This window comes from Bifidobacterium amazonense (assembly GCF_018555435.2).
In the GTDB taxonomy this organism is placed as follows: domain Bacteria; phylum Actinomycetota; class Actinomycetes; order Actinomycetales; family Bifidobacteriaceae; genus Bifidobacterium; species Bifidobacterium amazonense.
On the sequence record NZ_JAFEJT020000003.1, the window covers coordinates 57,672 to 98,272 of the forward strand.

31 protein-coding genes and 1 pseudogene (1 of these 32 only partly in view) are annotated in these 40,601 nt (G+C 61.8%); 25 read left to right on the forward strand and 7 right to left on the reverse strand.

Annotated features, from left to right (window positions below):
* The 14 genes from JS533_RS01360 to JS533_RS01425 all read left to right on the forward strand — a co-directional run.
* On the forward strand, positions 1 to 873 hold the 3' portion of the coding sequence (locus JS533_RS01360) for a sugar transferase (RefSeq protein WP_241512775.1). Its footprint begins 681 nt before the window's first position; only the last 873 of its 1,554 coding nucleotides appear in the window; its start codon lies off the left edge, out of view; the stop codon is at positions 871 to 873.
* Positions 874 to 981: 108 nt separating this feature from the next.
* Positions 982 to 2,427 (forward strand): tyrosine-protein kinase domain-containing protein, encoded by a 1,446-nt coding sequence (locus tag JS533_RS13760; RefSeq protein WP_241512776.1) that lies wholly within the window; start codon positions 982 to 984, stop codon positions 2,425 to 2,427.
* Positions 2,424 to 3,737: a glycosyltransferase gene (locus JS533_RS01370; protein WP_081891999.1), complete on the forward strand. Its 1,314-nt coding sequence runs from the start codon at positions 2,424 to 2,426 to the stop codon at positions 3,735 to 3,737. Before JS533_RS13760 ends, JS533_RS01370 begins: the two co-directional genes overlap by 4 nt.
* Complete coding sequence (locus JS533_RS01375) at positions 3,734 to 5,608, forward strand: glycosyltransferase (protein ID WP_238548437.1); 1,875 nt, start codon at positions 3,734 to 3,736, stop codon at positions 5,606 to 5,608. The genes JS533_RS01370 and JS533_RS01375 overlap by 4 nt, the downstream gene beginning before the upstream one ends.
* A 29-nt stretch (positions 5,609 to 5,637) precedes the next feature.
* Positions 5,638 to 6,789 carry a hypothetical protein gene (locus JS533_RS01380; RefSeq protein ID WP_051923782.1) on the forward strand — a complete coding sequence of 384 codons (1,152 nt, stop codon included), beginning with the start codon at positions 5,638 to 5,640 and terminating at the stop codon, positions 6,787 to 6,789.
* Positions 6,786 to 7,388: a serine acetyltransferase gene (locus tag JS533_RS01385; RefSeq protein WP_051923776.1), complete on the forward strand. Its 603-nt coding sequence runs from the start codon at positions 6,786 to 6,788 to the stop codon at positions 7,386 to 7,388. The genes JS533_RS01380 and JS533_RS01385 overlap by 4 nt, the downstream gene beginning before the upstream one ends.
* Before the next feature lie 17 nt (positions 7,389 to 7,405).
* On the forward strand, positions 7,406 to 8,698 hold the full coding sequence (locus JS533_RS01390; protein WP_241512777.1) for a glycosyltransferase family 4 protein: 1,293 nt from the start codon (positions 7,406 to 7,408) through the stop codon (positions 8,696 to 8,698).
* Between the two features lie 10 nt (positions 8,699 to 8,708).
* The gene (locus tag JS533_RS01395; RefSeq protein ID WP_033493133.1) at positions 8,709 to 9,842 is read left to right on the forward strand and encodes a polysaccharide pyruvyl transferase family protein; all 1,134 of its coding nucleotides are present in this window, start codon (positions 8,709 to 8,711) and stop codon (positions 9,840 to 9,842) included.
* A 48-nt stretch (positions 9,843 to 9,890) separates the two neighbouring features.
* Complete coding sequence (locus tag JS533_RS01400; protein ID WP_033493135.1) at positions 9,891 to 10,904, forward strand: nitroreductase family protein; 1,014 nt, start codon at positions 9,891 to 9,893, stop codon at positions 10,902 to 10,904.
* A complete protein-coding gene (locus JS533_RS01405; protein ID WP_241512778.1) occupies positions 10,901 to 11,902 on the forward strand; it encodes a glycosyltransferase family 2 protein in 1,002 nt (333 codons plus the stop codon). The genes JS533_RS01400 and JS533_RS01405 overlap by 4 nt, the downstream gene beginning before the upstream one ends.
* 34 nt (positions 11,903 to 11,936) lie before the next feature.
* A complete protein-coding gene (locus JS533_RS01410) occupies positions 11,937 to 12,929 on the forward strand; it encodes a DUF6625 family protein (protein ID WP_241512779.1) in 993 nt (330 codons plus the stop codon).
* 4 nt (positions 12,930 to 12,933) lie between these two features.
* A complete protein-coding gene (locus JS533_RS01415) occupies positions 12,934 to 14,454 on the forward strand; it encodes an oligosaccharide flippase family protein (RefSeq protein ID WP_241512780.1) in 1,521 nt (506 codons plus the stop codon).
* Between the two features lie 46 nt (positions 14,455 to 14,500).
* A complete protein-coding gene (locus JS533_RS01420; protein WP_241512781.1) occupies positions 14,501 to 15,385 on the forward strand; it encodes a beta-1,6-N-acetylglucosaminyltransferase in 885 nt (294 codons plus the stop codon).
* Positions 15,372 to 16,538 (forward strand): acyltransferase family protein, encoded by a 1,167-nt coding sequence (locus JS533_RS01425; RefSeq protein WP_033493142.1) that lies wholly within the window; start codon positions 15,372 to 15,374, stop codon positions 16,536 to 16,538. Before JS533_RS01420 ends, JS533_RS01425 begins: the two co-directional genes overlap by 14 nt.
* A 33-nt stretch (positions 16,539 to 16,571) precedes the next feature.
* On the opposite strand, the gene JS533_RS01430 is transcribed toward JS533_RS01425, so the two are convergent.
* The gene (locus JS533_RS01430) at positions 16,572 to 16,754 is read right to left on the reverse strand and encodes a hypothetical protein (RefSeq protein ID WP_033493144.1); all 183 of its coding nucleotides are present in this window, start codon (positions 16,752 to 16,754) and stop codon (positions 16,572 to 16,574) included.
* Between the two features lie 313 nt (positions 16,755 to 17,067).
* On the opposite strand from JS533_RS01430, the gene JS533_RS01435 reads away from it, so the two are divergent.
* The 4 genes and pseudogenes from JS533_RS01435 (at position 17,068) to JS533_RS01445 (ending at position 21,029) form a co-directional block, all read left to right on the forward strand.
* Positions 17,068 to 18,567, forward strand: coding sequence for an ATP-binding protein (locus JS533_RS01435; protein ID WP_051923778.1), 1,500 nt, complete (start codon positions 17,068 to 17,070; stop codon positions 18,565 to 18,567).
* A 300-nt stretch (positions 18,568 to 18,867) separates the two neighbouring features.
* The gene (gene ppgK / locus JS533_RS01440; protein WP_219057881.1) at positions 18,868 to 19,632 is read left to right on the forward strand and encodes a polyphosphate--glucose phosphotransferase; all 765 of its coding nucleotides are present in this window, start codon (positions 18,868 to 18,870) and stop codon (positions 19,630 to 19,632) included.
* Between the two features lie 173 nt (positions 19,633 to 19,805).
* Positions 19,806 to 20,012 (forward strand): annotated as a pseudogene (locus JS533_RS13835) (pyridoxal phosphate-dependent aminotransferase); the annotation flags it as partial.
* Complete coding sequence (locus JS533_RS01445; RefSeq protein ID WP_420838606.1) at positions 20,010 to 21,029, forward strand: pyridoxal phosphate-dependent aminotransferase; 1,020 nt, start codon at positions 20,010 to 20,012, stop codon at positions 21,027 to 21,029. The pseudogene JS533_RS13835 and the gene JS533_RS01445, both read left to right, overlap by 3 nt.
* A gap of 132 nt (positions 21,030 to 21,161) precedes the next feature.
* Here JS533_RS01445 and JS533_RS01450 read toward each other — a convergent pair whose 3' ends face one another.
* The 3 genes from JS533_RS01450 to JS533_RS01460 all read right to left on the reverse strand — a co-directional run bounded on the left by JS533_RS01450 (position 21,162) and on the right by JS533_RS01460 (position 26,207).
* Positions 21,162 to 21,968, reverse strand: a complete 807-nt coding sequence (locus JS533_RS01450; RefSeq protein WP_241512783.1) for an ATP-binding cassette domain-containing protein — start codon at positions 21,966 to 21,968, stop codon at positions 21,162 to 21,164.
* 76 nt (positions 21,969 to 22,044) lie between these two features.
* A complete protein-coding gene (locus JS533_RS01455) occupies positions 22,045 to 23,721 on the reverse strand; it encodes an aryl-sulfate sulfotransferase (protein WP_241512784.1) in 1,677 nt (558 codons plus the stop codon).
* 173 nt (positions 23,722 to 23,894) lie between these two features.
* Complete coding sequence (locus tag JS533_RS01460; RefSeq protein ID WP_241512785.1) at positions 23,895 to 26,207, reverse strand: hypothetical protein; 2,313 nt, start codon at positions 26,205 to 26,207, stop codon at positions 23,895 to 23,897.
* 50 nt (positions 26,208 to 26,257) lie between these two features.
* Between JS533_RS01460 and JS533_RS01465 the strand changes: the two genes are divergently transcribed.
* The 3 genes from JS533_RS01465 (at position 26,258) to JS533_RS01475 (ending at position 34,008) form a co-directional block, all read left to right on the forward strand.
* The gene (locus tag JS533_RS01465) at positions 26,258 to 29,920 is read left to right on the forward strand and encodes a tetratricopeptide repeat protein (protein ID WP_241512786.1); all 3,663 of its coding nucleotides are present in this window, start codon (positions 26,258 to 26,260) and stop codon (positions 29,918 to 29,920) included.
* 97 nt (positions 29,921 to 30,017) lie between these two features.
* The gene (gene ligA / locus JS533_RS01470) at positions 30,018 to 32,759 is read left to right on the forward strand and encodes an NAD-dependent DNA ligase LigA (RefSeq protein ID WP_241512787.1); all 2,742 of its coding nucleotides are present in this window, start codon (positions 30,018 to 30,020) and stop codon (positions 32,757 to 32,759) included.
* A 133-nt stretch (positions 32,760 to 32,892) separates the two neighbouring features.
* Positions 32,893 to 34,008: an Mrp/NBP35 family ATP-binding protein gene (locus tag JS533_RS01475; protein ID WP_241512788.1), complete on the forward strand. Its 1,116-nt coding sequence runs from the start codon at positions 32,893 to 32,895 to the stop codon at positions 34,006 to 34,008.
* A 504-nt stretch (positions 34,009 to 34,512) separates the two neighbouring features.
* On the opposite strand, the gene JS533_RS01480 is transcribed toward JS533_RS01475, so the two are convergent.
* Positions 34,513 to 34,803, reverse strand: a complete 291-nt coding sequence (locus JS533_RS01480) for a DUF6199 family natural product biosynthesis protein (protein WP_241512789.1) — start codon at positions 34,801 to 34,803, stop codon at positions 34,513 to 34,515.
* Positions 34,804 to 35,169: 366 nt separating this feature from the next.
* Between JS533_RS01480 and JS533_RS01485 the strand changes: the two genes are divergently transcribed.
* The gene (locus JS533_RS01485; protein ID WP_241512790.1) at positions 35,170 to 36,357 is read left to right on the forward strand and encodes a site-specific integrase; all 1,188 of its coding nucleotides are present in this window, start codon (positions 35,170 to 35,172) and stop codon (positions 36,355 to 36,357) included.
* 82 nt (positions 36,358 to 36,439) lie between these two features.
* On the opposite strand, the gene JS533_RS01490 is transcribed toward JS533_RS01485, so the two are convergent.
* Entirely contained in the window at positions 36,440 to 36,604 is a 165-nt protein-coding gene (locus tag JS533_RS01490; protein ID WP_241512791.1) for a hypothetical protein, read from the reverse strand.
* A gap of 393 nt (positions 36,605 to 36,997) precedes the next feature.
* Here JS533_RS01490 and JS533_RS01495 point away from each other — a divergent pair, with 393 nt between their 5' ends.
* From JS533_RS01495 to JS533_RS01505, 3 genes are all read left to right on the forward strand, one after another.
* A complete protein-coding gene (locus JS533_RS01495; protein ID WP_241512792.1) occupies positions 36,998 to 37,321 on the forward strand; it encodes a hypothetical protein in 324 nt (107 codons plus the stop codon).
* A 1-nt stretch (position 37,322) separates the two neighbouring features.
* Positions 37,323 to 37,520 carry a hypothetical protein gene (locus JS533_RS01500; protein ID WP_241512793.1) on the forward strand — a complete coding sequence of 66 codons (198 nt, stop codon included), beginning with the start codon at positions 37,323 to 37,325 and terminating at the stop codon, positions 37,518 to 37,520.
* Positions 37,521 to 37,595: 75 nt separating this feature from the next.
* Positions 37,596 to 38,993 carry a hypothetical protein gene (locus tag JS533_RS01505; RefSeq protein ID WP_241512794.1) on the forward strand — a complete coding sequence of 466 codons (1,398 nt, stop codon included), beginning with the start codon at positions 37,596 to 37,598 and terminating at the stop codon, positions 38,991 to 38,993.
* A 65-nt stretch (positions 38,994 to 39,058) separates the two neighbouring features.
* Here the strand turns inward: JS533_RS01505 and JS533_RS01510 are convergent, their stop codons facing one another.
* On the reverse strand, positions 39,059 to 40,171 hold the full coding sequence (locus JS533_RS01510) for a hypothetical protein (protein ID WP_241512795.1): 1,113 nt from the start codon (positions 40,169 to 40,171) through the stop codon (positions 39,059 to 39,061).
* Positions 40,172 to 40,601 lie beyond the last annotated feature (430 nt).

Sequence of the window (40,601 nt, forward strand, 5' to 3'; positions counted from 1 at the left end):
GCGGCCGCAGGACGGCCCGTCGAGGTGGTCGCCTATGCGCCTTCGCATTTCACCGGCCGTCTGGCCGACGCCGGCGTGCAGACCGTGATGGTCTGCGACGTGCTGCGCCGCTTCTCCGACGCGTTCAACACGTTCTCCGTGCGCATGGAATCGATGGGCATGGAAGTGGCCCTCATCACCTCCGCCGCCGACGCGGCCGGCCATGAGACGCAGATCCGCTCCATCCAGGACACCACCATCCTCACGCTGAGGCTTCCGCAGTACTCCGCGCACACCCGCATCGTCAAGCGCCTCTTCGACATCGTGCTCTCCGTGCTGGCGCTCGCCGTCTCGGCCATCGTCACCATCCCGGTGGCCATCGCCATCAAGCTCACGGACGGCGGCCCCGTGTTCTACACGCAGCGGCGCATCGGCCTGCGGGGCGAGCCGTTCAACATGATCAAGTTCCGCTCCATGGTCGTCAACGCCGACGCGCTCAAGGCCCAGCTCGCCAAGGAGAACGGCCAGGAGGGCCGCTTCATCTTCAAGATGAAGAACGACCCGCGCATCACGCCCGTCGGCAGGTTCATCCGCCGCTTCTCCATCGACGAGCTGCCGCAGTTCATCAACGTGCTCAGAGGCGACATGTCCATCGTCGGCCCGAGGCCGCCGCTGCCCGAGGAACACGCGCGCTACAACCAGATCTACGCGACGCGCATGCTCGTCAAGCCCGGCATCACCGGTCCGTGGCAGGTTTCCGGACGTTCCGACCTGTCCGCCGAGGAAAGCGAGCGGCTGGACGTCTCCTACGTGCAGAACTGGTCGATCGCCGGCGATCTGGTGCTCATGCTGCGCACCGTATCGGCCGTCGTCATGCAGCGGGGCGCATACTGAGGACCGCTGCATCGTACGGTCTCCTCCGCGCCCCGAAGGGACCGTGGCGGGCCAACCGACTTTCACGAACGCATGCAACACGCATCACGCAACAGTAAGGAATAGCAAGTGACCATCGCAGACATCCTTCAAACGTTGAAGAAGCATCTCGTCGCGGAACTCGCGGTGCTGCTCGTGGTATTGGCAGGCGGCTTCGTCTACGTCAGCCAGCAGACGCCCCAGTACACGGCCATGACCCAGATGTTCGCCAGCTTCAATCACAACGTGAGCAGCAACTCCGAGGATCAATCCGCACCCGGCTTCACGCAGATCCAGTCCGAAACCGACTACGTGACCTCCATGCTCGGCACGCTGCCCACGCTGGTCACCACTCCGGCCGTGCTCGATCCGGTCATCAGCCAGCTGGGACTCGACACGACCGTGACCGACCTCTCCTCCCGCATCGCCATCAGCACGACGTCCTCGTACTTCGTGAACATCGCGGTAAGGGACACCAATGCGAACCGTGCCGCCGACATCGCCAACGCGGTCGGCGAAAGCCTCAAGACGCAGCTGTCGGACGATTCGTACAGTTCCGAAAAAACGTACGTGCTCAGCTACCTCAACCTGTCCGTCGTCAAGGAGGCCGTTGCGCCCGGCGCGCCCAGCTCGCCCAACGTCAAGTCGTTCATGTTCAAAATGGCGCTCATCGCGCTGGTCGCCGCGGCCTGCGTCGGCATGGCCATCGACGTGCTCGACAACCGCCTGCGCCAAATGGCCGACCTGCAGCGCATCGCCGACGCGCCCGTGCTCGGCACCGTCATGAAGGACCCCGAATTCCGCGCCGACAAGCCCGTCGTGGTCGCCAACCCCTCCGGCAGTGCCTCCGAAAGCATTCGCCGTCTCGCGCTCAACCTCGCATTCATCTCGCCCGACCGCACCAACCGGTCCAACGTGATCGTCATCACCTCCAGCGGCGCCAACGAAGGCAAAACCACCATCGCCGTCAACCTCGCGGCCGCGCTCGCCGAAAACGGCGCCAAAGTGCTGCTCATCGACACCGACCTGCGCAAGCCGTCCGTCGCCAAGCATCTCGGCCTCGACGGCACGGTCGGCCTCAGCCACCTGCTCACCGGACAGGTCTCTTCGTCCGAAGCCATCCAGCAGTACTGGAAGCCGAACCTGCACATCCTGCCCGCCGGCGAACAGACCACCAATCCGAGCATCCTCATCAACTCGAACGCCATGAAGACGCTGCTCGACAAGGTCTCCGGACTGTACGACCACATCATCGTCGACACCACGCCGCTACGAGTCGCCAACGACGCCGCCGTCTTCGCCAAGGACGGCGCGCGCATGCTGCTCGTCGCCAGCCAGGGCGTCACCATCAAGCGCCAGCTCAGGGACGCCGTGCAGGAACTCGCCATGATCGACGTGACCGTGGTCGGCTCGGTGTTCAACCAGATGCAGGCGCGCAAGGGCGGCGACGATTACTACTACTATTACAGCTACTCCGGCAAGGGGAAGGGCCATAAGGGCCTCGAACTGCCGTCGTTCGGCAAGGACAAGTCATGAGCCGGGGCAAGGGCCAAAACACTGGTCGTGCGGGCCGGGACGCCAGCCGGGACACGGGCCGCACGCGCGTGCTGCTCATCCAGGAGGCCATGGGCGGCTGCGGACGGCACGTGGTCGATCTGGTCAACGGACTCGACCCGGAACGCTTCGACGTGACCGTGATCTACGGCACGTCGCGCATCGACGACTACTACCGCGCCGCACTGCCCGGCATGTCGAAGCACGCGCGCATGATCCCGTGCTCCGATCTCGTGCGCGACATCAGCCCGAAGCACGAGATGCGGGCGGTGCTGACCGTGGCGCGCGTCATGCGCGAATTCCGCCCCGACGTGGTCCACTGCCACAGCTCCAAGGCCGGCGTGATCGGACGCGCCGCCGTGGCCATGTGCGGCCGGTTCTACGGCGTCAAACGCGTGTTCTACACGCCGCACGCCTACTCGTTCCAGGCGCCCGAATTCAGCGGATCCAAGCATTTGGTGTTCGTGGCGCTGGAACGCTGGATGAGCCGGCGCATCACCGACACGACGTTCAACGTGTCGTCGGGGGAGCGGGACGCCGCGCTCGCCAAGCACGTCGACCGCCCGGACAAGTTCGAGGTCGTGTACAACGGCATCGCCGACGAGCCGGTGCCGTCACGCGCCGAAGCGCTTGCGGCGCTGGGCCTGGCCGACGTGATTCCGGACGGCGCGCCCGTGGTGGGCGTGACCGCGCGACTGGTCGAGCAGAAGGATCCGATGACGTCGCTCGGCGTGGTGCGCCGGGTGATCGCGCTGCGCCCGGACACACACGTCGTGTACGTGGGCGACGGCCCGTTCGAGGACGAGATGAAACGCTACTGCGCGGCGCACGGCATCAGCGACCGCGTGCATTTCGCCGGATACCGCACCGACGCCGAGCACATCGTCGCCGCGTTCGACGTGTACCTGCTCACGTCGCTGTACGAGGGCATGCCGTATTCGCTGGTCGAGGCGCTGCGCGCCGGCGTGCAGATAGCCGCGACCGACACGGCCGGCAACGACGAGATCGTGCAGCCGATGGTCAACGGCATGCTGTTCCCGGTCGGCAACCCCGACATCGGCGCGGGCGTGGTGGTCGACCTGATCGACCATCCGCTGCCGAAGCAGCAGGTGCGGCAGACGTATCTCGACCGATTCACCGTGGACCGGATGCTGGACACGATCAGCGCGCATTATCTGGGGGAGACCACGGCCGACGGCGGCGACGCTGCGAACGACGGCGCCGGCGTTGCCGTTGACGGCGACGCTGTGGATGAGGCTGATGCTGCGAACGACGGAAAGGACCCGCGATGATCCTGTTCAAGCTCTGGTACCACTTCACCGGCCTGCTGCTCAAGGCGCTGTACAAGCTCGTGTACGGCCGGCACATGCGCTGGGGGCGCAACTTCCACATGCGCAAGGGCTTCCAGGCCACGTGCGACCGCGCGGACGGTGGACGCACCGGCGACATCGTGATCGGCGACAATGTGTTCTTCAACAACGGCTGCGCCGTGCACGCGATGGAGTCCATCACCATCGGCAGCGAGACGATCTTCGGTGAAAACGTGCGCATCTACGATCACAACCACCGTTTCGCCGACCCGACGCTCGCCATCAAGGAACAGGGGTATTCGACCGCTCCGGTGCATATCGGCTCGCACTGCTGGATCGGCTCCAACGTGACCATCCTCAAGGGCGCGCGCATCGGCGACAACTGCGTGATCGGCGCCGGATGCGTGATCAGCGGCGACATTCCGGCCGGATCCGTGGTGCGCGCGGAAACCACGCTGCACATCGACCCGGTGCGTGCTGCCCAGCCGGCCGAGGGGACGCCCGGTGCTGTCGATCCCGCCGTCTCAGCCGTCGCCGAGGCTTCTTCCGAGGCTTCCTCCGCGACGCCGACTCCCGTGTCTTCCTTGCCTTCCGCGGCCCAGAGCCCCACCCGAGTGCTCGTGCTCGACACCGTCATGGACCGCGGCGGCGCCGAAACCATGATGATGAACTACCTGCGCCACATGGATCGCAGCAAGGTCACCTACGACTTCCTCGTCAACCGCGACTACCGGGCCGCCTACGAGGACGAGATCGAGGCGCTCGGCGGGCGCGTGTACCGCATGTGCCCGATGTACCCGCAGTACTTCGGCCGATACAAGAAGGAGATCCGAGCGTTCCTCAAAGCGCATCCCGAGTATCGCATCGTTCACTCCAATCTCGAGGAGCGCAGCTACTTCGGTCTGCGCGAGGCGGCCAAGCTCGGCGTGCCCGTGCGCATCGCCCACGCACACAACCGTCCCGTCGGCTTCGACGTGAAGTCCGTGTTCCGCGAATACTTCCGCCTGCGCCTGCCGCGCTACGTGACGCACATGTTCGCATGCGGCGAGGAGGCGGGCGACTGGCTGTTCGGCGCGAAGAACCGCGGTCGCGTCATCCAGCAGCGCAACGCCATCGACACGTCGCTCTACCGGTACGATCCGGCGGTCGCCGCTAAAGTGCGCGCCGAATTCGGAGCGGCCTCCGATACGTTTGTGCTCGGCCATGTCGGCAGGTTCTTCCCTCAGAAGAACCACGAGTTCCTCATCGACATCTTCGCCGCGCTGCACAGGATCCGCCCGAACAGCGAACTGTGGCTGGTCGGCGGCGGCGAACTGAACGACGAACTGAAGAACCGCATGCGCGAGAAGGTCTCCTCGCTTGGTCTCGACGACGCGGTCCGGTTCCTCGGCGTGCGCTCGGACGTGAACCGCATCATGCAGGGCATGGACGCGTTCGTGCTGCCCAGCCTGTTCGAGGGACTGCCCGTCACCATGATCGAAGCGCAGGCCGCCGGTCTACCGTGCACGATCTCCGACCGCGTGCCGGTCCAGTGCGACGTCACCGGCAACGTGCAGGTCGTGGCGCTGGATGCTGCCCCCGAAGAGTGGGCGAAGCGCATCCTCGCGCAGGCGGAATCGTATTACGGGGGCGATGCGACCGCTACCGGTGATGGTGCTGCGTACGCGGCCAAGCGCGGGCGCGGTCCGGAACTGGTCACCAAGACCGGTTTCGACATCACGGCCAATGCCGAGTGGCTGCAGCGGTTCTATCTGGACGAACTGGCCAAGGCGGAGCGTGGTTCCGCGGCGGAACGCGGTTCGGGACGGGGAAGCGTCCATTCGACCGCCCATACGGGAACGAGCCGCCGATGAGCTTCGTTACCCCAGCCGCCATTCGCGGCATGACTCGCACGGAGCGTCGCCGGCGCAAACTCGCCCTCGAGACGCGCAACAAGAATACGCTGCTCGCGCTCGTCGTGCCGGTGATGATCGCCGCCAAGATCATGGTGGCGTACGTGCTGCCGCCAAAGTACTTCTACGACAACAACCGTATGCTCATGATGATGCTCGGCACCGCAGGCGATCGTGCATGGGGCGGCAATTACGAGATCGCCGCGAACCTGTTTCGCAGCATCAATTTCGCCGATCTGCGAACCATGGTCGATTGGTCGATCTGTTTGGGCATCGTGTTCACCGCATTGGTGGTGCTGATGATCCTGCGAGCCGACGCGCCTGACTTTCTGCAGTCGCTGTTCATCCTCGCGACCGTCGGCCTGCTCAACATCTACATTTTTACGATCGGCAAGGATATCATCCAGTTTTCGTTCTTCCTCGCCGTGTACGCGGTGCTGTTGCTGCCGATCAATAATTCGCTGGTCAAAATGCTGCTCAGCTGCGGCGTGCTGTATTACGAGAGCACGTTTTTCCGCGCGTACTACATACTCATCGCCGCGCTGATCTTCGCCGTATACGTGATTCTCATGTTCTTCCGCAGTCGCAGCCAGCTGGGATTCGTCTCGCTGCTGGTGATCGTCGCGCTGCTGTTCGCGGTGATCTACGCGATGATGGTGGCCTCGCAGAGCATGATGCCGGACGAATACCAGCAGATCATGAATCTGCGCGCCGGGTACGACATCGCGTTCGGCGACAGCGCCGATTCGGCGACGCTGATTCTGAACCTCATTCCCGGCGACGGTCTGCCGCTGTTCATGGTCAATTACGTCATCAACGCGTTCCGCATGATGATTCCGATCGAACTGGCCATGCGCGGCGCCTACTATCTGCCGTTCTTCGCGTTCCAGTGCATGGTGACCGCATACATGGTGAACCTGCTGCGCCAGATCAACAGGATCAACGATCCCACGCTGTTCCTCGCATTGTGCGTGTTTCTCGGCTATGCGCTCGGCTCGTTCATCTTCGAACCGGATTTCGGTTCGTGGACCCGGCATGAGGCCGCCACGTTCCCCGTGCTGCACCTGCTGGTGCTCAACCGGTACCAGAAAGTGCCGCTCACCCAAGAGGAGCGTCTGCTCGTGAAAGGACTCGACTCATGAACGTCATCGAACTGATTCGTTCCGACTGCTTCCGTTATGCCGCCGCATCCTCGCGCAAGGACATGCTGAAAACGCGCATGATCCAGGAAGGTTTCCGGTACACGACAATGCTGCGCAAGGCCTTGGCTCATCGCACTGGCCCGCTGCACGTGTGGTATCGATTCCGGTTACTGAGACTGTCCAAAAAGACCGGTTTCCAGATCGGATACGGCGCTCATGTCGATGCCGGACTGTTCATCGGCCATCGCGGTACGGTAATCGTGAACGGCGAGGCCCGGCTCGGCAGCAACGTGAACCTGAGTCCCGGCGTGGTGATCGGACAGGAGAACCGCGGCCGTCGCGCCGGCGTGCCGCAGATCGGCAATCGCGTGTGGTTCGGTTCCAATGCGGTCGTGGTCGGCGGCATCCATATCGGCAACGATGTGCTCATCGCGCCGAACGCGTACGTGAATTTTGACGTGCCCGACCACAGCATCGTCGTCGGCAATCCGGCCCGCATCATCCATCGCGAGAACGCGACGCAGGGCTATTGCCACAATCTCGTCCCCGAACTGGTTCCCGATGAAGAGTATTCCGTAACGGAAGGAGGCGCCCGATGACCAGTCCTCGGCAGTCTGTGCACGTCGCCTTCTTCTCCGGCGACATCACCCGCTCCGGCGGCACCGAAAACGTTTCGATCATGCTCGCCAACGCCCTAGTGTCTGAAGCCTTGCTGCCTGAGACAAGCAGTCAGGAAGCTGGCGGAGCCTCGGCCCCCTCGGCTGGGCCGAGCCGTAAAGAAAACGCCGGAGGTGTTTTTAGGCGAGGAACGAGCGACAGCGAGTCAGACAATGCCGCGCGTAGCGCGTCCGGAATTGCAGAACGGGCTGTCAGCCATAGTCTGACTGGGGGAGCGTACACTCAGCCACCTTTGAAGCTCAGCTTCATCAGCCTGTTTGAAGAGAACCCGAAGCCGTTCTTCCCAATCGACTCGCGCGTTACCCGCCACACGGTCTACCCGACCGTAACCCACGGCATCCAGCACTATTTCGATACCGTCAGGCGCTTGAAAACCATCGTCAAGGAACAGCGCGTCGATATCCTCGTCGACATCGACGGCATTCTCGACATGTATTCGCTGCCGCTCAAGCGTTCCACCGGCGTCAAGGTCATCTCCTGGGAGCATTTCAACTATCACCAGAATCCCGGTGTGCCCTACCGCAAGCTCACCCGTCGTTGGGCCGCCCGCAAGGCCGACGCCATCGTCACGCTCACCGAAGCGGACAGGAAGCTGTACGAGTGCAACACGCATCCCAAGTGCCCGGTCATCGCCATCCCCAATCCGATGCAGCGGATCACGCCCGAACCGGTGTACGACGTGGACTCCCGCACCATCATCAGCTCCGGCCGTCTGACCTACCAGAAGGGCTTCGACATGCTGGTGGACGTCGCCGCGCGCGTCCTGCCGCAGCATCCCGACTGGCGGTGGCTGATCCTCGGCGAAGGCGAAGACCGGCCGATGCTCGAGCAGAAGATCACTCAGGCGAATCTCGGCAAGCAGCTTATCCTCACCGGCCGCGTCGACAATATGGCCGACTACTACCGCAAGGCCGCCATGTTCGTCATGACCTCCCGTTTCGAGGGGCTGCCGATGGTCCTGCTTGAGGCCAAGGCCCACAAGCTGCCCATCGTCAGCTTCGACTGCGAAACCGGCCCCGCCGAGATCGTGACCGACGGTGTGAACGGTGAACTGGTTGCCCCCGGCGATATCGCCGACATGGCCGGCCGCATCGACCTGCTGATTGACGATGAGGAACGCCGTGTGCGCTATGCGATACATGCGTGGGATGATGCGGATCGATTCAGCAAAGCTTTGATCGTTCGCCAATGGTCGGCATTACTGAACAGTCATGCCATATGTGAGAAGTAAGGATAAGAACATGACAAAAAACGTAGCGTTGATCACTTACCATGCAGCACACAACAACGGCTCGTTCCTGCAGGCATTCGCCACGCAGCGCAAAATCCAGCAGCTTGGCCATAAGTGCGATATCATCGACTTCTCCACGCCCAGGCAGCAGTACCTGTACGACGTATACAAGAAAGTGTCGGGACCTAAGGACGTGCTGAAGAACGCCTACGCGCTGTTCCATCACAAACTGATCCAGCGTCGCCACGACGACTTTGACCGGCTTATCCATTCGGCGTTGTCCCTGACCCCGAAATTCTACGAGGACCTTTCGCAGATGGGCGATCTGGAAAACCAATATGACGTGTTCGTCTCCGGCAGCGACCAGATCTGGAACATGGACGCATGGGACTACAGCGACGCCTACTTCCTGTCGTTCGTATACGACAAGCCCAAGATCTCCTATGCGTCCAGCATGGGCGGGCATATCCTCGACAAGCGCGGCGACAAGGAACTCGCAGACCGATACAGCAAGTTGTTGGCCGATTATTCCGCGATTTCCGTTCGCGAAAGAACTGCGCAGGAATATCTCATGCCGATCATCGACAAGCCGGTCACGCAGGTCATCGACCCGACGTTGCTGCTGAAGCAGGACGACTACACGGACATCACCGCGCCGCGACTGGTCGACGAGCCGTACATCTTCTACTATGCGATCGACTCGATCGAACTGAACGACAGCGCGGCAAAGGCTGTGCAGCGGTATGCGCAGTCCAAGGGGCTGCCCGTCTACGTGATGTTCACCGGCAACAAGTCGTACGGGCTGAAGAAGTACGGATTCCACCTGCTGGAGGTTGCCGCGCCGAACCACTATCTGAGCCTCATCAAAAACGCTGAGCATGTGCTCACCGCGTCCTTCCACGGCACTGCGTTCTCGATCCTGTTCGAAAAGCAGTTCCATGTGGTGCGTGGCAAGCGCAACGGCAAGGTCAACATGGACGACCGCATGAGCTCGCTGCTGTCGACCTGCGGACTGGACGACCGCAACCTCATCGAAGGCGAAGCGTGGAGCGATGCCATTGTCGACTACGGCATGGTGCGGCCGCGACTGGACGTCGAACGCCGACGCTGCTCCGATTTCCTCGAAATGGCATTGAACAGCTGAACTGCCGAACCGCCGAACAGGCGAACGGCAAGACGCAAGGAGACGACGATGAAGAACACGTTGAAGAAACTGACCCCGGAGCCGGTCATCGCATGGCTGCGCGGAGCCGAATCCGACCTGAAACTCTACCATGAGACAATGCGGCAGATGCGCCGCTTCCGCCGCAACTACGCACGTCGCGGCACGAACGGCAAGACGCAGGTGGAAAGCCGGCTTATCTTCTTCACCCATCAGATCGAAAAGGGCCTGAGCCACGAGCACTTCCGCTACGGGTTCGGACGGACGGTGCTGGAACAGTTCGCCCCGCTGCTCAAGCAGCTCAAAAGCATGGATCCCAACGTGCAGGCCAATCCTGTGTGGGCGTCCGCGATCGACGCTCTGCACGAATACCGGGTCAAGCATGAGCGGGCCGGCAAGGACCTGTCTGCCGTGCGCGCGCTGTTCGACCCCGACATCTGGAACATGATCGGCGAGGCCGATGGCAAGCGCGGAGGCATACTGGTCATCAAGTCCGCCGACAAGGCCGACAATGCGTCCAAGACGTTCCGCGAACTGTCTGAAAGCCGTCATTCGCTGCGCGAATTCGCCGATGAACGTGTGTCGGCGGAAGAGATCATGCGATGCATCGACGTCGCCATGCGTACGCCGTCCGTGTGCAACCGTCAGCCGACCCGCGTGCACGTCATCACCAATCCCGATGTGATCGCCAAGGCCATGCCATTGCAGGGAGGCTACCGCGGTTACGCCATGCCGCCGGCACTCGTGCTCATCACCGCCGACAACCGTGCCTTCATGAGCCAGGACGAGCGCAACGAAGGATTTGTCGACGGCGGACTGTTTGGCATGTCGCTGCTACTCGCGCTGGAGGAGGCGGGACTGGCCGCGTGCCCTCTCAACACCATGCTCCCGGCCAAGCGCGACGATGCCACGCGCAGGCTGCTGCACCTTCTCGACAGCGAATTCCTCGTCATGTACATCGCAGTCGGACATTTCCTGCCGGAATCGAAAACCTGTCATTCGCAGCGATTTACCGCATCCGACATCGCCACGGTGATCGCATGAGCGGGGGAGCGACGGCGAACGCCGATCGGACGCAACCGCTGATCAGTGTGATCGTGCCGGTGTATAAGGTCGAGCAATATCTTGATGAATGCGTGTCCAGCATCGTCGCACAAACCTACCGAGAGCTGGAGGTCATCCTTGTCGACGACGGTTCCCCGGATGATTGTCCGCGCCGATGCGACGAATGGGCAGCACGGGACGGGCGCATCCGCGTCGTGCACAAGGCGAACGGTGGACTATCGTCCGCACGCAACGCCGGTCTCGATGTCATGCGTGGTGAACTCGTCGCCTTCGTGGACAGCGATGACTGGATCGAATCGGACATGATCGAACGACTGTGGCGGTCGCTGACGGACCATCATGTCGACGTGGCGATGTGCGGTACCGTGAAAATGTTCGATGATGGGAGCCAGAACCACATCGATGCCACGTTGCCGGCCAAAACGTTCAGCCGAGACAACGCGCTGCGCTCGTTCCTCTACCATTATGAACGCATGGCCAGCGCAGTATGGAACAAGCTTTTCGCTGCGAGTTTTTTCCGCGGGCCGGATGCCGTGCGTTTCCCCGAAGGACTCAACAGCGAAGACTATTTTGTGCTCAGCCGGGTGTACGACCGCATGAATGGATTGCGTTTTGACCCAATGCCGCTGTACCGGTACCGGATCCGCCGCAATTCGATCACCACGGCGGCGGTGAACGAGCACAGCTTCGACAAGGCCCGAATTGCCGAACTGTGCTGCGAGTACTTGGAAACACGCGGTTATGCCGATACTGCGGCGCTCGCATACTGCCGTATGCAGGGCTGGTACGACGTGCTGTATGATCTGCTCGGCAAACAGGCCGATCGAACAGTGATTGAACGGTGCCGCAGGCAATTGGCTGCGACTGCTCGGCCTGTATATGCCGACCGGTCGCTGTCCCTTGGACGGAAAACGAGAATTTTCTTCTTATCTCACTGCCCAAAGCTGTACGTCGCCATGCAATCGAAAGCCAAGTAATTCTCTATATCTTCATAAGCAAGGAACTATTGACATGAATCGCTGCGCCATTATTTTGCCGTACTACGGCAAGTTTCCCAACTATTTCCAGCTGTTTTTGAACTCATGTGCTGTCAACAGTGATTTTGACTGGCTAATTTTCACCGATGACAGGACGGAGTATGACTATCCGGTCAATGTGCATGTGCAGTATGAGACGTTTGCTGACATGCAGGCTCGCGTGCGGGACGCCTTCGACTTCCGCCCGGTGATCGAACAACCGTACAAACTATGCGACTTACGTCCCATGTACGGGTATGTTTTTAAGGATTATCTGGCAGATTACGAATTTTGGGGACACTGTGACTGCGACCTCGTATTCGGCGACCTCAGCCGGTTTATCACCGATGACCTGCTGAACGCGTACGACAAGATCTTCCCGGTCGGCCACCTGGCCCTGTATCGCAATACCGAGGAGAACAACCGTCGGTTCATGCTGGATCTGGACGGTCGGCCGATCTATCGCGAGGTGCTTGAATCGTCGCGTGGCTACACCTTCGACGAAAGCTATCTGTCGACCAACATCAACCGTATCTATCAGACGTACGGATTCCCGATTTACATGCGTGACCATTCGGGGAACACCGTGGCAAAAAGCGAGACGTTCCGCATTACGCGCTATGACGCAGAGCTCGGCACATTCCTTTCAGAGCCTGCCATGCGCGCTGTGTACGTCTGGGAACACGGTCACATCACACGTAGTTTCATGAGACTCGGTACCTTTATGCAACAGGAGCTCATGTACATGCACTTCCAACGACGAGACATGCGTGTTGCATGTCCCATGCAATCGGACAGGTATCAGATCTTACCTGGTTCGTTTGAGCCATTGCAGGTGGAGCATGTGACCAAAGAAAACTTCCGGTCTATCCCGTGGAAAAACACGGCCGATATGTGGCGACATCGCGTGAACATCGGCCGCGGCGAATACAAGTTTTGGAAGAGTCGCATCGCCGGCGTGATCAATGCTCGTATGAATAAGGGGTAGCCGCATGGGCGAGAAGAAGCGTTTGCTAATCAACATGACGGCCACCGCAGTGTCCGTCATGGTACAGCTCGGCGTCAATTTCCTGCTGACGCCGTACATCGTGCGCACGCTCGGTGCGACGGCGTACGGTTTCATTCCTCTGATCAACACTATCATCGGATATACAGGCATTCTGACGGCGGCCTTGAACTCCATGTCCAGCCGATACATCGCATTGGAATACAATCGCGGCAACTACGAGAAAGCCAACACGTATTTCCGATCAGTTCTTGTTGCCAATCTCATCATCGCATGCGCGCTGGCTGTTCCGGGATTTCTGTTCTCTGCGTTTCCGCAATGGATCATGCGTATCCCCGCTGAATTGGTGCAGGACGTGCGTATGGCATTCCTGTTTGCGGTGCTGAGTTCGGAACTGTCATTGATGCTGTCGGTATACGGTTGCGTGTATTACGTGAAAAACCGGTTGGAGAAAAGTTCAGTACGAAACATCGAAAGCAATCTGCTTCGTGCGGGAGTACTCATACTGCTGTTCATGATGCTGCCTGCGAAGATTTACTATCTGACCGCAACCATGCTGATCGTGGCGATCTACACCAATGCCGCGAACGTGTATTACACCAAAAAACTGACTCCGGAACTCAACGTTCGTGCCGGACGGTTCAGCATGACATCGGTCAAGGAACTGCTTTCGTCTGGTTTTTGGAACTCGGTTGATTCATTAAGCTACACTCTGCTGGTCGCTCTTGGATTATATTTGGCGAATGTGTTCTTGGGGCCGGCGATAGGTGGAGATTTTTCCCTCGCGAAGACGGTTCCTGCGGTGTTGCTGTCTTTGGCCGGAACAATGGTGTCGGTTTTTGCTCCGCAGCTGATGCAATACTATGCGCGGAATCGACGTTCGGAATTCCAAAGGTTCTTGCTGTTTTCTTTGAAAATGTCGGCCACGGCCTATGCCCTACCGGTCGGCTTATTTGTAGTGTTTGGTCGTCATTTTTTCGAATTGTGGGTTCCCACGCAGGATGCCGCACATTTGCAGGCCATGTCTGTACTGATCCTCATTCCCACGTTGTTCTCGTGCGGCAGCATGGTGTTGAACAACGCGTTCATTATCACCGATAAACTGAAAGTACCCGCCATAGCTTTTCTGGTGTGCGGAATCCTGAACATTGTGCTGGTGATACCGCTGTTGCTATGGACATCCGCCGGTATTTGGTCCATCATCTTGGTGCAGGGCATTCTTGATTCGCTGAAGAATTTCCTGTTTGTGCCGTGGTACGCATCGCGGTGCCTAGGATATTCTTTCCGCACGATCTTTCTGCCGGTGCTGAGAGGCGTCTGCTGTTTGATGCCAGTCATTGCCGTATGCCTCGTCTACGACCGGTTGGTGGCTATCGACAGCTGGCTGGATTTTTTTGCGGGGGGAGCCGTATGCGCCATCCTGTCCGGAGTGATCTGCATGTTCGTTGCTCTGAATTCAGCCGAACGGATACGAGTAGTGGGAATGATTCGCCGTGGCGGGCGATGACCTCTTTCATAACCTATAGGGAATGTACGAAAACAAGGATGCATATATGATCAACGACAATACTGGGCAATCATTAGTGATTAGCGCATACAAGGACAAGAAGAATTTGGACCGTCTTGTCGACCGTCTGGGCGAACGATACAACATGTTCATTCATGTCGACAGCTCCTCCTCAGTGCTGTCGGATGACGATGTCGCGAAATGGAACGGCATGCCAAACGTGTATGCGGAAAGGCGCTATGCGATTTCTTGGGGCAGTTACAAACACCTGCTGGCGTTACTGGGCTTGCTACGTCGTGCGGTCGCGTCCACGGTGGACGGAGGATATATCCACCTGATTTCCGGACAGGACATTCCGGTTCGGTCCAATGATGAATTCGATGCATTCTTCGCTGGTGACACGCATGTATACATGGACTGTCGAACCATCGATCAGATGGAGCCGCACCAGAAACGCATGTACCAGCTGAAGAACAGGCTCTGGCGCTTCAATTATTGGAACAAGATCGTCCATGCACTGCGCAACGTGGATCTTACGCTGCAGAAGAGCCTGCATATCGTCAACGATCGTTTCGGTGACGAAAGTAATTTAGCGCAGGGATTGGTGTGGCTGTCTTTGCCGAAGGAGGCTGCCCGGTACGTCCTTGATTACGTGGACGCGCATCCGAAATTCATGAAGGATCTCTATCAGGCGCAGATTCCCGAGGAATTCCTCTTCCAGACGATACTCGTCAATTCGCCGTTCTCGGATCGTATTGTGCCGAATCACCTGCGATATATGGACTGGAATCGGCGCAATGGCAGTTTGCCGGCGTATTTGGATGAATCGGATTATGACAAGATCACGTCGTCGGATTGCTTCTTTGCTCGAAAGATCGACTCAACAATTGCGGAAGGCTTGCTGAAAAGGTTGGGATATGACCCGAGTTGATGATGCTTCGCACAGTTTCGTTAGCTGCGAAAAGATTGCAGTGAATGGTGGACAATTCACGCGTGACCCCAGGTTTGAGGTAATGCGCATCGTCGCGATGCTGCTTATCGTCAGCTGCCATGTAGTCGCTAATATACCGTGGAATCTGGAAGACGACGGCGACACGGTGTCTCGCGCGTTCGCTATTGCTTGGGACCAATACGCCGGACAAATCGGCGTGTGCATATTCTTCTTGCTGTCCGGATATTTTCTGGTCAATAAAACATTCCGTGCCTCCAGAATCTTGTCAGTCGTCGTGCAGACGTTTTTGTATTCGGCTCCGGTCATCGCGCTGCAGGCTGTGCTGTTGGCCATTCACCCGAGCGATGGTATTTCCGCCATGTTTTCCAAGGGCCAGCTGTTTCATACGCTGTATTCATCGTTGCTGCCAGTCTTCAACGGCACATACTGGTTCATCACTGCATATGTCCTGATGATGCTGGCCTCGCCGTATCTCAACCGGATTCTCCACGACTCGGAACGGTCATCACGGAATTGTATCGTCCTCTTATTGGCTGTCAGCATGATGCCGGTGCTATCACTGTCTCCATCGGTATGGACCACGTGGACTTACGCGATCACCGTGTATCTGATAGGCGGATGGATGCGCTTGTACGGTGTCGATCTTCGTGTGCGTTTCAACTGCCGTTGGCAGATGAGTGTCATATACGTTGTAGCGGCTTACGCCATGTTGTCTGCATTTGTGTATGCTTCGCTGCGATTTGGGTTTTGGGATTGGTTGCGTTCGGATGAACGTCGTACGTTCGGAGTGATTCCTCTGCTGGAGCTAGCTATTGCCGCGATGTTGTTGATGATGACTGCGAGTCTTCGACAGTCTGTTCGCAACGTGAAAAGTGAAAAACGTGGCCACGTCATTATGACAATAAGCTCAAGTGTGTTCGGCGTATATCTGATTCACGAGAATCCATACGTCCGTGCAAACCTGTGGCGTGCCCTCGGCGCATTGATCCCCGCTCCGGGGAACACGGCGGGCGTAATCGTCGAGACCGTCGCAATTACGGCGGGACTGTTCGTCATGTTATCCGCTGCGGCATTCATGTATGACGCAATCGTCGTGCATCCGATTCAGCGCCTGCTCAAACTTCGATCATGATGTATCTGCGATACGCGTACAATCACGTCCGCATCAAATCTGCGGCACGTCAAGCAGCGTATCGGTGCGCGGTACAACGTGCTGCGGTTCGTCAACGTACGGCTGCGGCACGGCGATCATCTGCGGCGACTCCTGCGTGACGGTTTGAGATAGGCGCGCGAAATCAAGCTCGTCGCAGTTGTGCACGATCCGGTTCTGCCGGCAATCGCTTTCCATTCGGTCTGCGGCTCGGCGTTTGTGAACGTGCGAGACAATCCTGTGACGTGCTCTCCCATGCACGCCACGGCCATCGCGACGGCGTTCTGCGTCTTGTCGTCGTTGCGGAATTCCTCCCGTCCGTCCTCACTCGTCCGGTTCCGCTCCGCATTGGCGATTTATTTGCCTGAATGATACCGCTCAGGTGGGGAAACACTGATAATCGTTGGAATTCCGCCAAAAATTTATTTGCCTGGTATTTGCTTTACCGTATGTTGCGGCGATACACTGAAGGCATTGTCTGTCAGTGTCGAACGGAAAGTAGGTGGGGCCGATGCCCGAAGATTACGTGGCGCTGGTGATTCGACTGGCGCAATCCGTGTCGGAAACGCAGACGATAGAGTTCAAGGATTCCAACGCTCGATTTGAGATGATCGGACGTGATATCGCCGCCTTGGCGAATTCCGCTGTAGTGGAAGGTCAGGATTATGCCTATATGGTGTGGGGAATCGACGATTCCAGTCATGCGGTCATTGGAACATCATTCAATCCGCTGACCGCCAAGCGCGGCAATCAGGAGTTGGAGATCTGGCTTCGCGTGAAGCTGTCCGATAACGCGGAGTTTCAGTTCATTCCCGTGGAAATTGACGGGAAAACCGTTGTGGTGCTGCGAATCTGGCCGGCCATTGGATATCCGGTTTCCTTCGACAACGTCGAATACATCAGATCGGGAACGTCCACACAGCCGTTGCAGAAGAACACGCAACGTGAACAACGACTTTGGGATTTGACGAGAACCGGCGCGTTCGAGGATCAGATCGCCATGCGGTGGCTGAGTCGCGATGAAGTACTGTCCAAACTGAATTGGGCCAGATACTTCACCCAAACCGGCATTCCCCTGCCGGAAGGCGGGTCGGGCATACTGCACTATTTGATTGCTGATTCGATAGTCAAGCCGTTGGACAGCGGACAATACGCTATCACCAATTTAGGCGCATTGCTGTTCGCCGTGAAAATGGACGATTTTGAAACCGTTTCCAGAAAGGCGATCCGCATCATCCGGTACACAGGCAAGGATCGGCTATCCGCAACCCGGTCAAAGACATTCCCCGGAGGATACGCGGACATCGACGCCATACTGGACTACCTGCAGGCGCTGCTTCCGGAACGGGAAGAAATTGACCGTGGTCTTCGCGTAACCGTGCAAGGATATCCTGAGCTTGCGATTCGTGAGTTATTAGGCAACATGCTCATTCATCAGGATCTCACGGTGAGGGGCAGCGGACCCTTGGTGGAGATCTTCGAAGATCGTGTGGAATTCTCCAACCCCGGATCTTCTCTGATCGAGGTATCGCGTCTGGTCAACGATCCGCCGCAATCACGGAATCCGAAGCTGGCAAAACTGGCTCGGAGACTGAACATGTGTGAGGAAGCCGGTTCCGGATGGGACAAGATCATACGTTCCTGCGAACTTATGCAGCTTCCGGCTCCGGAGATTCAGGAAACACGTGGAGATGCCCCCAGTATGAGAGTGCGACTCATGCAGCGTCGGCCTTACCGCAACCTGACAGTAGCTGAACGCATGCAGGCGTGTTATTGGCACGCGTGCGTGCAGTATGCCAATGGCGATTTTCTGACCAATGCGTCGTTGCGCATGCGCTTCGGTCTTCCGGCCACGTCCAGCTCGCAAATCTCGCGGCTGATATCGGAAAGCATCGAAGCGGGACTGATCCGCCTAGCTGACGCGGATGCGGCAAACAAAAAGAGGCAGTATCTACCGGCATGGGCGGGTGTCTCAACGGCTGCGGATATTGCGCAGAATTTATTTGCCTGAATGATGCCTCTCAGGTGAGGAAAGTTCAATAATCGTTGGAATTCCGCCAAAAATTTATTTGCCTGGTATTTGCTTCGTGGATGATGACGGACGGTTCGGCTGTGTCTGCGAGCGCGGGTCTTGAGCTGGGGGAAGGCGCCACGGCGGAGCGGAAGAACGTCCGCTCCGCCGTGGCACACCGTCCCGCGGGGGCCGCAGGGCAAGACCAATGCCGCGTGTCGATGGCGTTCCGTTATACAATGCCAATGATTGCACATACCCGGCCGCAGATTCCGGCCAACTCACAGAGAGGGGTCAATGATGATTGAAACGGCACAAGCGTTCGGCGTGGACATCGGCGGTTCCGGCATCAAGGCGGCGCCGGTCGACCTGGAAAAGGGCGAATTCGCCGAGCCGCGCCTGAAGATCCTCACCCCGGCAGTCTCCACCCCGCAGGCCGTCGCCGCGATCGTGCGCCAGCAGCTCGACCACTTCGAGGTTCCGGACTCCGCGCCGGTCGGCATCGCGTTCCCGGCCCCGATCAAGCCCGGACAGAAGCTCGACTTCATGGCCAACCTCGACCAGTCGTGGATCGGCGTCGACGTGACCGAAGTCTTCTCCGAAGCGTGCGGTCGCCCGGTCGTCGTCGTCAACGACGCGGACGCCGCCGGCCTGGCCGAACAGCAGTACGGCGCGGCCAAGGGACAGAACGGCCTCGTCATCGCGACCACGCTCGGCACCGGCATCGGCACCGCGCTCATCATGAACGGCACGCTCGTGCCGAACACCGAGCTCGGCCACATCATCCTCGACGAAAAGCACCTCGACGCCGAAAAGTACGCGTCGTCCGGCGTGCGCGAACAGAAGGAACTCGGCTACAAGAAGTGGGCCAAGCGACTCACCAAGTACTACGGGCTCATGGAAAAGTACTTCAACCCGGACCTGTTCGTCGTCGGCGGCGGCGTGAGCCGTCAGAGCGACAAGTTCCTGCCGTACATCGACATCAAGACGCCGATCGTCCCGGCCAAGCTGCGCAACGAGGCCGGCATCGTCGGCGCTGCGTACTTCGCCAGCACCAAGCAGTGACGATTCCGATTCGTCGGCAACGGCCGTAACCGAGTCCCGGTTTGGTAAGTTCGGGGTTGGTTGCGGCCGTTGCCGTATCCGAAGAGGCTGTTGCCGGGTCCCGATCTCGTGACATGGATCCGGCAACGGTCGGCCGGAGGAGCTTTTCTTGTTGCATGGCTAGACTGACAGCCATGCGTTTTTCCTCACGAGTCGACATCAGTGCGCCCAATCCGATCGCCGCGGCGGAAGCGGCCGCCAAGGCTCACGGCACGGCGCTCGGCAAGCTCAACGATTCCAACCCGACCCGCCACGGTCTGGCCCCGGCACTGGTGCCGGAAATCTACACGGCCGACCCGCGCGGCCCGCGCAAGGCGCGCGAGGCGCTCGCCGCGTTCCTGACCGCGACCTACGGCGGCGCGGCAGCCGGCGCGAACGCAGCAGAGGAGGAAGAAGCAGAACCGACAACCGAACCCGTCAATTCGAACAGCCTCTACATTCTCAGCTCCACGTCCGAAGCGTACTCGTGGCTTATCAAACTGCTGTGCGACGCGGGCGACGCGGTGCTCGCGCCCAAGCCCGGCTATCCGCTCATCGAATCGATCGCCCGGCTCGAATGCGTCGACACGGTCGAATACCAGCTGCAGTTCGACGGATCATGGTACATCGACGTCGCCGAACTCGAATCGCTGCTGGACGACGCGAACGTCGGCGAACGCATCCGCGCGCTCGTCCTGATCAACCCGAACAATCCGACCGGCTCGTACGTCAAACCGGAGGAGCGCGAACGGATCGTGGCGTTGTGCCGCGAGCGCGGCGTCGCGATCATCGCCGACGAAGTGTTCTACGACTACACGCTCGAGCCGTTCCCCGGCAATGCGCGGCTCGCGGGGGAGCCCGGAGTGCTTACGTTTGCGCTGGACGGATTCTCGAAGATGCTCGCAGCGCCGCACGCGAAGGTCGGCTGGATCCAGGTGTCCGGCCCGGCCGACGACGTGGACGAAGCGCAGCGCCGGCTCGACGTGATCGCCGACGACTATCTGCCGATGAGCGACATCATCGCGCGTGATATTCCCGCGCTGCTCGACGCGGCCGGCAGCCAGACGGATCGCGTGCGCGCCCGCGTGCGCGGCAATCTCGCGACGCTGCACCGGCTGCTGGACGAGGACGAGCATGGTCTGGTCAGCGTGCTGCGCGCGGAGGGCGGCTGGAACGTGCTGTTGCGCGTGCCGAGCGTGATCGACGAGAACGAGCTCGTGCTCGCGATGATCGAACGGCACGGATTGAGTGGCCAGCCGGGATACTTCTTCGACATGACGTCGAACGGATATCTTGCGATTTCGCTGTTGCCCGAACCGGCCGAGTTCGAGCGCAACGTGCGAGCCGTGCTGGATACGGTCAATGGACTGGTGGGATAGCAGTAGTGGTATCACGCTTTGCGTGATGCTGCGTTGATAGCGGCACGCCCGTGCCGCAGACGCTCCCTCAGTCCGCTTCGCGGACAGCTCCCTCAGCCGAGGGAGCCGAGGCTCCGCCAGCTCTTCACGCGTTTACTGACGTTGCTTGGTTTCCTCGTACTTTTTGCGGACGAGATCGGTGTAGCATGCGGCGGCGTCGGCGGGGGAGCCGTCGAAGACGACGTCGTGCTCGTCGAGCACGATCGTGCGGTCGATCGCGTACTCCGGGCGCTGGATCAGCTCGAGGTCGTGCGTGGCGAAGATCACCTGCTTGTCGTAGCTGAACAGGGCGCGCGCCACGTGCGCGGAGCCGATCTCGTCGAGTCCCTTGGTCGGCTCGTCGGCCACGACCGCCGCCGGCGAGAAGCTCAATGCGGACGCGATCGCGAGCAGATGCCGTTTCTCACTGTCGAGCGCGCTGGCCGGCTGCATCGCCACGGACGTCAGATCGAAGTGCGCGAACAGTGCGCCGATCGTCTCCTGCCGCACGGCCTCCGGCACCTTGTGCTTCTTGAGTGGCTGGTCGATCGCCTCGCGGATGTCCTTGGCCTGATAGTAGCTTTCCGGAATCTCCTCGCGGCGCACGCGGCCGACCAGGTCCTCGATGCGCTTCAGGTCGCGGCGGTTCGCCGTGTCGAGCGTCTCGTCACCGGCTGCGACCGTCACCGTGCCGACGGACGGCTTGAGCGCGCCGTCGAGCAGTTTCAGCAGCGTCGTCTTGCCGGAGCCGTTGAGTCCGATGATCGCGACGCGGCGCGTGTCCGGGCCGATCGTCAGGTCGACCGGCAGCAGGCCGATGCCGTTGTCGTCGTAGCGATGGCCGGCGCCGGCCACCGTGAACGTGACGGACGACGGCTTGTCTGGCGTGCTTTTGCCGCCCAGAAAATCAAACAGTCCCATGCCTCCACAGTGTAGTCTCTACAGTGCAGTCGGCATGGGACTGTTTGCTCGGTGTCCTTGTGGCGCCTTACGCGTTTCAGGCGAAGTAGAAGCCCTTGAAGTCGTACTGGTAGACGCGGTAGATGTACGCGGTGTTGAGCTCCATCTTGTACTGGACGAGCTGGTTGCCGTCCGCGTCGTACTGGCCGAACAGGCCCTGCATGCCCGAGTCGATGAGCACGTTGCCGTTGGACAGCACCTGCGCGGAGCTCACGTACGGCGAGTACGGCACGTCGAACGACGTGACCTCCTTGTACGTGCCGGCCTTCTCGTCGACCAGATACTTGCGGTACTGAGAGTTGGAATCCGTGTCCTTGCTTGACTGCGCGGTCGAAATGCCGCTGATCACGGTCCAGTCGAAGTCGGGGCGGGTCATCGCGTAGCCGAAGTTGTTGTCGAACATGTAGATGTAGTACTGGCCGTCCGCGAGCGAGTCGTCGGCCACGTACGTGATCGAATGCTGGCCGCCGGTGTCGCCGAAGTCGCCGTCCTTGGTCAGGAACGCGTCGGCGTACGAGGTGCCGTTCCACACGCTCCGCTCGCCGATCATGTAGGCGAGCGTCGGAGTGCCCTCCAGATCGTTGACCTTGATGATCGTGGACGTTTCGCGCGCGGAGAACAGCGCCGAGCCGTCGGGCAGCAGCTGGATCGTGTTGCAGTGCAGCCAGTCCCAGCGGTTCGTGGCGGTCGGGTCGGATTCGTCGATGCCCGAATGGTCGGTGGTGGACTTGTAGTCGGCGAACATTTCGCCGAAGTCGACGAGCAGCGTCGTCTTGCCGGTGCTCGTGTCGAGCTTGACGACCTGGTCCTGCACGGCGTGGTCGGAGCGGCTCAGGTCGGTGGCGAGCAGCACGATGTTGCCGTCCGCGTCGAGCGCGTAGTCGTGGTGGAGGATGAAGTTGCTGCCCAGGTCGTAGATCTTTTCGAGCTTGCCGAGCCGGTTCATGCCGACCATCGTGTGCGTGGACGCGGAGAACCACATGAGCCCGTCGTCGTCGAACAGGAGTCGGTGCGAACGATAGTACTTGACCGGCACTTCGCCGCGCAGCACGCCGTTCGTGTCGTAGTAGTACATGAAGTCCTGCTCGTTGCTGTCGTTGCCGAGAATCGCGTACAGGCCGTTGCCGAGGTCCTCGCCGTCCTTCGCGGAGACGGTCTGTTCGAGCGTGACCGCTTCGGTGCCGAGCAGCTTGGGTCCCTGATGGGTGATCGTGTAGTCGAGCGAGAGGCCGTTGTCGTCGGTGAGCGTGAACTTGATCGTGTTCTCGACGCCCGGGATCAGGCCCAGCACCAGGAACTCGTGTTCGGTCTGGTACTCCTTGTCCTGGTAGGCGGTGGCGGTGAAGTCCGGATAGCCGTCGGCCGAGACGGTGTAGGTCACCTTGGTCTCGTACTGCGAGTTGAAGTAGACGTACAGCGACGTCGTGTTCGTGCCGTACGGGTCGTCCTGCACGTAGATGTTGTCGACGGTGCGCTCCTCGGCGTCGCGCGCCTTGACGAGCTTCTCCTCGGCCATCTGCTGGTATTCGGCGGTGTAGACGTTCGCGATCTGCGCGTTGAGACGTTCGATGCGGTGCTGCTTGATGCTTGCGTCGACGTTGTCGTACGAGAGCAGGCACAGGCCGACGGCGACGACAAGTGCGACGACGGCGGCGACGACACGGACTGCGACGCGCCAGCCGGGCGCGGATGTGCGGGTTCGGGATGTGTTCATGGTTCGGTTGACTCGGTTCCTGCGAGATATGTTGATGAATGGTCGGTAACGTACGGGTGAAGAATCCGCTATCGTCCATTAGTATGACTCGAGACTTGGAGAAACCGGGCGTGTCGCTGAACGTCGGCTGAAGAACACCGCAAAGACGCCGGCGAATCGGCGTGGGAGGGACGTCAGCTGAAGTTCAGCAGCGTGAACCAGCAGCGCACCTCGTAGAACAGCCCCGGATTGTTGGCGGTCAGCGAATCGTCTCGCCCGGGCACGAAGCACGAGGCGATCATCACGGCCAGGCACGCGAGCATCACCAGCATCATGAGCAGACGCACCGCACGCCGGCGCAACGGGACGCGACGGTACTTCGGGTCGTCGGTATCGTCCGCATCATCCTCCAACGGCTCGAACACATCGGCGCCCTCCATCAGCCGCAGCATCGCCGGCATCGCGGGCAGGGCGAACAGCCAGCCGAAATCGGCCATATACCGCCATCCCAAGCCGCCGGCCAGCACGTCGACCACCACCATGACCAACGCCAGCGTCAGCGCGACCGTCATCACGGCACGATACGGCCGCGGCACGCGACGGCGCGCACGCGGCAGCAGGAACGCGAGCAGCGCCAGCGGGCACAGCACGAAGAAGCCGCCCACCATCGGCTCGGTGAACCCCCACTGCGGCAGCGGCGTCGGACTGATCGACAGATAGGGGAACGACTGGGAGAAACGCAACGGCAGCAGCAGATAGTAGAAGATCATGTACGGCAGGTCGACGGCCGGCAGGCTGTAGTTCGTCATGTCGGTGACCGTCATCTGATAGTCGCTGCCGAAGTCGAGCGGTCCGCCGAACCGCGCTGTGTTGTACGCCATGAGCGGGGCGACGACGATCAGCGCGGGCACGACGATCGCCAGCGGGGCCCGCATCGCGCGCGACGGCCGCACGCGATGCGACGCAAGACCGCGCACGATGCCGCGGATCTGCGGCCAGAACAGCGGGAACGCGAGCAGGGCGGACAGGGCGAACGTCGGACGGCAGCCGAAATTCGCGGCGATGCACACCGCGCCGCCCGCCAGATGCGGCAGCGACAGGGGAGCGCCGTCGGCAACCGTCCAATCGGCCACCACCGTGACTCCGCCGTCAGGACGCCCGTCGCCGACGATGCGATGCGCCGGCTGGATCGCCCCCAGCCACAGCCACAATCCCATGCAGGTGAGCATCAGCGAGGCGGCGATCGGCACCGAATAGAAATTCGTGCGGAACCACAGGTAGCTCGCGTTCGTGGCCAGCAGGAAGAACACGATGATCATCGACGCGCTCGCCACCGACGTGCGCGGGGCGATGCGGGCGAGCAGGCGGACGATCAGCAGGCACGCGAACACCAGAAAACCGAACATGAGCAGCAGATCGGCCGCGCCGGTGGGCAGGTTCAGGCCGCCGTCCACCCACAGCGAGGTAACCGCCTGATACGGCATGAACAGCAGCACGGCAGGCAGCACGCCGAAATACGAATACCAGCGGCCGTCGTAGAACGCGTGATCCCAGTAGATCGGCGTGACGCCGTCGGCCAGCAGCCGGGAGCGCGTGACGATGTCGTACGGGTTCTCGGCCTCGGCCAGCGTCTGCGGCACCGGCAGGTCCAGCCAGGCGTGGCCGTGCAGCAGCGCGTCCGCGGTGCGCGCGTACTGGTCGAAGTCGTACGTGTAGCCGCCGACCTCATGGAACGTGAGCGGGGCGGCGTGCGCGATCTGCCATGCGACCGCCCACAGCGTCATCGCGGCCGGCACGGCGAGCGTCAGCGCGAGCGCGCGTCGTTGGCGCGGATCCGACGGGTCGAGCCGCGTGCGCCACAGGCGCGAGCCCGGCCGCCACAGCATCACCAGCAGCACCACGAACGCCAGCACCGCGACCCGCAGCCAATCCCACTGGAACGGCACACGCACGTTCGCGCGCACCGCGGCGATCGGCACCAGCGCGCCCTTCTGCTCCTCGACCCACACGCGGATCGTCGACGCGGCGTCCGTGCGCACGAACCGCGAGCGCGGCGAGGCCGTCGACACGGCCTGCGCATAGCCCGTCCGGCCCGAGTCGTCGAGCCGCAGATGGAACGTGGACAGCGGCTCCTGTCCGTCGGCGTCCGAGGAGTCCGTGGCATCCGCATCGGCTGTGCCGGCGGCGGCGTCGTCCGTATCGTCCGAGTCGCCCGTGGCGTCGACCAGGTCGACGCGCGCGTACGCGGACGTGCCGTCCGCCTTCACCTCGAGCCATGCCCGCGTCGGGTCGGTGACCTTCAGCATTCCGTCCGCAGTGCGCTCGAGGCCCGGGCCGAGCGTGTTCTCGGCGGCGGACGTGTCGGTGCTGGCGGCGAGCGTCGTCCAGAACGGCAGGTTGAACACGGCGCATTCGAGCACGGCGATCACCAGCATGGACACGCAGATGCACAGCAGCGTGCGCGGCCGGACGATCGGGCGGCGGAACTGACGGAACGAGGAAGGCATCCCATTATTCTATCGGCTTCATGTCGTGTTGGTCGGGAAGAATGTGGGGCATGCCACAACACACACCACACCATAATCATGGCTTCGGCGTGCCGGCCATGGTCGATCGGCTGGTGCGTACCCTCGACGCGCGCGTACATGGCCGCAGGCCCACGTCCGACAACTCGTTCGGAGCCGCACTCAACGCCATCGGCGACCATGCCAGCGACGAGGATCTGCTCAAGGCGTTCAGGGAGAACGCCATCGTGCTGTCGCCGTTCGCCAAGCGGCGCATATTCGACCATCTGGCCGGCGTGCCCGACGGCATCACGCTCGGATGGGCGCAGCTGCCCGTCAAGCAGGGCAGCGTGCTTGCGCTCGGCGTGTTCTCCGACCGCAGCCATTTCGCGCAGCTGGCGCTTGTCGACGGCAGGGGCCGTGTGTTCATGTGCCATGATCCGGAAACCGACACGCAGGGGATGCAGTGCGCGTTCATGTTCGGCAAGGAAAGCGAGCTGAGGCTGCCGGACGGGCCGCGGTTCGGTCATGACTCGGCCGGCTCTCCGGTTTCGGCCGGCCGCCGCGGCGGGCTTTCCGGACTTTCCGGGCTCGCCGATGCCGCCGGTGACGTGGCGAACGATCTTGCCGGCGGCATCGCCGACTTCGCCGGACGCGCCGGCGGACGGCGTGACGGCGCGGGACGCTCCGGCCGAGGCCGTGGCCATGCGCCCCGCATGCTCGACGTGGTGCAGGGCGGCATCGTGGGCCGCGACGAGACCGGCCGCATGATCTGGCTCGCCTCGTGGCTCAAGGCCGGCAGCCGGTACACGCTCGAACAGGTGCGCGCCGAACTGCCGCCGTCGATGCGCTTCGACCTCGAATACCGCGACGCGATCGCGATCGCGTTCTTCGCCGCGTACATGCTGCCGCTCTATCACGGGCTGCTCATCGGCTTCGGCGCGGGCAACATCTTCCGCAGGCTCAACCGTGAGGCGCCGATGGGCGCGATCCGCCGTTGCCTGCGCGACACGCTCGACGCGCGCGCCCACGGCATGCGCGCCTCCGGGCTCGAGGACCATTTCGCCGACCTGATGCACGAGGCGGGCGCGCTCGAACCCACCGCGGGGCTCGAGGCGGTGCACGGCGCGGAGCCGATGCACCTGTACACGTCCACGTATTCGGGCAACTACTTCTTCACCTGGGATTCCGGCCTGCAGTTCCCGGCGGCGCTCAAGTCGCTCCGGATCGAAGGCAATCTCAACCGCTTCGCGGCCGTGAGCGCGTGGCTGGAACGCAACGCGAAGCTCGGGCTGACGCCCATCGAGGACACGGTCACGCGCGCCCAGGCCGCGCAGATCGACCGCATGCTGCTCGACGATCCGGCGCTGCTCGCCCTGTCGCCGTCGGACACGGCCAGTGGTGCGGCCGCTCCGGACGCGTCCGACGCCGCGGCGGCCGACGAGGCCGGGCACGACGGCTGGCACGCGGTGATGCGGCTGGTCGATGAGGCCCGCGCGCAGGCGGAGCGGATCGCCGAACGCAATCCGGATCCGTCCGGCGCGGGGGAGTCCCGGGCGTCCGGATCCGAATGGCTGTACCGGCAGACCGTGTCCACGCTGCTGCGCAGGCTGCGCGTGCCGTACCGGTTCGACGTGGAGTTCCGTTCGAACCTCGCCGACGGCGAGGCGGCGGTCGGATTCACCACGGCCGGTCCGATGATGATGCCGTCGAGCCGCTACGACGCCGACCGGCACATGTGGGTCACGCTGTCGGACGACGAGCGTGCGGCGATGAGCGCCTCGTACAACCTGCGTGTCGGCCTGATGATCGCGGCGATGATGTTCGGCGCGGACGAGCATGTCCGTCGCGTCTCGGTGCACGTCGACTCGATCGGGCTCGAGGAGGCCGTGGCCGAACAGGATTCGGCGATCTCCGACATGGCCCAGCAGATGATGCACACGCTCGACCGGCTGCGTTTCGGCGACGTCGGGCTCGGCGGCGGCAAGGCCGATCCGAAGGACGGCGACTGGCACGGCGACCCGTCGCGCACGCCGCCGATGTCGGTCGACGAGGGCAACGCCGCCGACATGGGCGATGCCGCCGACCCTGCCGACGCCGCCGGTTCGTCCGGCCGGTCCGGTTCCGACGGCGACGCCGATGCGTCCGCGTCCGACCAGGGCGCGGCCCCCGGCGACGGTCCGTCGCAGGACATGGACCACGCCGACAAGGCGACCGTCGACAGCCGTTTCGAGGATCTCATGCGCGGCGTGGATCTCGACGAGGTCGTCTTCAACGTGCCCACCGGCAACACGGCGGACGCGTTCGACGACATGGAACCCGACCCGGAACAGGGCGACGGCGACGTCGCGCTGCCGGCCGACCCGAGCGATCCGCTCAGCGCGCTGCGAGCCAACCCGACCGTGCGCACGCTGGCGACCGTCACGTTCACCCGCGACGCGCTGCTCGCGCGGCTGTACCAGGACGGGCTCGAACACCCGGCCGACACGTACCGCATGTTCGACGCGAACATGTCGCTCGACGGACACGGCGCGTTGCGCGAAACCGACGCCGGATTCGACCTGCGCGACGTGCGGTTCGCGCCGGCCGGCGCACAGGAGGAGCCCGAACTGTCCGAAACGACGTTCTCGCCCGACGTGGCGCGCGTGCTCGGCGCACGCGACGCGGCCGACCTGTCCATCCAGCGCGTCGACCTGCTGCAGCACGGCGTCGCCGAATTCCACCGTCTCGCCGCCGACGATTCGCTCGCGTCCGTCGACAAGGCGCAGCGCGCGATGCGGCTCATCGACCGCATCGCCGACCCTGAACTCAGCCGGCTCGCGCCCGAGGTCACCAGCGCGCTCATCGACGGCAGGGACACGCCCGACATCACGTTCCAACTGTCCGACGAACTCAACCGCGAACGCGGCAAGGCGCGCGACATGCTCTTCTCCGGGCAGATCGACCACGCGGTCGAGATCATCGAGGCCGAACTCGAACGGCTCGACCTGATGTACGCGAACAATCCCGGCGTGCCCCGCTACTTCAACTCGTACGCGGAACGCGTCGTATACAACCGGCTGTTCGCCACATCCGGCGAACAGACCGTGCTCATCCCCGACGACCTGTTCTACGCGCACATGGAGGTCGCCGACATCCTCTCGCAGATCAAGGGGGCGCAGGCGGCGCTGCCGCATCTGAACGCGATGGTCTCGTACGCGCCCGCCTACCCGCTCTCGCACCTCAAGCTCGCCATGCAGCTGGCCCGCAGCGAGGACTGGGATTCGGCGCGCGCCGCATGCCTGAACGCGCTACGCGTCGCGCTCGACCGCGACGACGCCGCGTTCGCCTACTACCGTTTCGCCTACGCGGAATGGATGCGCGACCAGTTCGCCGTGGCGGCCGCCGCGTACATCATGAGCGACCACATCAGCCCCGGGCAGATCGGCGCGCTGGACGGCGAACTGCGCGAACTCGTCGCGCGCGCCGACTCGCAGTGCGTGCCCGTGCCCGACGGCGTCGAGGCGGCCAAGGCCGTGCTCGCCGCGCACGACCTGCCGGTCTGGCCGCACACGGAGGTCGCCGGCATCGTCCGCGACGCGGCTCGCGTGTGCGTCGACCACGGCATGTTCGTGCCGGCACGCACCCTGTCGGTCGCATGCGCGCGCATGAACGACGACGAGGGCGACGGCATCGACGTGATCCAGGCGCAGTTCCTGCGCTCGCTCAACGCGTGACGTGCGGGCTCGCGAAGGTGGCATGATGACCGCACGCGTCGTAACGATGGCGCGTGCGACGATTGACGTACGGCTACGGAATGGATTGGGGTAAGGCATGACGGAAGAGCAGCTTGCGTGGGACTTCGACGATATCGACACGACCGGGGACGTGGCCGCAGTCGGTGCCGAGGGTGCCGGCAAAGGCGACGGCGATGCCGGTCGGGAGCCGGCCGTTCCCGCGCTGGTAAGCGACACCGGCATCACGCGGTTCGCGCCGGGCAGCGACCAGTGGATCGCCGCGCTGCAGCCGGACGACGAGGACGCGCTGCGTCTCGACCGGCTCGACGTGGACTCGCTGAGCGCCGAGGCCGCCGCACGGTTGTGGGCGCGCGTGGCCGCATGGGTCGAATCCGACCAGATCGCCTACTACATCGACGACGCGCCCGTCTCGTCCGACGCCGCCTACGACGCGCGCCTGCGCTGCCTGCAGCGGCTCGAGGCCGCGTTCCCGCAGCTCGATTCGCCGCAGTCGCCCACGCACCGCGTCGGCGGCACGTTCTCCAACGACTTCGCGTCCGTACGGCATCCGTCGCGCATGATGAGCCTCGACGACGTGTTCTCGATCGAGGAGCTGCGCGACTGGTACGATTCGGTGATCCGCGACCTCGACTGGCCCGAATCCAAGCCGCTGCCGATGAGCTGCGAGGTGAAGATCGACGGTCTGGCGCTGAACCTCATCTACCGCAACGGCGTGCTCGAACAGGGCCTCACGCGCGGCGACGGCGTGACCGGCGAGGACATCACGCTCAACGTGCGCACCATCGGCTCGATCCCCGCGAACCTCGGCGGACCGGCCGAGGACATCCCCGAATTCGTGGAGATCCGCGGCGAGGTGTTCATGCGCTGGGACGACTTCCGCACGCTCAATCGTGAGCAGGAGGACGCCGGCCGCGCACCGTTCGCCAACCCGCGCAACGCCGCCGCCGGTTCGCTGCGTCAGAAGGACCCGCGCATCACCGCCACCCGGCGTCTGAGCTTCTACGCGCACGGCATCGGCACGCTGCGCTGGGGGGCGGACCGTCCCGCCGGCTCGCACGACGTCGTCAACGACCAGTCCGAAGCGTACGAACTGTACACCAAGTGGGGCGTGCCGGTCTCGCCGCACAACCGCACCGTCACGAACTTTCGTGAGATCCTCGACATGATCGACTACTACGGCGAGCATCGCGGCGACATCGAACACGCGCTCGACGGCATCGTCGTCAAGGTCGACGATCTGGGACTCCAGCGCGCGCTCGGCGCGACATCGCGCGCGCCGCGCTGGGCGATCGCCTACAAGTACCCGCCCGAGGAAGTCAACACGGAACTGCTCGACATCACCGTGCAGGTCGGTCGCACCGGCCGTGTCACCCCGGTCGCCGTCCTGAAACCCGTGTACGTGGCCGGCTCGACCGTCGCGCGCACCACGCTGCACAACCCGTCCGAAGTCAAACGCAAGGGCGTGCTCATCGGCGACACGGTCGTCGTGCGCAAGGCCGGCGACGTGATCCCCGAACTCGTCGGGCCCGTGCTCGAACGCCGGCGTGGGCGCGAGGACCGGCTGCGCGAGTTCGTCATGCCCGAATACTGCCCGTCGTGCGGGGCGAAACTCGCGCCCGCCAAGGAAGGCGACAAGGACATCCGCTGCCCGAACGTGGAAAGCTGCCCGGCGCAGCTGACCGAACGCATCATCAACCTGGCCTCGCGCAAGGCGTTCGACATCGAACATCTCGGCGACCAGTCGGCCGTGGCCCTGACCAACCCGGAGGAGAACCGGCCGGATTCGGTCGCGACCTACGCGCCGGGAGTGAGCGAGATCATCGTGGCCCCCGGCGAGGAACCGGAACCGTACGAGCCGGTCTCCGGACTGGAACTGCCGGCCGTGCAGACGCCGGTGCTCTCCAGCGAAGCCGGACTGTTCGATCTGACCGCCGCGGACCTGCGCGACGTGCGCGTGTGGCGCGAGGCGGCGATCATCGAAGTGCACGAGACGACCGACGCGAACGGGCGGAAGAAGAAGGTGCGCCGGCGCATCGGCGGATCCGGACTGTGGCATCAGGTGCCCGCGTTCTGGACCGCGCCGACCGCGGCCCGCAGGCTTACGGCCAAGCAGCTGGCCGAGCGGGAGGCTGCGGCTCCCGACGCGGCCTCCGACTATCCCGACTACGACGTGCCGGCCGACGCGGTCGTCGTGCGCGTCGAACACAAGACCACGCGTGCGGGTTCGACGGACGTGCCGGTCATCGTCCGGCCGGGGGAGAACACGCGCAAGATGTTCGACGAAATGGACAAGGCACGTCACGCCGACCTGTGGCGCGTGCTCGTCGCACTGTCCATCCGCAGGCTCGGCCCGCCCACCGCGCGGCTGCTCGCCTCCGCGTTCGGCTCACTGGACGCGTTGGCCGCGGCGAGTGCGGAGGAACTGTACGCCATCGACGGCATCGGGCCGGAAATCGCCGAATCGGTGGTGAACTGGTTCGCCGAGGCGCGCGAGCCCGGCAACTGGCGCGGCGCGGTGCTCGAGGCGTGGAAGCGCGCCGGCGTGGGCGTCGGGGCGGCCGAAACGAGCGACCTGCCGCAGACCCTGGCCGGCAAGACGGTGGTCGTCACCGGGTCTTTGGAGAGCTACTCGCGTGACTCCGCCAAGGAGGCGATCATCGAACGCGGCGGCAAGGCGGCCGGCTCGGTGAGCAAGAAGACCGACTGGGTGGTCGTCGGCGCCAACGCCGGATCCAAGGCCGCAAAGGCCGAGGAACTGGGCATCCCCATGCTCGACGAGGCCCAGTTCAAGACGCTGCTGGAGACCGGGCAGGTCTGACAGGTCTGTCTGATCGGTCCGATCGGTCCGATTCGTCCGTTCCGCCGGGCAGGTTCCCGGGAACCGGCAGTCCGCCTCTGGCATGCCGCACGATCGCACGCTAGTCTGGGTGAGGCAATAAGGAGGATGATTCATGACAGCAGATACGCGGCAGATCGAAGCGGCCATCTACGAGCGGCTCAGCAGGGTCATCGACCCCGAACTCGGACGGTCGGTCACCGATCTGGGCATGATCGCGGCGATCAACGCGGTGCCGGCCGGCGACGGACGCGCGGCCTACGACGTGACCATTCAGGTCGAACTGACCGTGCCCGGCTGCCCGCTGAGCGAGACGATCACCAACCAGATCAACGGCGCGGTCGCATCCTACCCGGACGCGACGCTCACGCCGCACATCGAGGTCACGTCGATGAGCCACGACAAGCTCGCCGATCTCGTCGCCGACCTCAAGGCCGAACGCAAGCAGAACCCGTTCAACAAGCCCGGCATCAAGACGCGCATCTTCGCGATCGCCTCCGGCAAGGGCGGCGTCGGCAAGTCGTCGGTCACCGCGAACCTCGCCGCCACGTTCGCCGCGCTCGGCTACGACACGGCCGCGATCGACGCGGACATCTACGGCTTCTCGCTGCCGAAACTGTTCGGCGTGCACACGCAGCCCACGAATTTGAACGGCATGCTCATGCCGGTGACCGCATGGGGCGTCAAACTCATCTCGATCGGCATGTTCGCCGGCGCCGACCGGGCGATCCTGTGGCGCGGGCCGCGACTGCAACGGTCGCTCGAACAGTTCCTCGCCGACGTGTGGTGGGGCGAGCCGGACGTGCTGCTGCTCGACCTGGCGCCCGGCACCGGCGACATGGCGATCTCCGTGGCGCAGGCGCTGCCGAATGCGGAGCTGGTGGTGGTGACGACCCCGCAGCCGAGTGCGTCCGACGTGGCCGTCCGCTCCGGACTGGTCGCCCTGCAGGTGCCGATGAAGGTGCGCGGCGTGGTCGAAAACATGAGCTGGTACGAGCATAAGGGCGAGAAGCTGCGCATCTTCGGCGAGGGCGGCGGTCAGCGCGTTTCCGACCAGTTGACCGAAGCGCTCGGCTACGACGTGCCGTTGATGGCCCAGCTGCCGCTTGAACCCGAACTGCGCGAGACGGGGGAGTCCGGCCGGCCCGCCGTGCTCACGCCCGAAGGCGCGCTGCGCGAAGACGGCATCGGCCGTGAGTTCCGCGCGCTCGCCGAACGGCTCATGCGCTGACCGGGATATGCAGGGGCGGGATAAGTGGTCCCTGCATATTGTGCCATGTATGGGGTTTGTTGCGGTGGCGTCCGCTCGGTCTCGGAATCGCGCTGCCGCGCGATGCTGTGTTGTTTGGCGGCGCGTTCGCGCCGCGAGCTCCCTCAGTCGAGCTGCGCTCGACAGCTCCCTCAGTGAGGGAGCCGAGGCTCCGCCAGCTTCACGGCGATGTCCTGCGATTATGGACGGGCTTCGCCCGAGTTGTGCTGGTTCGCCTGTCGGCTCGCACATCGTGTGAGAACGTTTCCAATGGTTGCTTCACTTCGACCTTTGAAGCTGGCGGAGCCTCGGCCCCCTCACTGAGGGGGCTCCCGGCAAAGCCGGGTGAGGGAGCTTCGCGGCCGAAGGCCGCCAGCAATCAGCATCGCGCGACAGCGCGATTCCGAAACCAAACGGCCAGCCTTCGGCCACCTGCACATCACAATACGAAGAGTCGTGTCGCCGCGTATGCCGTGTGTCTTGCCGTCACATGGACTGGCATCCGTCGCCGGTGCATGCAGTCGTGTTCGAGTTCCCGAGATCGGCCGGGTCGATCTGACCGTCGTCGCCGCCGAACAGGAGCACGCCGATCGCCGCGATGCACACGATCACGGTGAACACGCCGAAGATGCGCTGCATGATCAGATAGTACTTGGTCGGCTCGCCTCCGCGAACGTCAAGGCAATGCTCGATCTTCCACATGGCTTCCGGTGCGATGATGGACAGGATGCCGAAAGCGAGCGTGAAGATCGCCAGAATGATGTATACGGCCGTCACAACGCACCCCTAACCGTTCGTGTTCCCCCGCCGCAACGTCGTGGCGGTACATGCATATTCTACTCTTCTCCCCGGTTCGGATCACCGTTCCCTGTCACGCTTCGCGTCACAAAAGAGGGCGAGACGGCATGAAAATGCCCCGGCCGATTCGCCATCGGTCGGGGCATTTTCACATCACGCCATCAGATCATAAGGATCAGATGTGGAATCTGATTTAGCTATATAGATATTTTGGCTTATTTGAGTCAAAACTGTTGAAATTGAGCCATTTTTAGAGTTTGAATTTTTGGTTATAGATGGTTATGAGTGGTTATTGATGGTTCGTGATGTATCCCGTTTTGTATCCCACTGGGGTACAATAGGGGTATGCGTCAATATGCTTGTTGTGTCGATGGCGACGGGTTCCGTGCCACGTATGAACTGCCTCCGGACCCGGCGACGGGTAAGCGTCGTGTGCTGAAACGCCGGGGCAAGACGAAGGCGATCGCCCGTCAGCGTTTGGACGATGCGGTGAAAGAGTATGAACGAAATGGCAAGCTTCCGTCGAAGTCGTCCCCGTTGCTGGGGGACTGGTTGGACCGCTGGTTGCTGGAATTCGTAAAGCCTCGGTTGCGTCCGAAGACGTGGAAGACGTATTCAAGCGTGGTGAACGCCGATATCAAACCGTCCATTGGAGGCGTGCGACTGAATCAGTTGCAGCCGCGCCATTTTCGCATGATGGAGCAGTGGATCACCAAGGGTGATCCTGATGCGGTGCCCCCGCGCCGGCCGAAGTCGTCCGGTACTGCTGGTAGTGCATGGAGGACTTTGCATAAGGCTTTGGATGATGCCGTTAAAGAAGGCTTGATCGATTACAACCCTTGTGATCGTGCCGAAGCGCCGCGAGTGGTACTGAAGAAGCGGCAGACGTTGACTGCCGGACAGGCTCGGAAACTGATCGAGTCCGAGGAAGATCCGATGTGGCATCTCATGTGGAGGTTGGCGTTCGAACTTGGTATGCGGCAGGGTGAGCGGCTGGGACTTACGCTGGACGAAGTACAAGAGATCGATGGTGTGTTGTGTATCGTTGTCCGGCAGCAGTTGCAGGAGTTTTCCGCTAATGAGCGTGATTTCCCGGCTGATATGGAGGTGAGGCATTTAGAGGATTCGGCGTATCTGGTGCCGCCGAAGACCAATGCTGGATATCGTGTGATTCCGATGCCGAAATCGTTGGCAGTGGAACTGTTGGCATTCACCAAAGCTCGTGGAATTTCTCGGCCGGGCGCATTGGTGTTTGTTGGGGCGGACGGTAAGCATCTACGCCGTCAGGCGGATGATGAGCCGCGTTTCGCAGTAGCGTTGCAAAACGCTGGCATAGAAGGCCACTATGTGCCGCACTCCGCGCGGCACACTGCGGCTACCGCCATGATGCAGCTGGGATTGAACGACGCCGTGCGTAAGTCCATCATGGGCCATGCCTCCATTGATGTGACCGACAACGTGTATACCCATGTTTCCACGGCGGACATGGCAAAGGCGACGGCTGCGGTTGAGTCAATGATAGCGGCTGGATAATGAACGCCTCTGTTTTGCCATTGATGTTGAGGAGGTGATGACCCGTCCGGGTCTGGGTAATCCGGACGGGCTGAGTGTGCCGCTACTTGCGGTTCTCGGTGTGGTCCTTCCACACCACGTAGGCTGTAAGGCCTACGCAGATGAGGTCTGCCGTGATCACATCGATCTTGGCGGACACGGCGATGAACATCACCGTCATATACCTGAGCATCGAGCCGCTGCGCGGCTCCTCATCCAAGTTGCGCATGAGAGCGCTCCTTACTGGTTCAGGCCGCGCCGCGTTGTACGACGCGGCAACGTCACCCGGCTGATGCCGGGAGGCCGTCTCACGTTCGTCTCACCAAACGCGTAACGACGTCATTATGGTACCGCAAGGGTTATGATAAGAAGTACGGAATGACGGCAGTCTCACCCATCCGGTTTTCAGGCGGGTGTACAACGACTTTTCGGATGGTGCCGATTCCGTGGGCGCTTCCAAGTGCGCCCTTACTGGGAGTAGGGTCCGGTATGAGTTTCATGCCGGACCCTTTTTCTGTTTACGGTTTTGTTTTGCTGGTGACGCATACCTCCTTCTTGCCCGCATAGGTGGGCGTACGGGTTTGGGATTGGCCTAGACCCCTGACTAGGAAGGATTTGGTGCGTGATGTTCGTACCAGTTGATGAGCAGCGGTTCGGGACGCTGCGCGCAGACCAGGTATCCCCGAAAATGGGCAAGGACGGCGCGCAGAAAATAACCCGCGATGGCGTGTCGCAGTGGGTGGTGACTGTGCTTCGTTCCGTGCCGGGACGTAGCACGAAGCCAATTCGCATCACGGTGGCATCGCCGGTGTGCCCGGACTTGACCCAAGGCGCCGAGGTTGCCGTTGAGAATCTCGTCGCGATGGACTATTCGTTTGTCAACACGGAGGGTGAAACCATTCACGGTGTCGCCTTCTTCGCCGACGCGGTCACGGAGGTTCGCTGACATGGCCGACAATACGGGGACGAATGATAGTGCCGATCGAACCGGCATGCGTCGTGAGGTGCTGGTGCACCTTGATGACGACATGTTCTATCGATTTTCAGTGACGGCTGCGGCCTGCGGGATGAGTGTCGATGAGGCGGTGTCCTCCGCGATGAGACAGTGGCTGTCTGCTCGCTTGGGCTTCGTTGGCATCATCTGAGCGGCACTGTTTTGAGTCGATTTTGGCGGGGCGCGCTCGTAGAGCGGCGGCCCCGCCGCTTCTGAAAGGATTGTAATGAATCAGAATAGACCCCGATCGGGGGATGATGCGTTCGACGACGTCGTGTCCGCCTTGTGTGGTCTGATCGGCCGGTGTGTGATCTCCTGTGCCGCCACGCTGTGCTGGACGATCGTATCGGTCGTCTTGGTGAAGTGGGTTCCGTCGGATTGGTGCTGGTATGCGATTGTCATATATCTGGTCCTGCTGGTGACCTGTGTCGGCATCGCCGCTGTGCCGTGGCCGTGTCGCGCGCGTGACGTCGCACGGTTCATACTGCCTGTCATGGGAGATGTGCTGCGATGGCGGCGGCGACGTGCCCGGCGACTGGGCAATGAATGGCTCCGTGACACGAGGCTGGTGACTGATGCCGATGATCGACGTCCAGTGTCGCATCCGGTGTTCCTGTGGCCTGATCGTATCGAGATCCAGCGTTTGCGCGTGGTGGGTGTCACCGAGGAACGGATACGCGCGGCGGTGACTGCGTCTTTGGCTCGATTGGACATGGCTGACTACCGTCTCACCCGCACGGGCAATAGTGCGTGGGTTATCGATCTGTATACGCGGGACCGGATCGACGTACTTCGCGAGCCTCGCGTGCTGCGGGATATCGTACCGGCACGTGCCCGGGTGGGGCACCTGTACGTGCCGGTCGGCCGTGATCTGGACGGCGACGCGTGGCAGGATCTGGCCGACCTATCCGGTGCCCTTCTGTCCGGATTACCGGGAAGCGGGAAGAGCTCGGGTATGAACGAGCTGGCTGTGGCATTGCTGGCCCGTCCGGACCTCGCTGAGGTGCATGTGCTGGACGGCAAAGGTTCCGGCGATTGGCGGTGGGCACAGGGCAGAGCGGCTGGATATGTGGCGACGTCTGGTTATGACGAGGCACTGAGACTGCTACGTTTGCTGCACGGCCGTATGATGGCCCGGTTGACCGATGCGGCGGGCTCCGAGGACCCGAATATGTGGCATGGGTTCGGTGTCTCGCATCCTGATCGCGCTATCGTGCTGTTCATCGACGAGGTCCAGACGTGGACGGATCCGCCTCAAATGTCCAAAGAATCGAAGGAGGGGCGTGATGAGTTTTTGTCCTTGGTGACGGATCTGATCCGGCGTGGGCGCAGCGCCATGATCGTTGTGGTCCTCGCGACCCAGCGGCCGGTGGCTACCGTGATCCCGACCTCGCTACGTGACATTTGCGGGCTGAGGATCTGCCTGCGTGTCCGCACCACGGACTCGGCTCGTGCTGCGCTTGGTGATCTCGTGGACGGAGATCCCTCGCCCTGCGACATTCCGCCCGACGCCACAGGCATGGGAGTGATGACCACGGACACCGGTCACGTCAAGGTCATCCGATTCGACTACCTGCCGCCTGATGCCCTGCGGGCATTCGGCAGGCCGAAGACGGAACACTAAGAGAATGGGCCCCGCGCATATAGTGCGGGGCCCATTCTCTTGCCGAGACGATGATTACCTTCGGCTTATCGCGTTTTCCATGCGATGCCTTCGCCGCGCCATCCCTGCTTGGTGGTGATGATCTTGTACTCGTTGCCGTTCAACGTGTACAGATGCTCGCCGTTCCGCGGATTATAGGCTCGATACACGGGCTTGGTCCCGGAATCATCCTGATACCATGCGACACCCTCCGGACGCCACCCCTGCTTCGTGGTGATGACCGTATACTCGTAATAGGATGCGGTCCAATGATGATTCCCGTTATACGGGTTATACGCTCGATACACGGGCGTTCCGGTATTCGGCTGATTGAACGCGATGCTCTCATAATTCCAACCGACATCGATCAGATGATTCCGCTCGGTCAGGCTCGTCGTGTAATGGTGCAACCCGGAATGCGGGTTGTACAGGCGGTAGACGGGTGTCATGCCCTCCGGGGTCGCCGGATCCTGCGGATACTTGTCATATGTGGCGCCGAGGATCAGGTAGAGGTCGCTGGCGATGGGAGCGTTTGAACCGGTGAGCTTGCCTCCCTTGAACACGCCGCCCGTGCTGTCATCGTCGTTCGTGAACTGGACCGTCCAGCCCGCGGGAAGATTGTAGAAGCGGACGGTCGCGCCGTTCGGGTACTCGCTACGCAGATCATAGTCGGTCTTGTTCAACGGATCCCACTTCGCGTAGGGTTCCCCGTTCACCGTCATCTTGATCTGGGCGATCTTATCGGATCCCTCGATTTCGGTAGTGCGTCTGACGGTGTAGGAGATGATCAGGGAGTTGTCCGGAGCGTAGACATGCCAAATGACTTGGCCGAGTGTGGCCTCCGCTTCGGTTCGCCATCCCGTCGGAAGGTTCTTGACTCCGGCATGAGTGTCCCCTTGGGGCATAACATACGGACCGGGATTCCTATAGTTGAAGTTGTCCACGACATGCTGCTGCTGCGCTTCGGGACCACTGAAGAACGTCCAAACCACCTTCACATTCTTCAAGTCATTGATCGAATATCGAGACGCAGTAGCTACTGCAACGTGTTGAGCTGTATTATTACCAGTATTCGCGAAGGCGGTAGTGGTGGTGAGTCCGGTGAGGAGTGTGCTCGCCGCGATGGTAGCGGCGAGCACACTGAGCGCATGCTTCTTCATAGTCTTCTCGTTTCCGCTGCGCAAACCCTGTCTGGCGACAAGTTTTGTGGCTTATTCTAGTCAGTTTCCGCTTAACCCGGGAATTCGGCATCCATGTGGTGGATGCTTTATCCCGGCTTCCAGGCACGATGCGTATGCTCATCACACGCTAGGCTTGGTGGGAAACTGATTTACGTTGTTAAAGAGGCTGCCGCTGTTCGGCAAATTGTCAATCCTCCTTAATTGTGAATATCCTCGTATCTCTAGGATACTCCTGACCTTGATATTGTCATGTTCATTGTGCGCTTATTGGAAGGTTTTTGTGAGTCTTCGCCAGTTTGTGTGGTGAGGTTGTGGGCCTCGGCGTCGTTGCCGGGGCTTTCGTGTGTGCGGGTATGAGAGGGGCGTTCTTCTGTTAGGTTTGTTTCCGCCAAGAATAGAACCGAAGAAC

Bases quoted from the DNA above. Each gene is read 5' to 3' on its own strand.
- JS533_RS01375 (WP_238548437.1), top strand. From the start codon at position 3,734: ATGATCCTGTTCAAGCTCTGGTACCACTTCACCGGCCTGCTGCTCAAG.
- JS533_RS01455 (WP_241512784.1), bottom strand. From the start codon at position 23,721: ATGAACACATCCCGAACCCGCACATCCGCGCCCGGCTGGCGCGTCGCA.
- JS533_RS01500 (WP_241512793.1), top strand. From the start codon at position 37,323: ATGGCCGACAATACGGGGACGAATGATAGTGCCGATCGAACCGGCATG.
- JS533_RS01425 (WP_033493142.1), top strand. From the start codon at position 15,372: ATGACCCGAGTTGATGATGCTTCGCACAGTTTCGTTAGCTGCGAAAAG.
- JS533_RS01430 (WP_033493144.1), bottom strand. From the start codon at position 16,754: ATGGAAAGCGATTGCCGGCAGAACCGGATCGTGCACAACTGCGACGAG.
- JS533_RS01435 (WP_051923778.1), top strand. From the start codon at position 17,068: ATGCCCGAAGATTACGTGGCGCTGGTGATTCGACTGGCGCAATCCGTG.
- JS533_RS01450 (WP_241512783.1), bottom strand. From the start codon at position 21,968: ATGGGACTGTTTGATTTTCTGGGCGGCAAAAGCACGCCAGACAAGCCG.
- ppgK (WP_219057881.1), top strand. From the start codon at position 18,868: ATGATTGAAACGGCACAAGCGTTCGGCGTGGACATCGGCGGTTCCGGC.
- JS533_RS01405 (WP_241512778.1), top strand. From the start codon at position 10,901: ATGAGCGGGGGAGCGACGGCGAACGCCGATCGGACGCAACCGCTGATC.
- JS533_RS01380 (WP_051923782.1), top strand. From the start codon at position 5,638: ATGACTCGCACGGAGCGTCGCCGGCGCAAACTCGCCCTCGAGACGCGC.
- ligA (WP_241512787.1), top strand. From the start codon at position 30,018: ATGACGGAAGAGCAGCTTGCGTGGGACTTCGACGATATCGACACGACC.
- JS533_RS01410 (WP_241512779.1), top strand. From the start codon at position 11,937: ATGAATCGCTGCGCCATTATTTTGCCGTACTACGGCAAGTTTCCCAAC.
- JS533_RS01400 (WP_033493135.1), top strand. From the start codon at position 9,891: ATGAAGAACACGTTGAAGAAACTGACCCCGGAGCCGGTCATCGCATGG.
- JS533_RS01505 (WP_241512794.1), top strand. From the start codon at position 37,596: ATGAATCAGAATAGACCCCGATCGGGGGATGATGCGTTCGACGACGTC.
- JS533_RS01385 (WP_051923776.1), top strand. From the start codon at position 6,786: ATGAACGTCATCGAACTGATTCGTTCCGACTGCTTCCGTTATGCCGCC.
- JS533_RS01485 (WP_241512790.1), top strand. From the start codon at position 35,170: ATGCGTCAATATGCTTGTTGTGTCGATGGCGACGGGTTCCGTGCCACG.
- JS533_RS01460 (WP_241512785.1), bottom strand. From the start codon at position 26,207: ATGCCTTCCTCGTTCCGTCAGTTCCGCCGCCCGATCGTCCGGCCGCGC.
- JS533_RS01420 (WP_241512781.1), top strand. From the start codon at position 14,501: ATGATCAACGACAATACTGGGCAATCATTAGTGATTAGCGCATACAAG.
- JS533_RS01510 (WP_241512795.1), bottom strand. From the start codon at position 40,171: ATGAAGAAGCATGCGCTCAGTGTGCTCGCCGCTACCATCGCGGCGAGC.
- JS533_RS01395 (WP_033493133.1), top strand. From the start codon at position 8,709: ATGACAAAAAACGTAGCGTTGATCACTTACCATGCAGCACACAACAAC.
- JS533_RS01465 (WP_241512786.1), top strand. From the start codon at position 26,258: ATGCCACAACACACACCACACCATAATCATGGCTTCGGCGTGCCGGCC.
- JS533_RS01475 (WP_241512788.1), top strand. From the start codon at position 32,893: ATGACAGCAGATACGCGGCAGATCGAAGCGGCCATCTACGAGCGGCTC.
- JS533_RS01370 (WP_081891999.1), top strand. From the start codon at position 2,424: ATGAGCCGGGGCAAGGGCCAAAACACTGGTCGTGCGGGCCGGGACGCC.
- JS533_RS01490 (WP_241512791.1), bottom strand. From the start codon at position 36,604: ATGCGCAACTTGGATGAGGAGCCGCGCAGCGGCTCGATGCTCAGGTAT.
- JS533_RS01415 (WP_241512780.1), top strand. From the start codon at position 12,934: ATGGGCGAGAAGAAGCGTTTGCTAATCAACATGACGGCCACCGCAGTG.